Consider the following 55,568-nt stretch of genomic DNA (forward strand, 5'->3'; position numbering starts at 1 on the left):
CCGTACGACGAGGTGCTGATCCCGCGCGGCAGCGCGAAGACGGACTGGGAGGTCGAACTCGCCGTCGTCATCGGCGCGCGCGCCCGATACCTCGACTCCGTCGAGGCCGCGGACGCGGTGATCGCGGGCTACTCGATCAGCAACGACGTCTCCGAGCGCGAGTGGCAGTTGGAGCGCGGCGGCACGTGGGACAAGGGCAAGTCCTGCGAGACCTTCAACCCGCTGGGCCCCTGGCTGGTCACCGCGGACGAGGTCGCCGACCCGCAGGCGCTGGCGCTCCGCCTGAGCGTCAACGGGGAGCCCCGCCAGGACGGCTCGACGGCGAACATGATCTTCGACGTGCGGTACGTGATCTGGTACCTGAGCCAGTTCATGGTCCTGGAGCCGGGCGACGTGGTGAACACCGGCACCCCGGCCGGCGTGGCCATGGGCACCCCAGGCCAGCCGTGGCTGCAGCCGGGCGACGTCATGGAGCTGTCGATCGACGGCCTCGGCGCCCAGCGCCTGCCCGTCGGCAAGGCGTAACAGGTAGTTGCACCCCCAGGGGCGCGGGGAACTGCGCGACAAGCCACCGGCGTGCGGATGGTCCCCCAGTAACAGGGCCATCCGCACAGGGTGGGTTGCCCGCGCAGTTCCTCGCGCCCCCGAGAAAGCTCGCTACGCGAGCAGGCCGCCGAGGCCCTCGATGAGCTTCGCGCCCGGCCCGGCGCCGTCGTAGTGGGCCAGGAGGCGCTTCAGGACGTCCGCGCTCTGTGCGTCGTGCAGGGCTGTGACGGCGAACATCGCCACGAACTCGTCCACCAGCCAGTCCCGCAGGGACTCCGGCTCGCCGAGGTCGCCCTCGTCGAGGGACGTCAGTGCCGTCGCCTCGACCACCGCGATCCAGCTGCGGATCAGCAGCCCGAGGCGCGGGCCGGCCTCGGCGACCTCCAGGTGCTGGACGATGCTGCGGAACGCGGCTCGGCGCACCTCGTCCACCATCGCCGTCGTGCGCTGGGTCTCCACCGCCGAGCCGCCGCGCAGCAGCGCGCCGTAACCCGCGGCGTGGTCGTGGACGAAGGAGAGGTAGCGGTCGAGCGCGTGCGCCAGCCGCTCCGTGGGGGAGCCCTCGGCCGGTTCGACGAAGCGGGCGATCAGTTCGCTGGCCGCGCTCTTCAGCGCGGCCTCGTACAACTGCTGCTTCCCGCCAGGGAAGTAGCGGTAGACGAGGGGCCGCGAGGCCTCCGCCGCCGCGGCGACGTCGTCGAGGGAGACCTCCTCCGGCGCGTGGCGGCTGAACAGCTCCAGGGCCACCGCGATCAGCTGCTCGCGGCGCTGCTCGACCGGCAGCCGCCGGTACGGTCCGCGCTTGGCGCGCGGCGCTGCCGTGGTCGCGGGGCTCTCGTCGACGGTCGGTCGGGTCACCCGATCACCATAGCCCGCCGACCTTGTACCAGGGCGGGTCGGATCAGAGCAGACCGGACCGCCGCCACTGCGCGCGTACCGAGCGGCCGCGCAGCACCCCGATCTCGTCCAGGAAGGACGTCAACCGCTCCGCCGACCAGCGCAGCGTCTCGCGCCGGTGCTCGCTGGCCCGCGCCTGGCGCACCGCCTCGTCGACGTCGAGGCCGACGGACGCGTACACGCGCGGGTGGACCAACGTCCGGGAGACGACGCGTGCGGACTCGCCGGAACTGAGCCTGGCGTAGGCGCGTTCCCAGGCGGGCGCCGTGGCCATCTGCCGACGCAGCTCCTCACGGGCGTAGCGGACGTGCCGGGCCTCCTCGACCACGTGGATCCGGGTGACGCCGCGGACCAGGGGCTGCACCGTCTCGTCCGTCGTCGTCACGCGCTGGGTGCGGTCCAGGATCTCCTCCGCCAGCAGCGTGCCGAGGAAGGCCGCCGGGGTCGGCGCGGTGGCGGCCATGATCGAGCCGAGCCGGCGGGTGGTGCGGCTCGGCCCGTACCAGGGCGTCCCCAGGGTGGTGATCAGCCGGGCGAACATCAGGGAGTGCCGGCACTCGTCCGCGACCTCGGTGAAGGCGTAGCGGACGTGGCCGGTGCGCGGGTCCTGCGCCTGGATGTGGCGGGAGAGCAGCTGCAGCAGGATGATCTCGAACCAGATCCCGGCCGCCGCGGTGCTCGCGGTCTCGTGGCGGGAGAGCTCGATCCGCTGCTCCTCGCTCATCCTTCGCCACAGCGGGGTGTCGTAGAGCGAGACGAGGTGGGCGGGCATGAACCAGAGCCCGGGAACGAGTGGCTCGTCCCAGTCCAGCTCGGTGTCCGGGTCGAACGAGTGCCGGGCGGAGGCCTCGAGGAGCCGCTCGGCGACTTCCTCCCGGCTGGGTGCGCCGACGGGTCCCGCGTCAGTGGTCGCCATAGGCTTATAAGACTGCGCGTCAGTAGCACTGTCAATGCCCACGCGAGTGATCGTCGGCCCGGGGTGGGACGAAGCGGGCAGAATGTGACCATGAAGCGTGTCGCGGGGCTCGCCCACCGGGCCTGGGGGTACGTCTGCGCGGCCCCGGGAACCTATGTCTGGCTCTTCGTCCTGGGCCTCAACACCCTTGCGCTGACCCGCATGTCGCCCCGCTACAAACACTGGTGGCTGGCGACGCACAGCACCAACCTGGTCGAGCTCGCCCACCATCCCGTCAAAGTCCTGATCAGCAGCGCTTTCTGGACCGAGACGCCGAGCTTCTTCTTCTGGTTCGTGCTGTTCAACATCTTCCTGGTGCCCGTGGAGCGACGGCTCGGCACCGGGCGCTGGCTGGCCGTCGTCGCTCTCGCCCACGTCGGGGCGACGCTGATCAGCGAGGGCACGGTGCGGCTGCTCATCGACGCCGGACTCGACTCGCGCAGCGAGGCGTTCACCCTCGACATCGGCGTCAGCTACGGCCTGTCCGGCGGCGTGGGCGTGCTGGTCTGGCTGATCGCCCGCCCGTGGCGCTGGTGGTACCTCGGCGGCACGGCCGTCTTCTACCTCCTGCTGCTCGCCGCCGGCACCGACTACACGAACCTCGGGCACCTGTGCGCCTATCTGATCGGCGTCGGCTGCTACCCGCTGACCCGCGGACGAGCGCGTGGACAACTTGATCCGGGGAAGATCTGGAGCGATGTCAGGCAACGGGTCGGGAAAACGCAGGGTTAGCACCCCTCCGCGTGGTGCAAGATGACCGGCATGGCAGACTCCCTCACCCCGCGCGGCATCGCCGACGCCTACGTCGACGCGATGGCCCGCCAGAATCCCGCTGTCGCGGCATCCCTCGGCCTGTACCCGGAAGATGAGCGCCAGCCCGACATCTCCCCGGCCGGCTTCGACGCCGATGCCGCGCACGCCCGCACCGCCCTCGCCGAGCTCGACGCGCTCCCGGCCGAGGCCCTCGCCGACCCGGCGGAGGCGGCCTGTGCCCGTCTGCTGCGCGAGCGCCTCACGGCTGAGCTCGCCGTGCACGACGCGGGCGACCACTTCCGCTCGCTGAACAACATCGCCTCGCCCATCCACATGGTCCGCGCGATCTTCTCGATGACGCCCACCGAGACCGAGACGGACTGGCAGCGCCAGATCGGCCGCATGGCCGCCACCGCCGCCTCCGTCCGCGGCTACCAGGAGACGCTGGCCGAGGGCCTGCGCCGCGACCTGGTCAGCGGTCCGCGCCAGGTCGCGACCGTCATCGAGCAGCTCGGCGCCTGGTTCGAGGACGAGGACAACTGGTACCGCGGCTTCGCCGCCGAGTGCCCCGAGGCACAGCGCCCCGCGCTCGACGCCGCCGCCGAGCCCGCCGCGGCCGCGATCGCGGAGTTCCGCGCCTTCCTGCGCGACACCTACACCCCGGCCGCGGCAGGCCGCCCGGACACCGCCGGCCGCGAGCTCTACCAGCGCTCGGTGCGCTACCACACCGGCGCCGACCTGGACCTCGACGAGGCCTACGCCTGGGCCTGGACCGAGTTCCACCGCCTGGAGGGCGAGATCCGCGCCGAGGCGGACAAGGTCAAGCCCGGCGCCACGCCGCAGGAGGCCATCGAGTACCTGGAGACCGAGGGCCACGCGATCGAGGGCGTCGAGGAGATCCGGGTCTGGCTCCAGGGCATCATGGACGAGGCCATCGAGGCCCTGGACGGCACCCACTTCGACATCAGCGGCAAGATCCGCAACGTCGAGTCCCGCATCGCCCCCGCGGGCAGCGCCGCCGCCCCCTACTACACCGAGCCGAGCCTCGACTTCACCCGCCCCGGCCGCACCTGGCTGCCGACCCTGGGCCGTGAGTCCTTCACGACCTGGCAGCTCGTCAGCACCTGGTACCACGAGGGCGTCCCCGGCCACCACCTGCAGCTGGCCAGCTGGGTCGCCGCGGCGGACCAGCTGTCGACCTACCAGGTGACCCTGGGCGGCGTCAGCGCCAACCTGGAGGGCTGGGCGCTGTACGCGGAGCGCCTGATGGACGAGCTCGGCTACTTCAAGGACCCGGGCCGCCGACTGGGCTTCCTCGACGAGCAGATGCTGCGCACCATCCGCGTCATCATCGACATCGGCATGCACCTCGGCCTCACCATCCCCGCGGACTCCCCGTTCGAGCCGGGCGAGACCTGGACCCCGGAGCTGGCCAACGAGTTCTTCGCGGCGTTCAACGGCTGCCCCAAGGAGATGCGCGAGAGCGAGATCATCCGTTACCTCGGCTGGCCGGGCCAGGCCATCGGCTACAAGCTCGGCGAGCGCGCGTGGCGGGCGGGCCGCGAGGCCGCGCGCCGCGCGGCGGAGGAGCGGGGCGAGGAGTTCGACCTCAAGTCCTGGCACATGCGCGCGCTCTCCCAGGGCAGCTTCGGTCTCGACGACCTGGTCTCGGAGCTGGCCGCGCTGTAGTTGCACCATCCAGGGGCGCGGGGCTCTGCTCGATGAACTGCGTGCGCGACAAGCCACCGTGTGTGGTGAGTCGCCGAACGAGCAGGGCCATCCGCATGTCGGTGGTTGCTCGCGCAGTTCCCCGCGCCCCTGGGAATTGCCTGGTTGCTCGCGTGCCGCCTGGGTTCTGCATGGTTTCCCCGCTGCCGACGGGCCCACCGGATACGGTGGGGGCTCGGCTAGCGGAGGGGGTCGCGGTGGAGCGTGAAGTCGGCGCGGAGTCGCGGTTGGAGTCCGTCACCGTGTACGCCTCGGGCGCCCTGTGCCGGCGGCGCGTGGTCGTGGAGACGGGCGGCGAGCCCGTGACGCGGGTGCGGGTCGGCGCGCTGCCGCTCGCCGCGGACGCGTCGTCGTTGCGAGCGCGGGCGCTCATCGCCGGGCCGCGGGTGACGGACGTGCGGCGCGAGCTGCGCGCCGAGCCGGTCCCGCCCGAGCGGCTCGCCTCGCTCCACCGGGACGTGGACGCCGCCGAGGAGGCCTACGACGCGGCCCGCGCCCGACGGGACCGTCTCGCCCTGCGGGTGGACGCGACAGCGTCCCTACGGGCGGTGCCGCCGACCCCGAGGCGGGGCGACCCGCCGCGCCCCGCACCGGTCGAGGCGTTCCTCGCGCTGGCCGAGTTCGTCGACACCCGGCTGGCCGCCCTGCATCCCCAGCTGCTGGCCGCCGAGGACGCGGTGGCGGGAGCCGAGCACGCGCTGGACCTCGCCCGGCACCGCCTCGCCGAGGCCTCCCACGCCCTTCCCGCCGGGACCGCACGCACCACAGCCGATGCCGTGGTGAGCCTGCTGGGCGTCCAGGCGGGCACCACCGCGCTGGAACTGGAGCTGGAGTACGTCGTCCCCGGGGCGACCTGGTTCCCCTCCTACCAGCTGCGCCTGGACGGCTCGGCGGGCGGCGACGGCGGTCTCGCGCTGCGCGCGAGCGTCGCCCAACTGACCGGTGAGGACTGGACGGGCGTCCGCCTCAGCCTGTCCACCGCGGACCTGCTGCGCCGCACGAGCCTGCCCGAGCTGCGCTCGATCAGGCTGGGCCGTCGCCAGGACGAGGCCGCGCCCGGTCCGTTGTGGCGGGAGCCGCCGACCGGGACGGCGGAGCTGTTCGGGGGCTACGACGACGCCGCGCGCCGCCGGACCCCGGACGTGGGGAGCGAGGCCGCCGGGGCTCCACTACGGCGCGTGGAGGGCCCGCGCGCCGCCGGGCCGCGTCCGGCCGCCCCCTACGGCGGACCGCCCGTTCCCGTCTCCCTCGGCGCCGCTCCGCGCAGTCCGGCCGTCGCGCCGCGTCGCGCGGGAGGGCCGCCCATGCCGTCCGCGCCGGCCGCCCCCGGCGGACCACCCCCGGGCGGACCCGTGCCCCTTCCCCAGGCCCAGGCGGCGGCCTTCGGTGCGTCCGTGCCGCCGCCGCTCCCGCCGACGCCCCCGGTTCCGGTGCCCGATCCGGCCCTGCAGGACTACGCCGGCCTCGTCCTGGCCGGTGCCGACGCGCCCCCCGCCGGGCGCGGGCGCCTCGCGCCGGAGTCGGTGCAGCCGTGCGCCGCCCACGCCGTCGGCGAGCCCGCGCTGCCTCCCCACGCGGTGCCGGTGCGGCAGGCGTCCGGCTCCTTCGCCTACCGCTTCGACGCGGCCGCGCCCGTGGACGTCCCGGCCGACGGGAGCCGGCACAGCGTCCCCGTGGACGACTTCCCGATCGGGCTCACACCGGTGCACCTGTGCGTCCCCGCCCTCGACCCGTCCGTCTACGCCGCCGTCGAGGTGACGAACACCAGCCCGCACGCGCTGCTCCCGGGGCCGGTGGAGATCCTCGTCGACGGCGAGTACACCGCGACGGTGCCGATGCCCGCGCTCGCCCCCGGGCAGAGCCGCAGGATCGGGATCGGGGTCGAGGAGGGCGTGCGCGTCGCGCGGCACGTGCGGACGTCCGAGTCCACCTCCACCGGACTGCGCGGCGGGACCACGGTGGTGGCGCAGACCGTCGAGATCGAGGTCGCGAACCGGCTCGGCCGTCCCGTCACGTTGGAACTGTTCGAACGCGTCCCCGTCAGCGACGACAAGGACGTGCGGATCGAGGACCTGCCCGCCGACCCGCCGTGGACCGTCGTCGCCCCCGAGGAGGACGAGCAACTGCGGCGCGGCCTGCGCCGCTGGCGTGTCGTCGTCCCCCCGGGCGACGGCCCGACCCTGACGGCCGGTCACCAGCTCCGCCTGCCGGCCGGCAAGGCCGTGGTCGGCGGCAACCGGAGGGACGCATGAACGACGTCGACGTCGCGCGGGCGGACATGGGAGGGGAACCGCAGCCGGAGCTGCTGCCGCTGCCCGTCACGGCGGCCACCCTCCTGGAGGACCGCGCCGAACTCACCCGCACCCTCCCGCTCGCCGCATCGGCTGCCACCGACACGCTCGGTGCGGGGGTGCACCGGCTGCGGCTCGGGCCGGTCACGCCGCTGGTCGTGGACCACTCGCTGCGCGGCGAGCTCTCCGGGGCGCCCGGGGCGCGCGTGCTGGACCTGCGTGTCGTGCGGCGCTGGACCCCGCCACCACCCGCCGCGGCGACCGGCGGGCCACGGGAGGACGCCTCCGCGATCGAGCGGCAGGTCCACGACCTCTCCGAGCGCCTGCGCCGCGCCGAGTTGGACGTGGCCCGGCTCGACAGCCGGGTCGCCGTCCTGGACCAGCTCCTTGCCGACCTGCGGCGCGCCGTCGCCGAGGAGTCGGGCGCGGGCGAGGCACGGCCACAGGGCTGGACCGAGGAGCTGGACCGCGCCGAATCGGCCCACGAGGAGCAGGCCGAGGCGCTGCGCGACGCCCGCTTCCGCCGGACCCGTCTGCAGCAGCAGTTGATCCGCGCGCAGCAGGCCTGGGAGGAGGCGGAGGCACGGCCGCCGGTGCTCAGCGCCCACATCGAGGCGGTGGTCGAACTCCCGGCGGCGGCGCCGGCGGGCGCGGAGCTGACGATCCGCCACCTGACCTCGTGCGCCCTGTGGCGGCCCGCCTACCGGGCCACCCTGGAGGAGGACGGCCCCGAGGCGCCGCGCCTGACGCTGGAGCGGGACGCCTTCGTGTGGCAGCGCACCGGCGAGCCGTGGCAGGACGTCCAGGTCACCCTTTCCACCGCCCGCCCGACCCGCGCCGCCGAGCCGCCGTTCCTCCCCGCGGACGTGATCACGCTGCGGGAGCGCAGCGGGGAGGAGCGTCGCACGGTGGAGGTGGACCTGCGCGAGGTCGAGATCCCCGACCTCGGCCCGGACCAGGAGCCGGCCGGCGTGGAGGGAGCACCTGTCTCCGCGACGCTGCCCGGCGTCGACGACGGCGGCGAGGCGCGGAGCCTGACCGTCCCGCAGCCGCTGTCCGTGCCGAGCGACGGGCGGCCGCACCGGGTCGCGCTCGGGAGCGAGACCGGGCCCGCCTCGGTGGAGCTGCGGTGCGCTCCGGAGCTCGCACCGGTCGTCGTCCGCACGGCGCGGTTCCGTAACGCGGCGCGGGAGCCGCTGCTGTCGGGGCCCGTCGACCTGGTCCGGCGCGGAGGCTTCGTGGGCCGCGCCGAGCTCCGGTTCACCGCGCCCGGCGCGGCGGCGGAGATCGGCTTCGGCAGCGAGGACACCTTCCGCGCGGTCCGGTCGGTCACCGAGTCCCGAGAGAACGGCGCGCTCAGCGGCCGTTCGGTACGCGGCCGCGAGGTCGTCGTCGCCCTGTCCCGCTTCGCCCCGGCGGACGCGGGGCCGGCCCGGGTGGTCGTGCGGGAGCGCGTCCCGGTCTCGGAGCTGTCGGCGGTGGAGGTGCGGATCGACAAGGAGCGGACCGCGCCGGCGCCCGACGCGGTCGACGCCGACGGTGTGGTCCGTTGGGAGGTCACCCTCGCCCCGGACGAACGCCGCACGCTCAGGCTCCGCTACGACGTCGTCGCCGGTCGGGGCGTGGCCCTGCCGGACTGACGGCCGGACCGCGAATCTCCGAAACCGCGCACATCGGTTCACCTGGTGCGCGAGGATGACCCCGTCCGACCGCCCCAGCCCGGTGACCGGAGGGCCGCCATGCCGCAGACGCCGCCCGACCCGCTCGAGGCGACCGGGGCCACCGAGGCCGCCGAGGCCGCCGGGGCCGCCGGGGCCGCCGGGGCGTCCGTGCCGGCACCGTCCCCCTCGCCCGAGGGGACTCCCGCTGACGCAGCCGCTCCCACTGACGAAACCGCTGACGCAGCCGCTCCCACTGACGCAGCCGCGGCTTCGGCCGCGCGTCCGCCGCGGCTGCTGGGCGTGTTCCCCGCGGCCGACGCGGAGACGCGCGCGGTGCTGCGCCGCGATGCGGTGCCGATCGGGCTCGGGGCGTTGCTCGCCGTCGGCGGACTGGTCGTGCGGGAGGGCTTCTCGCTGCTGATGCCCGCACACGCGGCCTTCGCCGTCCTCGCCGCCGCGCTCACCGCGCTCGACCTGCGGCTGCGACGCCTCCCGGACGCGCTCACCCTCCCCGCTCTTCCTGTCCTCCTCGCTCTGCTCGCCCTCCCGGGTGACGGCTCCGCGCTGCTGCGCGCGCTGCTCGCCGCCCTGGTCCTGATCGCCGCCTACTATGTCCTCGCGTTCTTCGGCGGCGCGGGCTTCGGCGACGTGAAGGCCGCGGGCGCCGTCGGCCTGGTCCTCGGTTTCACGGGCTGGCACGCGGTTCTGGCCGGCACGCTCTACGCCTCGCTGCTGGCGGCCGTGTTGGCCGTCGTCCTGCTCGCGTCCCGTAAGGCGTCGCGCCGCACGCAGATCCCGTTCGGGCCGTTCATGACCGTCGGCGCGCTCCTCGCGCTGCTGCTCTGACCGGGGGCTTGGCACCGCGTGCCCGATTGCTTGGCACCGGCTCTCCACCCCGCCCACTGGGCGCTCAACGGCCTTGCTGCCAAAGGCGGTCCGGCCGACCATCGGCGCCATGACGATGTACTCGCACCCCGGGCCGCCGACCCGCACCACCGGTGTCGCGCAGGCCGCTCACGGCAGGGTCCGCGTCAACGCAGTGGTCACGCTCGTGCTCGCCGCGCTGACCGTCTGGACGCTCACCCTGCCCTGGGCCTCCTACAGCGGCGAGAGCGGCGATCTGCACTGGTCCGGCTTCGACGTGATGAACAACAACTCCGGTCAGCTCTCGGACAGCTCCGCGAACAGCGTGGACTGCCTCCACGCCCTGCAGTGGATCGGTGTCGCGCTGATCGTGGTGTCGGTGCTGCGGCTGCTCGCGCCGGCCGTCCGGATGGCCTGGCTCGGGGCGGTCCTCGGGTTGGGCCTCCTGGTCAGCGCCGTCGCGGCGCTCGCCCAGTTCCACCAGTCCCTGCAGAACGGGGGCGTCTTCGCGCCGTCCATGCAGGCCGGGCCCGTGGTCGCGGCGGTTGCGGCGCTGCTCTGCCTCGCCGCCGGGGTGGGCGGACTGGTCGCGGAGCGACCGTAGCGGCGGCGCGAAAGAGACCCCTGGGGAGCGGGCCGGACGTGATTTACCATCGTCGCGTCCCACCGTTCCGCGTGTCGTTGGATGGCCTGCCATGTCGTCGACCGAGCTGTGCTCGACCGTCCCCCTTGCGCCGGTCCCCGCGCCTGCCGCCCACTCCGGGCCCGCACCCGACCGGCGCGTGCTCACAGGCCGCGACCTCACCGCCGCCGACGTCGCCGCGCTCGCCCGGCGGCGTGTGAACCCGACGGTTGACCCGGACGCGCGTGAACAGGTCCGTGCAGCCCGGGATGCCGCACTGCGCGCCACAGCGCGCAAGCGTGTGTACGGACACACCACCGGCGTCGGTGTGAACCGAACCACCGACGTGCCGGCCGAGGCCGCGGACGCGTTCGGGATGAACCTGCTGCGCAGCCACAGCGGTGGCATAGGGCCGGTCGTCCCGGACGAGCAGGCCCGCGCGATGCTCGCGGTGCGGCTGAACCAACTGCTCGGCGCGGGCTCCGCGCTCGGCCTGGACGTGGTGGACCGCATCGCGCAGGCCCTCGCCTCCGGGCATGTCCCCGCCGTCCACGCCTACGGCGCGGTCGGCACGGCCGACCTCTCCGCGCTCGGCGAGCTCGGCCTCACCCTGGCCGGGGAGCTTCCTTGGCGCGGCGGCGACCCGGACGCGCCGGTGCCCGAGCCGGTGGCGCTGACGCACTGGGACGCGCTGCCGCTGATGTCCAGCAGCGCGTTGACGATCGGCCAGACCGCCCTGGCGGCGACCGACCTCCAGGTGCTGCTGGACCGGGTCCCGCTCGTCGCCGCGCTGACGCTCACCGCCGTGCGGGGCTCCGTCGAGCCCTACGCCGACACCGTCCACGCCCGCCGTCCGCACCCCGGCGCGACCCGCCTCGCCGCGCGGATGCGGGGCCTGCTCGCCGCGACGGACTGGCAGCCGGCCCTGGTCCAGGACCCCTTCGGCCTGCGCTGCCTGCCACAGGTCCACGGCGCGGCGATGGAGGCCGCGGACGCCCTCGACCGCGTCCTCGGCGTCGAACTCAACGCCGCCGCAGAGAACCCGCTGCTCGACGCCGAACGGCTCGACTACCACCACCACGGCGGCTTCCATCAGGCCGCTCTCGCGCTGGCCGGTGATCAGTTCCGCCTCGCCCTGCTCGGTACCGCCCAGCTCTCCACCGCCCGCCTCGGCACCCTCGCCGACCCGGCCTTCACCGGCCTGGCGCCGTACCTGGCGGCTGACGTCCAGGGCAGCAGCGGCATCATGATCACCGAGTACGCAGCGCAGTCGGCCCTCGCCGAACTGCGCTCCTTCGCCCAGCCGGTCACCCTCGGCCACGCGGTCCTCTCCCGCGGCGTCGAGGAGCACTCCAGCTTCGCTTCCACCGGCGCCCGCCGCCTGCTCGACTCCGTCGAGCCCTTCCGCCTCGTCCTGGCCTGTGAACTCCTCGCCGCGGTCCGCGCCCTGCGCCTCCGCGACCAGCCCCCTCCGGGCCCGGGCGAACTGCGCACCTTCTTCGACCGCGCCTCCGCGCTCCTCGCCCCGGACCCGGCCGACCAGCAGCTCACCGCAGCCGTCCAGTCGGCGGCGGAGCTGCTGTCGAGCCCCTGACCGACCGCTGCCCCGACGGTGCGACGCTTCCGCCACACCTCGGACGCGAAGGACTTCGAGGGGTTGGACGGTCGCGTGGAGACCGTCCCCGTTCCGCGCCCTGTCGGGCTCCGGGGCGGCGGCCCTCAGCGGACGACGTGGAACTCGTTGCCGCCGCGGTCGAGGAACTCGCCGGTTTCCCAGTCGCGTTGAGTGACCTCCAGGCGGAGCCTGTTGCGCCCGGCCTTCTGCGCCGCAGGCGGGCCCATCACCAACGAGACCGTACTGGCGGGCGTCCGACGCAGCCGGACGCCCCAGTCGTGGTACTCCACCGCGTGCCAGCCTGCCTCGGCCTGCCAGAAGGCGGACTGCGCGTAGCGGTCCTCCTCGGCCATGTCGATGCAGATCGCCACGAGGCCGGAGTCGGAAAGCACGCCGGGGTGGCCGGGACGCAGGACGCAGAACTCGTTCCCCTCCGGATCGGCCAGCACGTCCCATGGGACGCGACCCTGACCGATGTCGATCCGCGTCGCACCGAGCAGCAGCAGCCGGGCGACCTCGGCCTCCCAGTCGGGCCCTCCGGCGAGGTCGAGGTGCACCCGGTTCTTGCTGCCGACCGCTTTCGGCACCGCCGTCGGCACGCACCCCACCCGCAGACCGCCCGTGCGCCCCCGCGTCGCCTCCGCCCAGAAGTTCTCCATGCGCGCGACGTCCAGCGCATCGATCACGATCCCGGTCAGCATCGGCGTTCCCCCAATCGTCGAGCCTGTCGCTCACCTGCTCGCTCACGGTAATTCCTCAGGGGCGATGGCTGCTTGCTCACATCGCGGGTATGGGTCTGTCCGGGCGCGGAGCGCAGTGCTAGCGTGCCGCTGCTCGGATGGGTCTTCGCAGCAGTAGGGGTGGGGTTATGGCAAAGCAGCAGCAACCGACGGCTGTCCCGAAGCTGAACGACGACCGGCTGTGCTGGCTCGCCGTCCGCGACCACGTGGACATGCGCTCGCGCAGGGTCGGTCTGATGGGCTGGATCAACGCGCTCGGAGCCCGCCGTGGTGGCGGAGGGCTGGGCGGGGACACGCGCCGCGAGGGGATGAGCGACCAGAAGATGGACTACGCCATCGCCGTCGACCGGGCGTCGGAGCAGCTCACCCAGGACGAGCGGTTGCACCTGCGCGCGACGGGGGAGGTCCCGGACTGGTTCCTGGCGGACATAGACCGGCGAGCCAAGGAGATCCGCAAGCAGCGCAGCTGATCCGTCCACAGCGGCGGCCCTCCGGTGCCGGCGGGCGCTCACGCTAGCGTGTGCGAATGCACCCGGCAATCGAACGGCCGGCAGCGTTGATGCCGCCGCCGCAAGCGCGTCCGGCGGACACGCCCTGGCACCTTGCGCCGGGCGAGGTCGGCTTCCAGTTTCCGGACGACTACCGGGATTTCGCGGACCTCTCCAGGTAGCCTAGGCCGACCTCGAGTCCGTCACCTGCGGAAACCACCACCCCTTGCCCGTGACTTCCCGATGTTCCCCCTACAGTCCCGCCTCGTCTGGCGCGGTTGTGGCGCGAGCCCGGAAGATTCACCGCCCCGCGCCCAGGCAGGGACCGCTGCCGCATGGATTCGCCCCCGGACGAGCTGGCAGCCAGCCGGGCCACCACGGAGGGAGGCCTCGCGGGCAGTGTGCCACCTGGTACATCCCGCCCTTCGCGGAGACGTTGAGCATCAGATCTGTGGCCAGTACCCCGGTCAGCAACACTGAGGAGGCCAGCAGGCAGGCGCTGATCCTCAGTAGCCTGCCTCGTCGATGCGCCAGCCGACGTGCCAGCCAGAAGCCCACGGGCAGGCAGAGGGAGTACAGCAGCAGCCAGCCAAGGTCTTCGAAGATGAAGGTGCGCGGGGAGTCCGCCATGTCGTATGCCATGGGCCAGGGGGCGTCGTAGCAGTACGTCCAGGCGTCTGCCATCAAGTGGGTGGCTGTCACCTCCACCGCAAAGCCCACGACCAGCCCCGCGAGGGCTATGGCGCAGCCGATCGCGCAGCCGCCGGCATGGGCAGGCACGTCCTCGTCGGCGATCTCGTGTCCGTCCACTCCTGAGCGGACGCACCTCGTGTCACCCCGGTTCCCGACCCACTGCCCGCCACGCCTTCTGGACCGACTGCCCCTATGCGTGCACTTCTATGCGTGCACCTCAGCTGGTGGGAGGTTCCCGGTACGCCTCCGCTGCTCGGTCGGGGAGGGGCCGCGCCACGCCACCACCCGAGCTCCGCAGAGCGTCCCGTGCTGACGGTCGAAGAGGTCTACGCCGTGGCTGGCGCTATTCAGCCCGTTACTGGGCCATGGTGCTCCTGGCGGCCTTCGCCAGCCTCCGATTCGGGGAGCTGGCCGTGCTGCGCCGGGCGGACATCGACCTGGAGCGTCGGATCATCCGCATCCGTCAGGACCAAGCGGAGCTCGCGACCGGAGACCTGCGGGTGAAGCTGCCCAAGAGCGCGGCCGGCGTCCGACCGGTGGCCTTCCCCGAGCCCATCGCGCGAGACGTGGAGACGCATCTGCACTGGTTCGCCGAGGACGGTCCGGATGGCCGAGTGTTCGTGGGTCCGCGTTCCGGGCTGCTGCGGCGGAGCAACTTCCACCACCTGTGGACAGCCGCGCTGATCAAGGCCCAGGTCCGCAAGGCGCGGTTCCACGACCTGCGGCACTTCGGCAACGCCATGGCGGCCGACGCCGGTGCGAGCACCCGTGAGCTGATGCACCGGATGGGCCACTCGACCATGGACGCGGCCCTGCGCTACCAGCACATACGCGGGGAACGGGACCGGCTGATCGCTGACGGCATCGCCGACGCGATCACCAAGGCGCTCGCCCCGAAGCGGCGCAAGCCGGGTCAGAAAGGCACCCCGCCCGACGAGTTGGGCGCGCAAGGGGCACGGGCCTGATCGGGCCTCAGAAACGACGAAGGCCCAGGCGGACCGGACATCCCGGTTGACCTGGGCTTTTGTTGCGTTTCCTGCGAAGTGCCCCCGGTAGGATTCGAACCTACGCACCCGCCTCCGGAGGGCGGTGCTCTATCCCCTGAGCTACGGGGGCGCACTGTCTTGCGACGTGGAGAACACTACCAGCCCGGACCCCCTGCTCGCGTACAGGCTTTTCGGAAGGTCTCCTCACCAGTTCCCGTGGAAGTGGGCAAAACGAGGACGAAGAGTGGTTCCTCCGCATACCCTCAGTGATGTGTCAGGCGAGTCGGGGCGGGTGCTCGTTGTCGATGACAGCGCGGTGATCCGTCAGCTGATCAGGGTGAACCTGGAGCTCGAGGGCTTTGAGGTGGTGACCGCCGCCGACGGGGCCGAGTGTCTGGATGTCGTGCACTCCGTGCAACCGGATGTGATCACGCTGGACGTGGTGATGCCCCGGTTGGACGGGCTGCGGACGGCGGCGCAGTTGCGGGCCGATCCGCGGACGAGTCATCTGCCGATAGCGATCGTGAGTGCCTGTACGCAGCTGGATCTGGAGCGCGGGGAGTCCGTCGGGGTCGACGGGTATCTGGCGAAGCCGTTCGAGCCGATGGATCTGGTGGCGCTGGTGCGGCGGTTGGTCACGGGGCGTGAGGTGCGCCGGGGCTGCGGGGCCTCCGAGGAGGTCCGAGGGGTTCGCCCACAGCGAACGCAGTGAAACCTCGCGTGGGTCCGCGGCGAGGGTCCGCGGCGGGGGTGCTCGAAGGCGGCGCGTCTCGGACGGCAGAACTGATGTGAGGGTTGGGGGCGGTCTCGCCTAGGCTTGCCCCGTGACACCCGCAGAGCTCTCCCAGGCAGTCCAGGCCGCCGTCAGCGCCGCCGTCGAGGCGGGCGAGCTGACCGTCGCCGTCCCCGAGACGGTGAACGTCGAGCGTCCCAAGAACCGCGACCACGGCGACTACGCCGTCAACGTCGCGCTCCAGCTGGCCAAGGCCGCCGGCAAGCCGCCGCGACAGGTGGCCGAGCTGGTCGCCGCGCGACTCCGAGAGCTGCCCGGGATCGCGAAGATCGACATCGCGGGGCCGGGCTTCCTGAACATCACGCTCGACGCCGCCACCCAGGGCGAGCTGGCCCGGACCGTCGTCACCGCGGGCGCGCAGTACGGCCACGGGGACGCCTTCGCCGGCCAGAAGATCAACCTGGAGTTCGTCTCCGCCAACCCGACCGGCCCGATCCACATCGGCGGTGTCCGCTGGGCCGCCGTCGGCGACTCCCTCGCGCGCATCCTGCGCGCCTGCGGCGCCGACGTGACGACCGAGTACTACATCAACGACGCCGGCGTGCAGATCTCCAAGTTCGGCACCTCGCTGCAGGCCGCCGCGAACGGCCGGCCCGTCCCCGAGGACGGCTACGTCGGCGAGTACATCAACGACATCGCCGCGGAGATCGTCAAGCAGGTCCCGGGGATCCTGGAGCTGGACGACGCGACCCAGCTGGAGAGCTTCCGCACCGAGGGGCTCCGCCTCATGGTCGCCGAGATCCAGCGCTCCATGGAGGAGTTCGGCGTCCACTTCGACGTCTGGTTCTCCGAGAAGTCGCTGCACGACTCCGGCGCCGTCGAGAAGGCCGTCGAGCGGCTCCGCGAGCAGGGCCACGTCTACGACCAGGACGGCGCCGTCTGGCTGCGCACCACCGACTTCGGTGACGACAAGGACCGCGTCCTGATCAAGGCCGACGGCGACACCACCTACTTCGCCTCGGACGCCGCGTACTACCTGAACAAGCGAGATCGCGGCAACGACGTCAGCGTCTACATGCTCGGCGCCGACCACCACGGCTACGTGGGCCGCCTCAAGGCCATCGTGGCGTGCGCGGGTGACGACCCGTCGCACAACATCGAGGTGCTGATCGGGCAGTTCGTGAAGATGCTCAAGGACGGCGAAGAGGTTCGCATGTCCAAGCGCGCCGGCAACATCATCACCATCGACGACGTCGTCGACTGGATCGGCGTCGACGCGGCGCGCTACTCGCTCGCCCGCGTCCCCACCGACTCCACGCTCACGCTCGACATCGACGTGCTGACCAGCCAGACCAAGGACAACCCGGTCTACTACGTGCAGTACGCGCACGCCCGCATGTGCTCCATCGCTCGCAACGCGGCCGAGATGGGCATCGAGAGCACCGCCGAGGACTTCAAGCCGGAACTGCTCAGCACCCCCTGGGAGAACCAGCTGCTCGGTCAGCTCGGGAAGTTCCCGGGCGTGCTGGCTTCCGCCGGTGAGCTGCGGGAGGCGCACCGTGTCGCGCGCTACCTGGAGGAACTGGCTGGCGACTACCACCGGTTCTACGAGAACTGCTGGGTGCTGCCGCGCGGCGACGAAGAGGTCACCGACCTGAACCGTGCCAGGCTGTTGCTGGTCGAGGCGACGCGGACGGTGTTCGCCAACGGCCTCGGGCTGCTGGGCGTCTCCGCGCCCGAACGGATGTAGCAGTAAGCAGGGGCCCGAAGCCGGAAGGCTTCGGGCCCCTCGTGCAAGGACGCGAAGAGCGCGAAGCGCGAAGAGACAAGGCGATGAGATGAGCCGCTCCGCCCACCCCGCAGGTCCCCGGCACGGCGACGTGCTGCCCGAGGGCCACTACGCCGCCCCACCCGCCGACCTCAACGCCCTCGACCCGAAGGTGTGGTCCGCGACGGTGGAACGCGGCACGGCGGACGGCATCGTGAGCGTCGCCGGTCTGGACGTGCTGACGCTCGCCGAGCGGTTCGGCACGCCCGCCTACATCCTCGACGAGGCCGACTTCCGGGCTCGCTGCCGCGCCTGGCAGGACGCCTTCTCGCATCTGGACGCGGACGTCTACTACGCCGGCAAGGCGTTCCTCTCCCGCGCCGTGGTGCGCTGGCTGCACGAGGAGGGGTTGAGCGTCGACGTGTGCAGCGGCGGCGAGTTGACCGTCGCGCTGAGCGCCGGCATGCCGGCCGGGCGGATCGCGCTGCACGGCAACAACAAGACCCGCGCCGAGCTGGAGTACGCCGTGAAGTCCGGCGTCGGGCACGTGGTGGTCGACTCCTTCGAGGAGCTGGCCCGGCTGTCCTGGATCGCCCACGAGCAGGGCGTGCGGCAGCGGATCCTGCTGCGTGTCACGGTCGGCGTCGAGGCGCACACCCACGAGTTCATCGCCACCGCCCACGAGGACCAGAAGTTCGGCTTCTCGCTCACCGGCGGCGACGCCGCCGAGGCGGTGCGGCGGGCGCTGACGCTGGACGGCGTGGAGCTGGCCGGCATCCACTCGCACATCGGCTCGCAGATCTTCGACATGGCCGGCTTCGAGGTGGCGGCGCGACGCGTGGTCGGGCTGCTGGCGCAGGTCAAGGCCGAGCACGGGGTGGAGCTGCCCGAGATCGACCTCGGCGGCGGCCTCGGCATCGCCTACACCAGCGAGGACGACCCGCAGGGGCCGCAGGAGATCGCCACGGCGCTGACGCAGATCGTGCGGCGCGAGTGCGCGGCGGAGGGGCTGGCCGTGCCGCGGCTGTCGGTCGAGCCGGGCCGGGCGATCGTCGGGCCGACGGCGTTCACGCTGTACGAGGTCGGCACGATCAAGCCGCTGGAGGGTCTGCGGACCTACGTCAGCGTCGACGGCGGCATGTCGGACAACATCCGCACCGCCCTCTACGACGCCGAGTACAGCGTCGCGCTCGTCTCGCGCGCGTCGGCGGCCGAGCCGATGCTGAGCCGGGTCGTCGGCAAGCACTGCGAGTCCGGCGACATCGTCGTCCGCGATGCGTTCCTCCCGGCCGACCTGGCGCCGGGCGACCTGCTCGCGGTACCGGCCACGGGTGCCTACTGCCGCTCGATGGCCAGCAACTACAACCACGCGCTGCGCCCGCCGGTCGTCGCGGTCCGCGACGGCCAGGCGCGGGTCATCGTCCGCCGCGAGACGGAGGAGGACCTGCTCCGCCTCGACATGGGGTGAGAGCCGGACCGGACGATCGGACGAGTGTCGGACGAGAGCCGGACAAGCACCGGGACGAGGGCCGGACAAGCCGAAGGATTTCCCGCGGCTCGGTATCGAGCAGCGGAATTTGCGTCTCAGTCTTTGGAACGGCCGAAGATTCGTCGGGCGAGTCACGGAGACTTGGACCACAGGCCAACACCAGACGCCGGCTTCTCGCCGGTACCAAGGCAGGACGGAGTCGGATGATGCGTACGCTCAAGGTGGCGCTCCTCGGTTGTGGAGTAGTGGGCTCCGAGGTGGCACGCATCATGACGACGCACGCCGCCGACCTGGAGGCGCGCATCGGTGCGCCCGTCGAGCTCGCGGGCGTGGCCGTCCGCCGTGCCGGGCGCCCGCGTCCCGGCGTGCCGGAGCACCTGATCACCACCGACGCCGAGGGGCTGGTCGCTCGGGACGACATCGACGTCGTGATCGAGGTCGTCGGCGGCATCGAGCCCGCCCGCTCGCTGATCCTCTCGGCGTTCGAGGGCGGCAAGTCCGTCGTCTCCGCCAACAAGGCCCTGCTGGCCGTCGAGGGCGCCGCGCTGCACGCGGCGGCGGCGAAAGCCGGCGCGGACCTCTACTACGAGGCCGCCGTGGCCGGGGCGATCCCGCTGATCCGCCCGCTGCGCGAGTCCCTGGCCGGCGACAAGGTCAACCGGGTGCTCGGCATCGTCAACGGCACGACCAACTTCATCCTCGACAAGATGGACACCACCGGCGCGGGTTACTCCGAGGCACTGGAGGAGGCCACTGCGCTCGGCTACGCCGAGGCCGACCCGACGGCCGACGTCGAGGGCTTCGACGCCGCCGCGAAGGCCGCGATCCTGGCCGGCATCGCCTTCCACACCCGTGTGGTCGCCGCCGACGTGTTCCGCGAGGGCATCACCGAGGTCACCGCCGCCGACATCGCCTCCGCGAAGGCGATGGGCTGCGTGGTCAAGCTGCTCGCCATCTGCGAGCGCAGCAAGGACGAGAACGGCGAGGAGTCGGTCACCGCCCGCGTGCACCCGGCGATGATCCCGCTGAGCCACCCGCTGGCCTCCGTGCGCGGCGCCTACAACGCCGTCTTCGTCGAGGCGGACGCCGCCGGCCAGCTGATGTTCTACGGCCCGGGCGCCGGCGGCGCGCCGACCGCGTCCGCGGTCCTCGGTGACCTCGTCGCGGTCTGCCGCAACAAGGTGGCCGGTGCGACGGGACCGGGCGAGAGCGCGTACGCTCAGCTCACCGTCAACCCCATGGACGACGTGGTCACCCGCTACCACGTCAGTCTGGACGTCGCCGACAAGGCGGGTGTCCTCGCCCAGGTCGCCACGGTCTTCGCCGAGCACGGGGTGTCCATCGACACCGTCCGCCAGCAGGGCCGGGACGGCGACGCCTCGCTTGTCGTCGTGACGCACCGCGCCACCGACGCCGCGCTGTCCGCCACCGTCGCCGAACTGCGCACCCACGACCACGTCCGCGGCGTGGCCAGCATCATGCGTGTCGAAGGGGAGTAACCCACTATGAGCACCACCCTCCAGCACACCCACCAGTGGCGCGGCCTCATCGAGGAGTACCGCGACCGGCTCCCGGTCACCGCCTCCACGCCCGTGGTGACCCTGCTCGAGGGCGGCACGCCCCTCGTACCGGCGCAGCTGCTCTCCGAGCGAACGGGCTGCGAGGTCTACCTCAAGGTCGAGGGCGCCAACCCGACCGGGTCCTTCAAGGACCGCGGCATGACCATGGCCATCTCCAAGGCCAAGGAGGCGGGCGCGCAGGCAGTCATCTGCGCGTCCACCGGCAACACCTCCGCCTCGGCGGCGGCGTACGCGGTACGCGCCGGGATGGTCTGCGCGGTGCTGGTGCCGCAGGGCAAGATCGCGCTCGGCAAGATGGGGCAGGCTCTCATCCACGGCGCGAAGATCCTCCAGGTCGACGGCAACTTCGACGACTGCCTGACCCTGGCGCGGGACCTCTCGGACAAGTACCCCGTGGCGCTGGTGAACTCGGTCAACCCGGTCCGCATCGAGGGCCAGAAGACGGCCGCCTTCGAGATCGTGGACGCGCTGGGCGACGCCCCCGACATCCACGTCCTGCCGGTGGGCAACGCGGGCAACATCACCGCCTACTGGAAGGGCTACAAGGAGTACGCGAAGGACGGTCTGTCCTCGCGTACGCCGCGGATGTTCGGCTTCCAGGCGGCGGGCTCCGCGCCGATCGTCGACGGCGCGCCGGTGCTCTCCCCGCAGACGATCGCGACCGCGATCCGGATCGGCAACCCCGCCTCCTGGGACTACGCGCTGGCCGCGCGGGAGGAGTCGGGCGGCCTCATCGACAAGGTGACGGACCGGCAGATCCTCTCGGCGTACCGGCTGCTGGCCTCCCGCGAGGGCGTCTTCGTCGAGCCGGCCTCGGCCGCGTCGGTCGCGGGCCTGCTCCAGGCGCACGAGCAGGGGCTGATCGACCCGGGTCAGCGCATCGTCTGCACGGTCACCGGCAACGGCCTCAAGGACCCCGACTGGGCCGTCGCGGGCGCCCCGCAGCCCACGATCGTCCCGATCGACGCCACGGCGGCGGCCGAGCGCCTCGGGCTCGCCTGAGAGTCGGTCGCAGCGACCTCAGGGGCGCGGGGCTCTGCTGATGTGCGGCTCCTCCCCCAGCCTTCGGCCGGGAGGTGCCCCCTGCGTGGGCGCGAGCGACAAGCCAGTTGTGGTGAGTCGCCGAGCGCGCAGGGCCATCCGCACGCGGGTGGTTCTCGCGCCGTTCCTCGCGCCCCTGAGGTGGTGCAACGATCTGAGGGGGCACTGCTGAGCCGCAGATCGGCACGGCCCCGCACCCCTGGATGTCGCAACTGATCCAATGCGACACCCCACTGTTCGGGGTGTACCGCTGAGCAGCCCCTTTTCGCTACGCTGGCGTCATACCCCAAGCGCATGTTCGTGATTGTCCGCATGCGCCGTCGCGCCTTTCGCAGGAGAGAGTCCACGCAATGGCAGGTCCCGCCTTCCGCGCCGCCGCCGTACGGGTGCGGGTTCCCGCGACCAGTGCCAATCTCGGGCCGGGGTTCGACGCCTTCGGGCTCGGTCTCGGGCTCTACGACGACATCGTGGTCCGCGTCGCCGAAGCGGGGCTGCACGTGGACATCGCCGGTGAGGGTGCGGAGACCCTGGCCAGGGACGAGCGGCATCTGGTCGTGCGGTCGATGCGCGCCGCGTTCGACCGGCTCGGCGGGCAGCCGCGGGGGCTGGAAGTCGTCTGTGCCAACCGGATTCCGCACGGGCGGGGCCTCGGTTCCTCCTCCGCCGCGATCGTCGCGGGCATCATGGCCGCGCGCGCGGTGACCGTCGGTGGGACGGAGACGCTGGACCAGGCCGCGACCCTCGCCCTCGCGTCCGAGCTGGAGGGGCACCCGGACAACGTCGCCGCCTGCCTGCTCGGCGGCTTCACCATCGCCTGGACCGACGCCTTCGACGGTGACGGCGTCCAGACCGCCGGCGCGGGCGCGCACGCCGTCACCCTCGCGCCGAATCCCGACGTCGTTCCGGTGGTCTTCATTCCGTCGAACCCGGTCCTCACCGAGGTCGCGCGAGGCCTGCTGCCCGCGACCGTGCCGCACGCCGACGCCGCCGCCAACGTGGGGCGCGCCGCGCTGCTCGTCGAGGCGATCACGCGCCGTCCCGAGCTGCTGCTCGCGGCCACCGAGGACCGGCTGCACCAGGACTACCGCACTCCGGCGATGCCGCAGAGCGCCGCGCTGGTCGCGGGACTGCGTGCGGAGGGCGTCGCCGCCGTGATCTCCGGTGCCGGACCGACGGTGCTGGCCCTGACCGACGAGAGCGCCGCGGACAAGGTGCTCTCCTTCGCGGGCGAGGGCTGGGCCGCGCACCGTCTGGCACTGGACACCGAAGGGGCCGTGATCCTGCCGCTGTCGCAGTAATAGGCAGGTCCAGGCAGGTCAGGGATTCCCGGGGGGTGGCACAGCGAAAGTGGGAACACGATTGACACTCGCAGAGTGGGGGAATGTTTGTTGGGTCCAGTAGTGTTAATCTCATGTCTGCACCTGGCGCCCAGTGCCGCCCGGTGCGCAGCGTCCCCTCCTTCGGGACAGCAATTCTCCGGGAGCCCGCCACATCGCGTATGCAGCCTGCCTGCGCCACTGTGACCGCATCCCGATGCCGTGTCGGCGTACCCCGCTTCGAGCCGTAGCCGCCACGCGCAGGGGGCCCGGACGCGTTCGTGCGCAGCGCCATTGACACACCGCACGGCCGCACGGGTTTCCACACCGTTTCACCACGCAGCCACGTCCTGCCGAAGAGCGCAGGGCGGACAGCACGACCGGTCGCCGAGCCAGAAAGGCCGACGTCCGCTCCAGGGAAGGACCCTTCGTGAGCGACACCACCGATCTGATGGGCGCGCGTCCGGACGCCGAGGCGTCGGACGCCACGGCTCCCGCGCCGAAGCGCCGTCGGACCACGGGCACCGGGCTGAACAGCATGGTGCTCGCCGAGCTGCAGCAGCTCGCCTCCGGCCTCGGCATCAGCGGCACCGGCCGGATGCGCAAGAGCCAGCTCATCGACGCCATCAAGGAGAAGAGCGGCGGCGACCCGCTGCTCGCCGCCTCCGCGCAGCCGCCGGCCGCCCGCCGCTCCACGCGTTCCGCCGCCTCCGCCGCCCCTGCCGAGGCCACCGCTCCGGCCGAGGCCGCAGCCGCCCCTGCCGAGGCCGCGCCGACGACGGCCCGCCGTGCGTCGCGTTCCCGTGCCGCGGTTGCCGCGCCCGCCGAGCAGCAGATCGAGATCCCGGTGCAGACCAGCACCGAGCCCGCCGCGGCCGCCGAGCGTCCCGCGCGCCGCAGCCGTCGGGCCACCGCCCCGGCCGGCTCGCCGGAGGGCGCCACCGCGACCGTGACCGCCGACGCCGCGCAGGCGTCCGCCACGGCCGCCCCGGCGCAGCCGCAGCAGGCCGAGAAGGCCGCCGACAAGCCCGCCGCCGAGGCGCAGGCGTCCACCGACACCCGCGAGCGCGGCGAGCGTGCCGACCGCGGTGAGCGGGGCGAGGGGGGCCGCGAGAGCCGTCGCGACCGTCGTAACCGCCGCGAGCGCCGTGACGGCGGCCAGGAGACCGGCGGCCAGGGCCAGCAGAGCCAGGGCAGCGGCCGCCAGCAGGACGGCGGCCAGGGTGGCGGCCGTCAGGGCCGTCAGCAGCAGGGCCAGGGTCAGAGCCAGAACCAGAACCAGGGCCCGCAGGGCGGCGACTTCGAGGACGACGAGTTCGGCGGTCGTCGCCGGGGTCGTTACCGCGACCGCAACCGCCGTCGTGGCGACCGTTTCGACGGTGTGCCGGAGCCGCAGGTCGGCGAGGACGACATCCTGATCCCGGTCGCGGGCATCCTCGACATCCTGGACAACTACGCCTTCGTGCGCACCTCCGGCTACCTGGCCGGCCCGAACGACGTCTACGTCTCCCTCGCCCAGGTTCGCAAGAACGGCCTGCGCAAGGGCGACGCCATCACCGGCGCCGTCAAGCAGCCGAAGGACGGCGAGCGTCGCGAGAAGTTCAACGCGCTGGTCCGTCTCGACTCGGTCAACGGCACCGACGCCGAGGCGTCCCGTAACCGCCCCGAGTTCAACAAGCTCACGCCGCTGTACCCGCAGGACCGGCTCCGCCTGGAGACCGACCCGGGCGTGCTGACCACCCGCATCATCGACCTGGTCGCCCCGATCGGTAAGGGTCAGCGTGGTCTGATCGTCGCCCCGCCGAAGACCGGCAAGACGATGATCATGCAGGCGATCGCCAACGCGATCACCCACAACAACCCCGAGACCCACCTGATGGTCGTCCTCGTCGACGAGCGTCCGGAGGAGGTCACGGACATGCAGCGCTCGGTCAAGGGCGAGGTCATCTCCTCGACCTTCGACCGTCCCGCCGAGGACCACACCACCGTCGCCGAGCTCGCCATCGAGCGTGCCAAGCGCCTGGTGGAGCTGGGCCACGACGTGGTCGTGCTGCTGGACTCGATCACGCGTCTGGGCCGCGCCTACAACCTGGCGGCACCGGCCTCCGGCCGCATCCTGTCCGGTGGTGTCGACTCGACCGCGCTCTACCCGCCGAAGAAGTTCTTCGGCGCCGCGCGCAACATCGAGAACGGCGGCTCCCTGACGATCCTCGCCACCGCGCTGGTCGAGACCGGCTCGCGCATGGACGAGGTCATCTTCGAGGAGTTCAAGGGCACCGGCAACATGGAGCTCAAGCTCGACCGGAAGCTCGCGGACAAGCGCATCTTCCCGGCGGTGGACGTCGACCCGTCCGGCACCCGCAAGGAAGAGATCCTCATGTCCGCGGACGAGCTGCGGATCGTCTGGAAGCTGCGCCGGGTGCTGCACGCGCTCGACTCGCAGCAGGCGATCGAGCTGCTGCTGGACAAGATGAAGCAGACCAAGAGCAACGCCGAGTTCCTGATGCAGATCGCGAAGACCACTCCCGGTCAGGATGACTGATCTCACAATTCCAATGAGGCCCCGGGCTTTCTGCCCGGGGCCTCATTGTTTTCTGAGAAAGCCTTTACGTCGCATCACGTACGTTCGATGACATGTCCGACAACAAGCCGAAACACCGCAGAACGCGCGGACGCCGCGCGATACGCGTCGTCGCCGTGTGCACGGGCGCCGTGCTGGTGCTCTGCGGCGCGGGCGCCGGGTGGGCGTACTGGAAGCTCGACCACAACCTCAGGACGGTCGACCTGGGGAACGAGCTGACCGCTCCGGCCAAGGACGCGACGGGCGCGATGAACATCCTGGTGCTGGGCTCGGACTCCCGCTCGGGCAGCAACGGACAGCTCGCGGGCGGCACCACCGACGGCACGGCCCGCTCCGACACGGCGATGGTCGTCCACGTCAACGAGGCCCACACGGCCGCCACGGTGGTCTCCATCCCGCGCGACACCCTCGTCGACCGGCCCGCCTGCGGGAGCAACGCGGCGGCGTCCGGGGTCATGTTCAACACCGCCTTCGAGGTCGGCGGGGCGAGCTGCGCCGTCAGGACCGTCGAGTCGATGACGGGCCTGGACATGAACCACTACGTCGAGATCGACTTCGCCGGTTTCGCCAAGCTGATCGACGCGCTGGGCGGCGTCGACATCACCACAACGGTCCCGATCGACGACGCCCGGAGCGGCCTGCACCTCCCGGCGGGCACGCACCACCTGGGCGGCGACGAGGCGCTGGCGTTCGTGCGCACCCGGCACGGCGTGGGCGACGGCAGCGACCTCGGGCGGATCGAGCTGCAGCAGGAAATGATGAAGTCCGTGCTGAAGCAGGTGGAGAACCTCAACCTGTTCAGCAGCCCGACGAAGCTGTACTCGATCGCGGACGCCGCCACGAGCTCGGTGACGACCGACTCCACGCTCGGCTCAGTGAACTCCCTCCTGGGCTTCGCCGAGGGCCTCAAGCACATCACGTCCACGGACATGACCACCGTGACGATGCCGAACACCACGGCCCCGACGGACCCGAACCGTGTGGTCGCGCTCCAGCCCCAGGCGAACGAGCTCTGGGCCGCCCTGAAGGCCGACAAGCCCGTCCCGGCGTCCGTCCTCCAGCTCCAGCAGAAGAACCCGGCAGACAGCTAGCCGGACCGTCAGGGGCACGAGGAACCGCGCGCCCGGCCAGGCAGAGGGGGAGGACGCCGAACGCACGGCGCCCACCCGCACAGGGTGGAATACCTGCGAGGGCAATGCCGTTTTGGAGCACGGCGACAGTCCTGGCAGACTGGTACGTCGGTCCCGGTTCACGGACGGCAGTCCGCCCTTCCGACCCGGAACCCTCCCGCAAACCTAGGAGCATCCCTTGAAGCGCGACATCCACCCGACCTACGTGGTCACCCAGGTCACCTGCACCTGTGGCAACGAGTTCACCACCCGCAGCACCGAGTCTTCCGGCGTCATCCGCGCCGAGGTCTGCTCGGCCTGCCACCCCTTCTACACCGGCAAGCAGAAGATCATGGACACCGGTGGCCGCGTGGCCCGCTTCGAGGCCCGCTTCGGCAAGAAGCACGCCAAGGCGGAGGCCTAACCGCCTTGCGGCGCCGGCCGGGCGCACCCGTGGTCTCCACGGGTGCGTCCCGGTCGGCGCCGTTCGCGTTGACCCCCTTGCCCATACCGGTTCCCGGTTCTCGGTTCGAAAGAAGGCGCAGCTCCCATGTTCGAGGCAGTCGAGGAGCTCCTGAACGAGCACGCGACGCTGGAGGAGCGTCTCGCCGACCCGGCGGTGCACGCCGACCCGGGGACGGCGCGGCAGCTGTCCAAGCGCTACGCCGAGCTGACGCCGATCACCAAGGCGTACCGCGAGTGGCGCCAGGCGGGCGAGGACATCGAGACGGCTCGTGAGCTCGCCGCCGACGATCCGGACTTCTACGCCGAGATCAAGTCGCTGGAGGCCCAGCGCGAGGAGCTGACCGAGCGGCTGCGGCTGCTGCTGGTCCCGCGCGACCCGAGCGACGACAAGGACGTGCTGCTCGAGGTCAAGGCGGGCGAGGGCGGTGAGGAGTCCGCGCTCTTCGCCGGCGACCTGCTGCGGATGTACCTGCGCTACGCCGAGAAGATGGGCTGGAAGACCGAGATCATCGACTCCAACGAGTCCGACCTCGGCGGTTACAAGGACGTCCAGGTCTCGGTGAAGTACCGCGGAGGCGCGCCCGAGCCCGGCCAGGGCATCTGGGCCCGGCTGAAGTACGAGGGCGGCGTGCACCGCGTGCAGCGCGTGCCGGCCACCGAGTCGCAGGGCCGGATCCACACCTCCGCGGCCGGCGTGCTGGTCACGCCGGAGGCCGAGGAGGTCGAGGTCGAGATCAACGCGAACGACCTGCGCATCGACGTCTACCGCTCGTCCGGCCCGGGCGGTCAGTCGGTCAACACCACCGACTCCGCCGTCCGCATCACGCACCTGCCGACCGGCATCGTCGCGTCCTGCCAGAACGAGAAGAGCCAGCTCCAGAACAAGGAGCAGGCCATGCGCATCCTGCGCTCGCGCATCCTCGCGGCGTTGCAGGAGGAGGCCGACGCCGCCGCCAGCGACGCGCGCCGCAGCCAGGTGCGCAGCGTGGACCGCTCCGAGCGGATCCGCACCTACAACTTCCCGGAGAACCGCATCTCCGACCACCGCACCGGCTACAAGTCCTACAACCTGGACCAGGTGCTCGGTGGCGACCTCGACGCGGTGATCCAGTCCGCCGTCGACCAGGACGCCGCCGCGCGCCTCGCCGAGGCCACCTGACCGCCCGACCCCTCGGCCGACCCTTCGTCAGGCCTGTCCAGCCCGCTCAGAGAGGCGCGACGTGAACCTCCTCCTCGCCGAGGTGGCCCGAGCCACCCAGCGGTTGGCCGATGCCGGTGTGCCCTCGCCGCGGTTCGACGCCGAGGAGCTCGCCGCCTACGTCCACGACGTCAAGCGCGGCGAGCTGCACAACGTCAGGGACGGCGACTTCGACGCCCGCTACTGGGAGGTCATCTCCCGCCGCGAGGCACGCGAGCCGCTCCAGCACATCACCGGCCGGGCCTTCTTCCGCTACCTGGAGCTCCAGGTCGGCCCCGGCGTCTTCGTGCCGCGCCCGGAGACGGAGTCGGTGGTCGGCTGGGCCATAGACGCGCTGCGTGACATGGACGTCGCCGAGCCGATGGTCGTCGACCTGTGCACCGGCTCCGGCGCGATCGCGCTGGCTCTGGCTCAGGAGGTGCCGCGCAGCCGCGTGCACGCGGTCGAGCTGTCCGACGACGCCTACGCCTGGGCCCGCCGCAACATCGACGCGAGCCCCGACACCTCCCGGATCGAGCTGATCCAGGGCGACGCCACCCGCGCCTTCGAGGACCGCCCCGAGCTGAGCGGCCAGTTCGACCTGGTCATCAGCAACCCGCCGTACATCCCGCTGACCGAGTGGGAGTACGTCGCTCCGGAGGCTCGCGACCACGACCCGGAGATGGCACTCTTCTCCGGCGAGGACGGCCTGCACACCATCCGCGGCATCGAGCGCGTCGCCGCGCGACTGCTGCGGCCCGGGGGAGTGGTCGTCGTCGAGCACGCGGACACCCAGGGCGGGGTCGTCCCGTGGATCTTCCGCGAGGAGGCGGGCTGGACCGACGCCGCCGACCACCGCGACCTGAACAACCGCCCCCGCTTCGCCACCGCGCGCCGCGCCGTCCTGTAGGGAAGGGAACCACCGATGAGTCGTCGTTACGACTGCTCCGACGCGACCGAGCGTGCCGCCGGTCTGCGTGAGGCCGCCTCCGCGATCCGCCGGGGCGAGCTGGTGGTCATTCCCACCGACACCGTCTACGGCCTGGCGGCCGACGCGTTCTCCCCGGACGCCGTCGCCGGGCAGCTCGCGGCCAAGGGCCGCGGCCGCAGCATGCCCAGCCCCGTCCTGGTCGGCTCCCCGACGACGCTGCACGGGCTGGTCACGGACTTCTCCGAGGCCGCCTGGGAGCTCGTCGACGCGTTCTGGCCGGGCGGTCTCACCCTGGTCACTCGCCACCAGCCGTCGCTGCGCTGGGACCTGGGCGACACCCGTGGCACCGTCGCGGTGCGCATGCCGCTGCACCCGGTCGCCATCGAGCTGCTGAACGTCACCGGCCCGCTCGCCGTCTCCAGCGCGAACCTGACCGGCGGCCCGTCCCCGGCCACCTGCGACGAGGCCGAGGAGCAGCTCGGCCAGTCCGTCTCGGTCTACCTCGACGGTGGACGTGCGGACCACGCCGTGCCGTCCACCATCGTCGACGTCACCGGCAAGATCCCCGTCCTGCGCCGCGCGGGTGCGGTCTCCCTGGAGCAGCTCCGTGAGGTCGTACCCGACGTGGAGGCCGGCAGTTGACCGGCCGCCATCGCCTCCGGCCACCGATACGCCCCGTTCCGCGACTCCACCACGAGCACGCGGAGCGGCGCGTCGGCGCGTTCCGGATCCTCTACGTCTGCACGGGCGGCGTCTGCCGCTCGCCCATGGCGGAGCGGCTGACCCGCCATGAGCTGACACTCCGTCTGGGCGGCGACGCGGAGACGGAGATATCCGTCGAGAGCGCCGGTACGTGGGGGCACGAGGGTGCCCCGATGGAGACCCACGCGGCGGAGATCCTCGCCGAGTTCGGCGCGGACTCCACCGGCTTCGTGGGCCGTGAGCTGCTCGATGACCACGTCATCGAGGCGGACCTGGTGCTGACCGCCACTCGGGACCACCGGGCCCAGGTGATCTCCATGGGCCACGACGCGGGTCTGCGGACGTTCACGTTGAAGGAGTTCACGCGCCTGGTGCGCGCGATCGACCCGGCGACGCTGCCGGACTCGATCGGCCCGGGTGCCCTGTCCGAGCGGGCCCGTGTGCTCGTGCGGGCCGCGGCCGCGCTGCGAGGATGGTTGTTGGCCGCCTCTCCCGAGGCGGACGAGGTGGACGACCCGTATGGCGCACCGCTCGGGATGTTCCGCAACTGCGGCGAGGAGATCTTCGACGCACTGGATCCCATCGTGACGGCGTTGACCGGGGTCAGCCGGGTGCGGGTGTAGCGCGCCCCGCTGGCGTGCTGCAACCTCCCCTCCGGCGTAGCGTGACGACCGGAGGTGCATGCGGCCATGGCGACGCTGACGGAAGAGTCCACGACTGCCGGTCTGGCCGATGCGCCGGATCCCGATCTCGACGTGCTGGTGGCGACGGAAGAAGACCGCCGGGCGCGGCAGGTGAACCTCCTCGCCGGGGAGAACGACGCCTCACCCCGCGTGCTCGCGCTCCTGGGGAGCGTCTTCGCGGACAAGTACGCCGAGGGCTACCCCGAGCGGCGGCATCACACCGGCTGCGGGCCGGCCGACTCCGTCGAGTCCCTCGCCGTCGCCCGCGCCGAAGCGCTGTTCGGGGCCCAGCACGCGAACGTGCAGCCGTACTCCGGCTCCATCGCGGTGCTCGCCGCCGCCGCGGCCCTGCTGCGGCCGGGGGACGCCGTGCTGGCGATGTCGCTCGCGCACGGCGGGCATCTGACCCACGGGTCCTCGGCGAACTTCTCCGGGAAGTGGTTCTCCGTCTCCGGGTACGGCGTGAGCGAGCGCGACGGGCTGATCGACCTCGACCAGGTGCGGGACCAGGCGCGGGCCCTGCGCCCCAAGGTGATCGTCGCTGGGGCGATCTCCTATCCGCGGGCGATCGACTGGGAGGCGTTCCGCTCCGTCGCGGACGAGGTGGGTGCCTATCTCGTCGCGGACGCCGCGCAGACGCTGGGGTTGTCCGCCGCCGGGGTGATCCCCTCGCCGGTGCCCTACGCGGACATCGTCTGCGGGGTCACTCACAAGGTGTTGGGCGGGCCGCGCGGCGGGCTGATCCTGTCGACCAGGGAGCTGGCCGAGCGGGTGGACCGGGCCGTCTTCCCGTTCATCCAGGGTGGGCCGATGGTCAACCAGATGGCGGCCAAGGCCTACACCCTCGGCCGGGCGGCGACGCCGGCCTTCGCACAGTACGCGCAGCAGACCGTGCGCAACGCGCAGCGGCTGGCCGCCGCGCTGGACGGGCACGGGCTGCGGCCGCTGACCGGCGGGACCGACACCCACCTGGTGACCGTGGACGCCCGTAGCCTGGGGCTGACCGGCCGCGAGGTCGAGCGGCGGTGCGAGGAGGCGGGGCTGCTGCTCGGGCACTGTGCCGTGCCCTACGAGGAGGCGCCGCCGGCCGCCGCCTCGGGTCTGCGCATGGGGACACTCAGCGTGACCACCCGCGGCATGGGGGAGCCCGAGATGTCCGGGATCGCGGGGCTGGTCCACGCGGCGGCGACGGGAGCCACCGGTCCGGCACGGGAATCCGTCACGGAAGGTGTTCGAGCACTCGCCGAGCGTTTCCCTGGTCTGTCGACAAAACCGCAATGCGGGGACTCTGCGTCTGGATGAATAGGGTGTGCACGTGACGCACCTCCATTCCCGAGCGCATTGCCATCTCGCTGAGAAAGCAAGGCGGCTATGCTCTGCCGATACCACGGGGGTGTCCAGCGCAGCACAGGAGGACTCTGGTGCGTGAGTTCCTGCTGACGCTCTGTGTGACCGCAGCGGTGACCTACCTGCTGACCGGTCCGGCACGGAAGTTCGCCATCATCGCGGGCGCCATGCCGGCCGTCCGCGACCGCGACGTGCACAAGGAGCCGACGCCACGACTCGGCGGCATCGCCATGTTCGGCGGACTGTGTGCCGGCCTGCTCACGGCCGACCACCTGTCGGCGCTGCACAACGTCTTCCAGAACTCCAGCGACGTGCCCGCCCTGCTCTCCGGCGCCACGATCATGTGGGTGCTGGGCGTGCTGGACGACAAATGGGGCGTGGACGCCCTGGTCAAGCTCGGCGGGCAGATGGTCGCCGCGGGCGTCATGGTCTACCAGGGCCTGACCGTGCTCTGGCTGCCGATCCCGGGGGTCGGCACCGTCGCGGTGACGGACCAGTGGGGCTCGTTCATCACCGTCGCGCTCGTCGTCATCAGCGTGAACGCGGTGAACTTCATCGACGGCCTGGACGGCCTGGCGGCCGGCATGGTCTGCATCGCGGCCGGCGCGTTCTTCGTCTACGCCTACCGGCTCTGGTACGGCTTCTCGGTGCCCGACGCGGCACCGGCCGCGCTGTTCAGCGTGATCCTGGTCGGCATGGTGCTGGGCTTCCTGCCGCACAACTTCCATCCCGCGCGGATCTTCATGGGGGACTCCGGCGCGCTCCTGCTCGGCCTGGTGCTCTCCGTCTGCATGATCTCGATCACCGGTCGCGTCGACCCGGACGTGATCACCGCGCAGACCCAGAGCCAGACCAGCGCCGTGCACGCGATGGTGCCGATCTACATCGTGCTGCTGCTGCCGCTGACGGTGATCGCCATTCCGCTCGCAGATCTCATTCTCGCGGTGGTGCGCCGGACCTGGGCGGGAAAGTCCCCATTCGCGGCGGACAAGCAGCATCTGCACCACCGGCTGATGCAACTCGGCCATTCCCACAGCCGCGCTGTATTGATCATGTATTTCTGGTCCGCCCTGCTCGCCTTCGGCACCGTCGCGTTCTCGGTGGACCGCACCGAGCGGTTGGCGCTGAACTTCCTGCTGGGCCTGTGTGCGCTCGGCATCCTGATGCTGCTCTTCCCGCGGTTCCGGCCGCACGCGCCGCGCATGGTGGAGCGCTTCGTCCCGCCGCGGTACCGCCGGACCGTAAAGGTAAGGGATGTTCTTACCGAAGAGACGGTAAAGGAGATCGCGGAGGAGTCCATTTCCTCTGGTGCGACGCTCTCCGTCGCTGATGAGGACCTGTTGGACAAGATCGGAACGGGCTCCCACGCCCTCGGTCACCATTCGGGCACATCGGGACGATCCGCCGGTGGGGCGGCCCCTGTGTCAAGGAGCACACCAAGAAAGTAAAGACTGCACCAAATAGCTTGTGATACCGTTCACGACATCAGGAGAGCTGCCGAAGGACCTTATGGGAGAAGGTCGTTCGACCATCCGCCTCCTGGTGATCCCCTCCGCTCGACCCCACCCCCCGGAGCTTTGACGATGCTGTCCAGCGACGCCCGGATCCTGCGCGGCTGCGCCCTTGTGGCGACGCCGGTGGGCATCCTCGCCGTGGTCCTCAGCACCGTGCTGGCGGGTTCCAAGGGACTGATCGGTGCCTTGGTGGCGCTGGCGGTGGTCGCGGTGGTCTTCGCAGGTGGGTTCGCAGCACTGATGCGACTCAGCAAGGACCGGCCCCAGTTGGTCCTGACCGGCGGTCTCCTGGTCTACGCGGTGCAGATGCTGATCGCGGGCGTCTTCATCGTGGTGTTCAAGCACACGACGTTCTTCAACGGCAAGGCCTTCGGGTTCTCACTGCTGGCCACGTTGCTGGCCTGGGTGGGCGCGCAGGTCTGGTTCACGCTCAAGAGCAAAACCCTCTACGTGGACCCCTCGGCCGGCCCCGAGCCTGGGGACAAGCCCGGGGGCAAGGCCGGAACGTAAGGCCCGCGTAAAGGTAGTACCAAGACATCTGCTATCGTCCGGATTCCGGAGCCCCCCGCGCGACCACGAGCGTCGAGCGGCCTGTGCGGCCCCGGACAACCCGATCACGGTGCCAACGCGGCGGCTTCCGTCGTGCCGACACACAAGGTTGCAGTTCTGATGCTTCACGACGAAGGAGTCAAGGGTGAGTAACCCCTCCACCATGCTCGCGAGCGGGTGTCACATCACCCCCTCTGGTTGTGGTTTCCCAGCCCCGGGGCTCAACTCCTTCAACTTCAAGCCGATCTTCAGCATCGGGAGCTTCGACTTCACGAAGCCGATGCTGCTGGCCCTGATCTGCATGCTGCTGGTGGTCGGCTTCTTCTGGGCCGCGTTCCGCAAGCCGAAGCTGGTCCCGGGCAAGCTGCAGCTGGTCGGCGAGATCGGCTACAACTTCATCGCGCGAAGCATCGCGCGTGAGGTGATCGGCAAGAAGGGCGACAAGTTCGTCCCCTTCCTGACGTCGATCTTCTTCTTCGTCTGGCTGATGAACATCATGTCCATCATCCCGCTCGCCCAGTTCCCGGTGGCCTCGCGCTTCGCGTACCCGGTGGCTCTGGCGCTGCTGGTGTGGATCACCTACATGTACCTCACCTTCAAGACGCACGGCTTCGTCGGCGGCTGGAAGCACCTGACCTACATGCAGGGCCTGCCGAAGCCCCTGGTGCCGCTCATCGTCTTCCTGGAGTTCCTCCAGAACGTCATCACGCGTCCGTTCACCCTTGCGGTGCGACTGTGGGCCAACATGTTCGCCGGCCACATGCTGATCGTGATGTTCAGCGTCGCGACCTGGTACCTGCTGACGCCGTCGTTCTACGCGGTCTTCTCCGGCGCGTCCTTCGCGCTCTCGATCGGCATGACCGCGTTCGAGGTCCTGATCCAGTTCCTGCAGGCGTACATCTTCACCCTGCTGGCTTCGCTCTACATCAGCGGAGCACTCGAAGAGGGTCACTGATCCTCACGCGTTAGCCCGTACCACTCATCAGACTTCCGGCGGGAAGCCCCCTGCCGGATCGCATCACAAGAAGGACAAGGGTCACCATGTCTGCTCTGCAGCTCGCCGCCTCCACCGGCATCTCCGGCAACCTCGGCGCCGTCGCCTACGGTCTCGCGGCCATCGGCCCGGGCGTGGGCATCGGTCTGGTCTTCGGCCACTCGATCGAGGCCATGGCCCGCCAGCCCGAGGCCATGCCGATCATCCGCCAGAACATGTTCCTCGGCTTCGCCCTCTGTGAGGTTCTCGCCCTCCTCGGCCTGGTCGTCCCCTTCATCTTCTCCTGAGTCGAACGACCAGTAGCCACGCTCGACGAAAGGTTCAGACATGCTGAGCACCTTCCTGGCTGAGGAGGCGCCGCAGAACCCGCTGCTGCCCTCCACGCCGGAACTCATCATCGGCCTGATCGCCTTCTTCATCGTCTTCGGCGTCCTCGGCAAGAAGCTCCTGCCCAACATCCAGAAGACTCTGGAGGAGCGGCGCGACGCGATCGAGGGTGGCCTGGAGCGGGCGGCTGAGGCGCAGGCCGAGGCCACCCGGACGCTGGAGGAGTACAAGGCCCAGCTCGCGGAGGCTCGTCACGAGGCCGCTCGTATCACCGAGCACGCCCGTGAGCAGGGTTCCATGATCATCGCCGAGGCTCGCGAGGAGGCGCAGCGTCAGGCTGCGGTCACCGTCGCGCACGCCCAGGCGGAGATCGAGCGCACCCGTGGTCAGGTGACCACCGCGCTGCGGCACGACATCGGCCGCATCTCGCTCGACCTGGCCGGCAAGGTCGTCGGCGAGTCCCTCGAGGACTCCGCCCGCCAGAGCCGCACCATCGACCGCTTCCTTGACGAGCTTGAGGCCAAGGCTGCGGAGTCGGCGGGTGCCAAGTGAGCGGCGCCACCCGGCAGTCCACCGCGGCCGCCCGTGAGCAGCTCGACGCGCTGACGGACAACACGTCCGTCGACGTCGCCGCGCTCTCGAGCGACCTGCAGGACGTCACCCGGGTGCTGGACCGCGAGGTCACGCTCCGCCGGATCCTGACGGACCCGGCCGCCCCCGGTCAGGCCAAGGCCGACCTGGTCGTCAACCTGCTCCAGGGCAAGGTCGCGGCCGAGACGGTCGACCTGCTCTCGGGCATGGTCCGCTCCCGCTGGAGCGCCGGCCGTGACCTGGCGGACGCGACCGAGCAGCTCTCCGCCCTCGCGCTGATCATCGGCGCCGACAAGGCGGGCGAGCTGGACGACGTCGAGGACGAGCTGTTCCGCTTCGGCCGCGTGGTCGCGAGCAACCTGGAGCTCCGCTCCGCGCTCACCGACAACGCCGCCGCCACCTCCGCCAAGGCGGAGCTGGTCCGGAACCTGCTCGGCGGCAAGGCCAAGGCCGCGACGATCGCGCTGGTCACCTCGCTGGTGACGCAGCCGCGTGGTCGTAGCCTGGAGAGTGGCCTGGACGAGTACGCCCGTCTGGCCGCCGGCCGTCGCGGTCGCGTGGTCGCCCTGGTGACCACTGCGGTGCCGATGTCCGACGCACAGAAGCAGCGTCTCGCCGCCTCCCTGGAGACCCTCGCGGGTCACCCGGTGCACCTGAACCTCGACGTGGACCCTGAGGTCCTCGGCGGAGTCCGGGTCCAGATCGGCGACGAGATCATCGAGGGCACCATCGCGGGTCGTCTCGACTCCGCGAACCGGAGCCTGGCCGGCTGAGAAAGCCGCATCCCGACCCTCGGTCGGTACACAACAGAGGACGGTCAGAGCCTCATTGAGGAACCTGACCGAGAGTCGAATACTTGCGGCCCTCCACGGGCGGGCCGAGGACGCAACTAGGAGAGCAGGGAACCCAGATGGCGGAGCTCACGATCCGGCCGGAGGAGATCCGGAACGCGCTGGACAACTTCGTCCAGTCGTACCAGCCGGACGCCGCCTCGCGTGAAGAGGTCGGCACCGTCACCTTCACGGCTGACGGCATCGCCAAGGTCGAGGGTCTTCCCTCGGTCATGGCCAACGAGCTGCTGAAGTTCGAGGACGGCACCCTCGGCCTCGCGCTCAACCTCGACACCCGCGAGATCGGTGTCGTCGTCCTCGGCGAGTTCGGTGCGATCGAGGAGGGCCAGACGGTCCGCCGCACCGGCGAGGTGCTGTCCGTCCCGGTCGGCGAGGGCTACCTCGGCCGCGTGGTGGACCCCCTCGGCAACCCGATCGACGGCCTCGGCGAGATCGAGACCCACGGTCGCCGCGCGCTGGAGCTGCAGGCTCCGGGCGTCATGGTCCGCAAGTCGGTGCACGAGCCGATGCAGACCGGCATCAAGGCCATCGACGCGATGACCCCGATCGGCCGTGGCCAGCGTCAGCTGATCATCGGCGACCGCCAGACCGGCAAGACCGCGGTGGCGATCGACACGATCATCAACCAGCGCGACAACTGGCGCTCGGGCGACCCGAAGAAGCAGGTCCGCTGCATCTACGTCGCCGTCGGCCAGAAGGGCTCCACCATCGCCTCCGTTCGCGGAGCGCTGGAGGAGGCCGGTGCGCTCGAGTACACGACCATCGTCGCCGCCCCGGCGTCGGACCCGGCGGGCTTCAAGTACCTGGCCCCCTACACCGGCTCCGCCATCGGCCAGGAGTGGATGTACGACGGCAAGCACGTCCTGATCATCTTCGACGACCTGTCGAAGCAGGCCGAGGCCTACCGCGCCGTGTCGCTGCTGCTCCGTCGTCCGCCGGGCCGCGAGGCCTACCCGGGTGACGTCTTCTACCTGCACTCGCGTCTGCTGGAGCGTTGCGCGAAGCTGTCCGACGAGCTCGGCGCCGGCTCGATGACGGGTCTCCCGATCATCGAGACCAAGGCCAACGACGTCTCGGCGTACATCCCGACCAACGTCATCTCCATCACCGACGGCCAGTGCTTCCTGGAGTCCGACCTGTTCAACGCCGGCATCCGCCCGGCCGTGAACGTCGGTATCTCGGTCTCCCGCGTCGGTGGCTCCGCCCAGATCAAGGCGATGAAGTCGGTCGCCGGTCGTCTGCGCCTGGACCTGGCCCAGTACCGCGAGCTGGAGGCGTTCGCCGCCTTCTCCTCCGACCTGGACTCGGCCTCCAAGGCCCAGCTGGAGCGTGGCGCCCGTCTGGTCGAGCTGCTCAAGCAGGGCCAGTACCAGCCCTTCCCGGTCGAGGAGCAGGTCGTCTCGATCTGGGCCGGCACCACCGGTCGCCTGGACGAGGTCCCGGTCGCGGACGTGCGCAAGTTCGAGCGCGAGTTCCTCGACTACCTGCGTCGCGAGCACAAGGGCGTCCTGACGACCATCGTCGAGACCCAGAAGCTCGAGGACGGCACGATCGAGTCGCTCGTCGAGGCCATCACGGCGTTCAAGCGCGAGTTCACCACGCACACCGGTGCGCTGCTCGGCGAAGACGCCTGACGAGACGGAAAGGACGTAACGACCCATGGGAGCACAGCTTCGGGTCTACAAGCGCCGGATCCGCTCTGTCACCGCGACGAAGAAGATCACCAAGGCGATGGAGATGATCTCCGCGTCGCGCATCATGAAGGCGCAGCGCGCGGTGGCCGCCTCCTCCCCGTACGCGAACGAGCTCACCCGTGCGGTGACCGCGGTCGCGACGAGGTCGAACGCCAAGCACCCGCTCACCGCTGAGCCGGTCGGCGCCACGCGCGCCGCCCTGCTCGTGGTGACCGCGGACCGCGGTCTGGCCGGCGGTTACTCCAGCAACGCCATCAAGGCGGCGCTGGAGCTGACCAAGCGGCTTCAGTCCGAGGGCAAGACGGTCGACACGTACATCATCGGTCGCAAGGGCGTCAGCTACTACGGGTTCCGCAACCTCACGGTCGCGGGCTCGTGGGTCGGGTTCTCCGACAAGCCGACGTACCAGGACGCCAAGGACGCGTCCGCGGCCCTGATCGACGCCTTCGTGACGGAGACGGCCGACGGTGGTGTGGACGAGCTCCACATCATCTCGACGGAGTTCGTCTCGATGCTCACCCAGAACCCGGTGGAGGCCCGCCTCCTGCCGCTGTCGCTGGAGGAGACCGAGGCCAACGCCGAGGAGCAGGGACCGTTCCCGCTCTACGACTTCGAGCCGTCGGCCGAGGGCGTCCTCGACGCCCTGCTGCCGCGGTACGTGGAGAGCAGGATCTACAACGCGCTGCTGCAGTCGGCTGCTTCCGAGCACGCCGCCCGCCGCCGCGCGATGAAGAGCGCGACGGACAACGCCGGCGAGCTCATCAAGTCGCTCACGCGACTCGCCAACACGGCCCGCCAGGCCGACATCACCCAGGAAATCAGCGAGATCGTCGGTGGCGCGAGCGCCCTGGCCGATGCGAACGCGGGGAGTGACTGAAATGACTGCCACTGTAGAGACGGCCACGGCGACGGGCCGCGTCGCGCGGGTCATCGGCCCGGTCGTCGACGTGGAGTTCCCCGTCGACGCCATGCCGGACATGTTCAACGCCATGCACGTCGAGATCGACGCGCCCGACGGCACCGGCAAGAAGATCCTGACCCTCGAGGTCGCGCAGCACCTGGGCGACGGGATGGTCAAGGCCATCTCGATGCAGCCCACCGACGGTCTGACCCGTGGTGCCGCGGTCACCGACACCGGCTCCGCCATCTCGGTGCCGGTCGGCGACATCACCAAGGGCAAGGTCTTCAACGCCCTGGGCGAGGTGCTCAACACCGACCGTGAGGCGTTCAACGCCGAGGTCACCGAGCGCTGGCCGATCCACCGCAAGGCCCCGAACTTCGACCAGCTCGAGTCCAAGACCGAGATGTTCGAGACGGGTATCAAGGTCATCGACCTGCTCACCCCGTACGTCCAGGGTGGCAAGATCGGTCTGTTCGGTGGTGCCGGTGTCGGCAAGACCGTTCTGATCCAGGAGATGATCTACCGCGTCGCCGAGAACTTCGGTGGTGTGTCCGTGTTCGCCGGCGTCGGCGAGCGCACCCGTGAGGGCAACGACCTCATCCACGAGATGGTCGACTCGGGCGTTCTGGACAAGACCGCGCTGGTCTTCGGCCAGATGGACGAGCCGCCGGGCACCCGTCTCCGCGTCGCCCTGTCCGCGCTGACCATGGCGGAGTACTTCCGCGATGTGCAGGGCCAGGACGTGCTGCTCTTCATCGACAACATCTTCCGGTTCACCCAGGCCGGTTCCGAGGTGTCGACCCTGCTCGGCCGTATGCCCTCCGCGGTGGGTTACCAGCCGAACCTGGCCGACGAGATGGGCCAGCTCCAGGAGCGCATCACCTCGACCCGCGGTCACTCGATCACCTCGATGCAGGCGATCTACGTCCCCGCGGACGACCTGACCGACCCGGCCCCGGCCACCACCTTCGCCCACCTCGACGCGACGACGGTTCTCTCCCGTCCGATCTCGGAGAAGGGCATCTACCCGGCCGTGGACCCGCTGGACTCCTCGTCCCGCATCCTCGACCCGCGGTACATCTCGGCCAACCACTACGAGACCGCTGTGCGTGTCAAGGGGATCCTCCAGAAGTACAAGGACCTCCAGGACATCATCGCGATCCTCGGTATGGACGAGCTGTCCGAGGAGGACAAGGTCACCGTCAACCGGGCGCGCCGCATCGAGCGCTTCCTGTCGCAGAACACCTACGTCGCCAAGCAGTTCACCGGCGTCGACGGCTCCACCGTGCCGCTGTCCGAGACGATCGACGCGTTCAACGCGATCGCCGACGGCAAGTACGACGGTGTCCCGGAGCAGGCGTTCTTCATGTGCGGTGGCATCGACGACCTCGAGCGCAACGCCGCCGAGCTCGCCAAGAAGTAATCGCCTTCGGGCTGTGAGGGACAGGGGCGGCCCGACCGCTGGTTGGGACCGCCCCTGTCCCACCCGTTATTCTTTTTCCCACCCCCGCTTCACGGCGGGGGGTCGAGACCGAGGAGCCCACGGTGGCTGAGCTGCACGTCGAGCTGGTCGCGGCCGACCGAAAGGTCTGGTCGGGCGAGGCCACGATCGTCCTTGCCCGTACCAAGTCCGGTGACATCGGCATCCAGCCGAACCACACCCCGGTCCTGGGTGCCATGGACCCCCAGCCGGTGACCATCCGCCAGGCGGACGGCACCACGGTGATCGCGGCCGTGCACGGCGGTCTGCTGTCCTTCGCGGACAACCGACTGTCGATCCTGGCCGAGGTCGCGGAGCTGGCCGACGAGATCGACGTCGACCGCGCCGAGCGGGCCCTGGCCGCTGCGAAGACCGAGTCCGAGGCCGCGGCCCAGCGCCGCGCCGAGGTCCGTCTCCTCGCTGCGACCGGCCGCTGAGACTTATCCGCTTTCGCGGGGAGTCTGAGCGACACGAGCTTCACCGGCAGTCCCGGGGCACCTGTGGGTGACCCCGGGACTGCTGTATCAGTTGTGCAGGTGTGTGAAGGTCGTCGGCTCGGGGCGGGTCGACGAGGAGGGAGCCGGGCATGGTGCTCGCGGTGGTGACCGTCATCGCGGTGCTGCTGGTCTGCCTGCTCGCGCTGGGGGCCTTCGCGGTACGGCGGCGTCTGATCCAGAGACCCGGCGGGACCTTCGACTGCTCGGCGCGTCTGGACGTGCCGCCGTCCCCCGCCGAGGGGGAGGACTCCGAGGCGGCCGGTGAGTCGGCCGGCAAGGGCTGGATCTTCGGGATCGCCCGCTACAACAACGACGCGGTGGAGTGGTTCCGCGTCTTCAGCTGGGCCCCGCGCCCGCGCCGGGTGCTGCAGCGTTCGCTGATCGAGGTCATCGAGCGGCGCACCCCGCAGGGGCAGGAGGAGCTGGCGCTCCTCTCCGGCGCCGTCGTCCTGTGCTGCACGCACGCGGGCGAGCCGCTGGAGCTCGCCATGAGCGAGGACGCGCTCACCGGCTTCCTGGCCTGGCTCGAGGCCGCGCCTCCCGGCCAGCGCGTGAACGTGGCCTGAGCCCCGCCTGATGGACGAGCTCGTGGAGCACGAGGGCGTGGTCCTGTGGGGCCTGATGGGCAACGTCTACCGATTGATCAACGACCGGCTGCGCCACGACATCTCCGAGGCCACCGGACTGGACGGCTCCGAGTTCGAGTTCCTGCTGCGCCTCGCCCGTTTTCCTGACGCCCGGGGGATGGCCACCCGCGTCGGCGAGACGATGGGCTACTCCTCGGCCGGCACCACCAAGCTCGTCGCCCGGCTGGAGCGCAAGGGCCTGATCGAGCGGACGCGCGACCCCGAGGACGGGCGCGCCTATCTGGTGGGCATGACCGACGCGGGCACCGAGGCGCTGCGGCTGGGCCTGGAGGCCCATGTCCCGCGCCTGGAGGCGGAGGTCCTCGGCCATCTCACGGACGCCCAGCGTGGCGTTCTGCACACCCTGCTGACCCGGCTGGACCCCACTCTGCGGGACTAGGCTGCGGCCATGGTCAACCTCACGCGTATCTACACCCGAACCGGCGACGACGGCACCACCGCGCTGGGCGACATGAGCCGTACCCACAAGACGGACACCCGCCTGGCCGCCTACGCCGACAGCAACGAGGCCAATGCCGCCATCGGTGTGGCGCTCGCCTGCGGCGAGCTCGACCCGGAGATCGCCGAGGTGCTGACCCGCGTCCAGAACGACCTCTTCGACGTCGGCGCGGACCTGGCCACCCCGGTCGTCGAGGACCCCAAGTACCCGCCGCTGCGCGTGCTTCAGACATACATCGACCGTCTGGAGGGCGACTGCGACCGCTTCAACGCCGAGCTGGAGAAGCTGCGCAGCTTCATCCTCCCCGGCGGCACCCCGGGCGCGGCCTACCTGCATGTGGCCTGCACGGTGGTGCGCCGTGCGGAGCGCAGCACCTGGGCGGCGATCGAGGAGTACGGCGACGGCATCAACCCGCTGACGGCGAAGTACCTGAACCGCCTCTCGGACCTGCTGTTCATCCTGGCCCGCTCGGCCAACAAGGCCGTCGGCGACGTGCTGTGGGTGCCGGGGGAGAACCGCTAGTCGTCCACGTCCGCGAAGAGCTCCAGCATCCGGCCGAGCACGCGGACGGTGGTCGACAGGTCGGTGTCGGTGAGGTCGCCCGCCGCCTGGCGCAGGACCGCGTGCTCACGGTCGACGATCGTGTCGATGGCCGCCCGGCCCGCCCCGGTGAGGCGGATCAGGGAGGAGCGCGCGTGGGCCGGGTTGGGGACGGCCTCCACCAGCCCGGCCGCCATGCCGTCGTTCACCATGCGCTGGACGAACTGCCGGCTGATCGACTGTGCGCGGCCCATCTGCGGCACCGTCATCGGACCGTTCTCGCGCAGCAGGTCCAGGACCGCGCGGACGCCGACGGAGACGCCGTGCGTCGCGTCGAGCTCGATCCGGCGCTGGACGCGCCGGTAGAGCGGGCCGACGAGCGCGAAGACTTCCATCAGGCGTCCAGGCAGCTCGTCGGGGGAGAGGGGCTCGTGCGGGGCGTCGGTCACGCGCTCACTCTCTCACATGACAACTGAGTTGCCATTCCCTTGCAGTCATGACACCTTGGTTGTCATGACTGAGATCGCGTACTTCGAATCCCAGGACGGCCTCCTCGCCTACCGTGACGCCGGCCCGCGTGACGGCCGGGCGCTGGTGCTGCTGCACACCGGCTTCACCGACTCCAGCCAGTTCGAGAACCTGATCCCCGGCCTGGTCGCGCTCGGCCACCGGGTCGTCGCCCCCGACGCCCGCGGCCACGGCCTCTCGGCCAACGCCACCCGGGCGTTCCGTCAGACCGACGACCTGGCCGCGCTGCTGGCCCATCTGGGCCTGCGTCAGGTCGTGCTGGTCGGCATCTCGATGGGCGCGCTGATCGCCGTCGACACGGCCGTCGAGCACCCCGAGCTGGTCCGCGCCCTGGTCGTCAGCGGCCGTGGCCTCGGCGAGCCCGACCTGGGTGACCCCTGGGCGGCCTCGGTCGCCGAGAAGCAGGTGTCGGCGCTGGCCGCCGGGGACCTGGACGGATACTTCGACGGCTTCCTCCAGTGGATCCCCGGGGACCGTCGCAGCCTCGACGAGATCGACCCGGCGATCACCGCGCAGGTCCGCGCGATGGCTCTGCGCACCATGCTCAAGCACACCCCGGACGAACCGAACCACGCCGTCCCGGTCGCGGACCTGGCCATCCGGGCCAAGGAGATCGCCGTCCCGGTCCTCGCGATCAACGGCGGCTACGACGTCCCCGGCATCCGGGCCACCGCCGACGAGCTCATCCGCGTCGTCCCGAACGGGCGCACGGTGCTGCTGGAGGAGGCGGGCCACTACACCACCATGGAGGCGCCGGCCGAGTTCACCCGCGTGCTGGCCGACTTCCTCGCCGGGATCGACGCGGCCTGAGCCGGACCTCGCCGAGACGCCACGTACGATGCCTGACCATGGAACGGTTCCGGGTGGTCGGCGGGGCGCGGCTGGTGGGTCGGGTGCGGGTGCCCGGCGCGAAGAACAGCGCGCTGAAGCTGATGGCGGCGACGCTGCTGGCAGAAGGCGAGTTCAGGATCGGCAACCTGCCGCGCATCCTGGACGTCGAGATCATGGCGGAGCTGCTGCGCCGGATGGGCTGTGAGGTCCGCCTGGAGTGGGAGGACGCGGCGAGCGGCGCAGCCGTCATCACCGTTCCGGGTGAGATCGGGCACGAGGCCGACTACGACCTGGTGCGGCGCTTCCGCGCCTCGATCTCGGTGCTGGGCCCGCTGCTCGCGCGCTGCGGCCGGGTCCGGGTCGCCCGCCCCGGCGGCGACGCGATCGGCTCGCGCGGCCTCGACATGCACATCGACGGTCTCACCCGGCTGGGCGCCCGGATCACCACCGAGCACGGCTTCCTGGTGGCGGAGGCCCGCTCCGGCGGCCTGATCGGCGCGGCGGTGGAGCTGGACTTCCCGAGCGTCGGCGCCACCGAGAACATCCTGATGGCGGCGGTCCTGGCCAAGGGCGAGACCGTCATCGACAACGCGGCGCGCGAGCCCGAGATCGTCGACCTGTGCGAGATGCTGGTCGCGATGGGCGCGAAGATCAACGGCGCGGGCTCCTCCACGATCGAGATCCAGGGCTCCGACCGGCTCCTCCCGGTCGCCTACGACACCGTCCCGGACCGCATCGTCGCCGGCACGTTCGGCGTGGCCGCCGCGATGACCATGGGCGACGTCCGCGTCGACCACGCCCGTGCGGAGCACCTGCGGATCGCCCTCGACAAGCTCGTGGCCGCGGGCGCGCAGGTGAGCGCGGACCCGGAGGGCTTCCGTGTGGTGATGGAGGGCCGCCCGCGCGCGGTCGACGTGGTGACGCTGCCGTATCCCGGCTTCGCGACCGACCTCCAGCCGCAGTTCGCCGCGCTGAACGCGGTGTCCGAGGGCACGGCGATGATCACCGAGAACATCTTCGAGGCGCGCTTCGTCTTCCTCCAGGAGCTGGCGCGCCTCGGCGCGGACGTGCGCACGGACGGGCACCACGCGGTGCTGAGGGGTGTCCCCAGGCTCTCGGGTGCCCCGGTGGTCTCCTCCGACGTCCGCGCGGGCGCAGGCCTGGTCCTGGCGGGCCTCGTCGCCGAGGGCACGACGCTGGTGTCGGAGATCCACCACATCGACCGGGGCTACGCCGGCTTCGAACAGCAGCTCCGCGCGCTCGGCGCCGACATTTCTCGCGAGACGGAGACACACTAGGCAAGCGGGAACCCCCAGGGGGCGCGCCCCTGGGGGTTGCAACGAGCTCATCGCAGCAAGGATCTGGCCCGTTCGGCGTCGTCCTCGAAGACCAGGACGCGGCGGCCCGCCTTCGTGTCGGCGAGCGTGTAGCGAATGCCCGCATCATCCAATCGGGTGCCGATCGCCGCCGCCTCGGCGTCGTCCGACGGGGCCGCGACGGGGACGAGCAAGCCGTAGTCGCCCGGCGCCCCGGAACGGGGGGTGCGCTGCGCGAGGGAATGGCCCTTGCCCCACGTCCAGCGCAGCAGCAGGACGAGGACTCCCACCACCAGAAACGGTGCCAGCACCCGCAGGGTGAGCGCGATCACGCTCCCATTCTGCTTCGTGAGGCCCCGAAGTGTGTAGATTCCTGCCAGGCACGACGCCGTGCGCGGGTGATCCTCGTGTGCGCGGTCGCCGTGGCCCCACCCACACGACACGACACGGAGGACACCACCGTGACCAGCAGCATCGCCGTCGTCGGAGCCGGGCTCATGGGCTCCGGAATCGCCCAGGTCTCGGCCGCAGCCGGCCACGACGTGGTGCTGCGGGACGTGACCGACGCCGCCCTGACCCGTGGACTGGACGGCATCCGCGCCAGCTACGCCAAGTTCGTCTCCAAGGGCCGGATGACCCAGGACGAGATGGACGCCGCCCTGGGCCGCATCACCACCACCACGGACCTGGGCGCGGCCGGCACCGCCGACATCATCGTCGAGGCGGTGTTCGAGCAGCTGGAGATCAAGGAAGCCGTCTTCCGCGAGCTCGACAAGATCGCCAAGCCGGGTGCCGTGCTGGCCACCAACACCTCCGCGATCCCGATCACCCGCATCGCCGCCGTGACGGAGCGTCCGGAGGACGTCGTCGGGGTGCACTTCTTCTCGCCGGTGCCGATGATGCAGCTGGTCGAGCTGGTCCGCGGCTACAAGACCAGCGACGCCGCCCTCGCCACCGCGCGCACCTTCGCCGAGAGCGTCGGCAAGACCTGCGTCGTGGTCAACCGCGACGTCGCGGGCTTCGTGACGACCCGCCTGATCACCGCCCTGGTCGTCGAGGCCGTCAAGCTGTACGAGTCCGGCGTCGCCAGCGCCGAGGACATCGACACCGCCTGCCGGCTGGGCTTCGGCCACGCGATGGGCCCGCTCGCCACCGCGGACCTGACGGGCGTCGACATCCTGCTGCACGCCGCGCACAACATCTACTCCGAGACGCAGGACACCAAGTTCGCCGCGCCGGAGATCATGGCCCGCATGGTGACCGCCGGGGACCTCGGCCGCAAGAGCGGACAGGGTTTCTACCCCTACGGCGAGAAGTAACCCGCACACGAATGTGACGTGGGCCCCAGGTGAGTTGGCTCACCCAGGGGCCCACGTGGCATCCACGGCCCCGATAATCAAACGAACATCCGCACGCATGGCTTGCGGCAAAACGATTCCTCCATCACCTACACGGGTGAATTCCTTTCAGATCTCGCCGTGGCCAGCAACGTACGCGCCTGTCGTTGCGTCAGATGAGAGAAGTATCGCGAGCGAGGGGAGCCCGCATGTTCATTCGCGGTGACCACCGTCACCTCGCCGTGGAGGGCGAACTCGACGTCCGCTCCGCGGCGGACGCGCGCACCGCGCTGCACCGGGCCGTCGACGACGGCGTCGGTGATCTCGTGCTGGACCTGAGCGGGCTTTCTGCCTGGGACGCCACCGGGCTCGGCGTCATCATGGGCACCCACCGCCGCGCGGGGCGCGTCGGCCGCCGCCTCGTGCTGCGCGGCGTACCGCTCCAGCTGCAGCGGCTGCTGGTGGCCACCAAGCTGCACCGCATCCTGGCGATCGAGAGCTACTACCCCGAGGCGGACCCGCTGTCCGTCTCCATCCTGTGAGCACCCCGCTGTGAACGCGCCCGTGCAGGCGCTCCCGTGAAGCGACTCCCATAACGGTCTGGTCTCGACCACTCCCCAGCGGTAACTTCCGTACCGCAGAATGACCCCCGCATCGTGCCCTGTGGCGGCGCGGGCGATCGGGCCGGAAGACGGGGCCGGAAAGACTCATGGGCGAAGCAACGGGCCACCACTCCGCTCGCGTACCCAGCGGTGGCGAGCTGGTGCTCAGGAACAACACCAGCGGGACGGTCGTCGGCACCGTGCCCGAGCAGCAGAGCGCGCAGGCCGAGCGTCGGACCGACGGCAGTGGTCGCGCCGGCGAGCTCGTCGTGGGCGAGCTGCTGCTGACCGTCAACGCCCCCGAGGGTTCGACACCGCAGCCGCTGCCCGCGGACCGGCACCCCGCCGCACCTGTCCCGCCCGTCGCCGCGACCGGGCCCGCCCGCTACGCCCTCGCCGGGCTGCTGGAACGCGAGGAGCAGTGCGCGCGACTGCGCGAACTCCTCGGCCAGGGTCGCAGCGTCCGGCTCACCGGCGCGCACGGCTCCGGCCGCACCGCCGTGCTGGACGCCGTCGCCACCTCCTGCGCCACGCTGACGCCCGGTGGGGTCGTCCGCCTGTCCGCCCACCGCCGGCCCCTCGGAGACCTGCTCCAGGCCCTCTACGAGGCCCTGGGCGGCACCCCCGGGCACCGCCCCTCCCGACGCGAGCTGCCCGGCCTGCTCGCGGGTGTGCGGGCCATCGTCCTGGTCGACGACGTCGACTTCGGCGGTGAGGCCCTCGACGACCTGCTCGGCGCCGCGCCCGACTGCGCCTTCCTGATCGCGGCGACGCCCGACGTGCCCACCCCGGCCGTCGGCGCGCCGATCGAGGAGTCCCGGCTGTCCGGGCTCACCCGGGCCGGCAGCCTCGCCCTGCTCGCCAAGCTCGCCGGCCGGTCGCTCGACGAGAGCGAGCGCGCCTGGGCGGTGGACCTGTGGTTCGAGTCCGAGGGCCTGCCGCTGCGCTTCGTCCAGGCCGCCGCGCTGCTGCGCCACCGTGAGATGGCCATCGACGCCCTCGCCGGAGGTCTGGTCGAGCCGGACGAGGACCCGGTGCCGCTGCCCACCGTCGCCGAGAGCGCGGCCCCCGCGGTCCGGATCGGCCGCGGCCTCGGCGAGCCCGCCCGCCGCCTCCTCCGGCTCGCCTCCGCGCTGGGCGGGGAGATCCCCACCCCGCCGCACCTGCCCGCGCTGATCGACGTCGGGCACGGCGAAGCCGCGGTGGACGAACTGGTCGAGGCCGGCCTGGCCGAGTCCACGCCGGGAGGCACCCACCGCCTGGTCGAGGGCGTCGCCCCGCTGCTGGCCGAGGAGTGGCCCACGGTAGGCCTCCCCGACGCGGCCCAGCACTTCACCTGGTGGACCGGCCACGGCTCGGTGACGGAGACCCAGATCGCGGCCGAGGCCGAGGTCCTGCTGGCCGTCCTGCGGACGGACCAGGAGGCCGACCGCCACGAGCAGGTCGTCCTGCTGGCCCGCGCCTGCGCGCCGTCGTTCGCGCTGGCCCTGCGCTGGGGTGCGTGGGAGCGCGCGCTGCGGTACGGCCTGGAGTCCGCGCGGGCGACCGAGGCGGTCGCGCAGGAGGCGTGGTTCCATCACGAGCTCGGAGTGCTCACCTTCTGCGCCGGCGCGTACAACCGCTCACGCGCGGAGCTGGAGGCGTCCGTCGCGCTGCGGGGCGCCCTGTCCGACGCGCGCGGCACGGCCAACGGCCGGCACGTGCTCGAACTGCTGGACCAGGCGGTCAACCTCTCCGGCGCCACGGCGGTCGGCGGGGCCGGCTCGCGCCGGGACGACCGCCTGCGGCGCTTCGCGCCGTTCGCCGCGAGGCGCGCGGCGTCCGCGCGCGCGGTGTCGCCGGCGTCTGCCGCACCCGTGCGGATGACGGGCCGTCACGCGCTGGACGTCGGCAAGCAGCCCGCGTCCCGCCGCCAGCTGGTGCTGGCCGCGGGCGGCGTCCTCCTCATGGGCATCCTCGGCGCGGGTGTCGCCGCCGCGGTCACCTCCCTCGACGGAAGCCCCCAACCCCACTCGGGCACCCCCGTCGTCCCGGGCTCCACCCCGACAACCACCGACCCGGGCCTGCCCACCGGGACGGACATCCCGACGGACGCTTCCTCCGCGAGCGCGAGCGGCTCCGCCTCGGCGTCGTCGACGCCCACGGGCAGCCCGAGCGGCAACGGCCGGCCGACGCAGGGCTCTGCCACGACGACGCCGCCGAGCAGCTCGGGCGGAGCCGGCACGAACGGCGGGGGCACGAACGGCGGCGGAACGACCACGGGAGGCACGGGCACCACCACCGGGGGCAAGTCCGGCGGTGGCACGGGCACGGGCGGCACGGGCACGGGTGGCACCGGAACCGGAGGTACCGGCACGGGTGGCACCGGCACGGTCACCGGCGGCGGCACGGGCACGGGCGGCACCGGCACGGGCGGCACCGGAACCGGTGGCACCGGGACCGGCGGCACCTCGGGGTCCCCTTCGGCTTCTCCCGACCCGTCCCCGAGCAACAGCGCCTCGACGACGGTGGCCTCCCCGAGCTGAAGGTCAGAACAGCTTGAGCTTGTCGTCCTCGATGCCGCGCAGGCCGTCGTAGTCGAGGACGACGCAGTCGATGCCGCGGTCCGCGGCCAGGACGCGCGCCTGCGGCTTGATCTGCTGGGCCGCGAAGATGCCCTTCACCGGCGCCAGGAGCGGGTCGCGGTTGAGCAGCTCGAGGTAGCGGGTGAGCTGCTCGACGCCGTCGATCTCGCCGCGGCGCTTGATCTCCACCGCCACGGTCGATCCCTCGGCGTCGCGGCAGAGGATGTCCACCGGCCCGATGGCCGTCATGTACTCGCGGCGGATCAGCGTCCAGCCCTCGCCGAGGACCTCCATGCGGTCCGCCAGCAGCTCCTGCAGGTGCGCTTCCACGCCGTCCTTGATCAGGCCGGGATCGATGCCGAGCTCGTGGGTGGAGTCGAGCATCACCTCTTCGAGGGTGATGATCAGCTTCTCGCCGGCCTTGTTCTCCACCGTCCAGCGCCCGTCCTCCTCCTTGAGGGAGCACGGTGGCGACATCCAGTTCAGTGGCTTGTAGGCACGGTCGTCGGAGTGCACGGCGACACTTCCGTCCGACTTGACCAGGATGAGCCGAGGGGCGGACGGCAGGTGGGCGGTGAGCCGGCCTGCGTAGTCGACGGAGCAGCGGGCAATGACGAGACGCACGGCCGACCACGCTAGCCCACGAAGGCCATTCGAAGCGATTCCGGGCCAACCGGGTGTTTCCCTCTGCTACGCGAAACCGGACCCGGGCCCCGCTGCGTTGTCCCAGTCACCACGACTCGACCACGCAGCGCAGCGGACTGGTGACTGTCGGATCATCTGACGACTGGCTTGATCCAATCGCTGCGCACTGGTGCCGCTGCGTACGGAGGCTTACGGTGTGTCACGGCCACTCAGGGTAGGGAGATTGCCACATTCCGCTCCCTGTTCGGCCGTTCCCTGGGACGCTGGTAGTGGTGCCACCGTCCGCTCTGCACCACCCCCCGGAGGAGCCGCTCCGGGGGCCCTGCGAGAGGAGAACCCATGTCGCTCGACGTCTCACCGGCCCTGCTCGAGAAGGCCGAACGAGGCGAGGTCGACGAGCGGGAATTCGTCGACTGCGTCCGCACCTCCCTGCCCTATGCCTGGGACCTGATCAGCTCGCTGGTGCTCCAGCGGCAGGTCGACGGCGGTGAGTTCGCCGACAACCAGGTCCCCCCGCCGTCCGAGAAGGAGCGCGGCCAGCTGCTGCGCGCCCTGGCGAGCGACGCGATCAGGGGTTCGCTCGAGCGCCACTTCGGCGTGCGGCTCGCATTCCAGAACTGCCATCGGGTCGCGGTGTTCTCGCCGGGGCCCGAGTCCGACGCCCGCTATGCCGCGTTCACCTCGGTGCGGGCGCAGTTGCTCAACCAGTCCGAGGAACTGCGCGACTGCTGACCGGCTGACCGCCGTCAGATCAGTCCTGCGGAAGCTGGGGGAGGACCTCCGCGCCCAGTCGGGCGATGTTGGCCACCGTCTCGACCCGGTCGCCGGAGCCCTCCACCAGCAGGGCGAAGCGTCGGATGCCGGTGCGCTCGTGCGTTGCGAGCAGCCGGTCGGCGCAGAGCTTCGGGGTGCCCACGGCGTGCAGGTCGCAGAGCAGTTCGGTGTACTGGTCCGCGTCCCGCATCCGGCGCTCCCGGCCGTCCACGGTGCGGTGCGCGCCCAAGCCGTGACGGAAGAACTCGGGCATGGAGCCCATCAGCCGGGCCCGCGCGTCGGCCGTCCGGTCGGCGACCTGGGCCACGCCCGCGGCGACGTGCTCGGCCTCGATCCGCGCGATCTGGTCCGGCGTCCGGCCGGCCTCCAGCGCGGCCGCACGGTACGCGGCCACCATCTCGGCCTTGTCCTCGTCGCCGGAGTGCATGCCGAGCAGCATCGGCACGCCTTGCTGGGCCGCCAGCCTGACCGTGCCGAGAGAGGTGCAGGCGACCACCACGGGCGGCCCCCCGGCCGTCCGTGTGCTGCCGCCCGCGCTCAGTGGCTCGGGGGCGGGGGAGTCGGCGAAGGCGTGCTGGGCCGAGCCGGCCTGACGGCCCGCCAGGGGCGCGAGGCCGGGCCGACTCCCGCTGCGGTGCGGCTGGAACGGCTGCTCCGTGGCGCGGGGCACGACCGCGACCTCCGGGAAGCTGTAGCGCGGCCCGTCGGCCCCCACCCGGGATGAGCGCAGCCAGCGCAGCAGGAGGTCCAGCGACTCGGGGAAGCCCTGCTCGTACGCCTCCGCGCCGCCGCCGAAGACGGCGAGATCCACCCACGGGCCGCCGCGCCCGACGCCGAGGGTGAACCGGCCGCCGGAGGTGAGGTGCAGCAGCGCCGCCTGCTCGCCCAGGCGCACCGGGTGGTGCGTCGGCAGCACGCTGACCGCCGTTCCGATCCGCACCCGCCGGGTGCGGCCCAGCAGCAGCCCGGCCAAGGTCGCGGCATCCGGACAGACTCCGTACGGGACGAAGTGGTGCTCGGCCAGCCAGACGCTGTCCAGCCCCGCCTGCTCGGCCGCGACCGCCGCCGTCACGGTGCGCTCCAGTGCCTCGGCGTGGCCCTGTCCGGGGAACTGCGCGGAGAGCAGGAACACTCCGGTGCTGAGCCCGCCCGGAACCCGCCGCGCGCTGCGCTGCCGGGGCAGCCGGTACGGCGCGAGGGTGGGTACGGCGCTGGCGTGCACGGCGGACATGGAATCAACTCCTTGGCCCCGCGGAGAACTTCGACCCCGCGACTACCACAGGAGTAACTCACGTCATGTGCCACAGGCACAGCGGATCCTCGGCATCGACCTGAGAACGGGTGGTTTTGCCCTCGCACCCTGGCCAGAATCCGGCCTCTGTGGTAAAAGCCACCCCCGGCGCGTTCGGGGGTGCGCGGAGCGGGCTCCACTACCCTGGAGAGACCAGCATGCCCGTCCAGTCAGGGGGAATCGTGTCTCCTCGCCGAAGTCGCCCCCGCGGGGACGACAACCAGAACGCCCGTGCGGTCACCGGGGGCACCTGGTTGGAGCGGACCGAGTCCTACGGCGGCGAGGAGTGGAAGGTCCGCGCGGTCGCGGGCGACAGCGGCAAGGTCTACCGCTGCCCCGGCTGCGACCAGGAGATCCCGCCCGGCGTGGGCCACATCGTGGCCTGGCCCGAATGGGGTGGCGTCGACGACCGCCGCCACTGGCACCGCGCCTGCTGGTCCAACCGCGAACGCCGCGCCCCCAACCTGATGCGGGGACGCGGCGCGCCGAGGTACTGAGGGGTCGGCTAGGCGTCCCGGCGACGGAACAGGGCGAGGCCCACGGCGAGCGCGGCGACCACCCACAGCAGGCAGATGACGAAGCCCGCGCCCGGCCCGAACGGGATGTTCGGATTGGCCTGGGTCGCCGCCATCTCACTGCCCGCGCGGTCCGGGAAGTAGTGCGCCACATTCTTGACCTTGGGCACGTTGCTCAGGATCGGGGAGATCAGGAAGAAGAACGGCATCAGCAGGCCCAGCGAGAGCACCGGCTTGCGCAGCAGGAACCCGACGCCGAGCGAGAACAGTGCGATCAGGGTCATGTAGCCGGCGGAGCCGAACACGGCCCGCAGCACGCCCGGATCACTCAGTTGCGCCTTGTGGCTGCCCAGCAGCGCCTGCCCGAGGAAGAACGAGACGAAGCTCGTCGCCAGCGACACCGGCAGTACCAGGCCCAGCACGATCAGGGCCTTCGCCGTCAACAGTGACCCGCGCTGCGGGACCGCGGCCAGCGAGGCGCGGATCATCCCCGTGCTGTACTCGTTGCCGATGACCAGCACGGCGAAGACGATGACCGCGAGCTGGCCGAGGTAGACGCCCCCGAGGCTGGTCTGGGTCGGGTCGAAGGTCGCCCGTTCGGTCGGCGACAGCTTGGAGAAGTTCTGGTTGGTGAAGAAGGAGACGAGGGCGCTGAGGCCGACCGTCACGAAGAAGGCCACCACCAGGGTGACGAACGTCGAGCGGACCGTCTTGACCTTGATCCACTCGGAGCGAAGGACCGCACCCATCGTCAGCTCTCCTTCTTCCATTCCGAGCCCCACTGCGGGGCGGCGTCGGTCTGGTACTCCACGGACTCCGCCGTCATCCGCATGAACGCCTCCTCCAGTGACGCGCGCTGCGGGCTCAGCTCGTGCAGGGCGACGCCGTGGGCCGCGGCGAGGTCGCCGATGCGGGCCATGTCGCCGTCCTCCACCTCGTAGGCGCCGTCCCCGTCCAGCGTGGCGGTGATGCCCGCGCCGGAGAACGCGTCCAGGAGCTTCTCCGGGTCCGGGGTGCGCAGCCGGACGAAGGAGCGCGAGTTCTCGTCGATGAACTGGTTCATCGGCATGTTGGCCAGCAGCCGGCCCCGGCCGATCACGATCAGATGCTCGGCGGTGAGCGCCATCTCGCTCATCAGGTGGGAGGAGACGAAGACGGTGCGGCCCTCGGTGGCGAGGGTCTTCATCAAGGTCCGGACCCAGACGATCCCCTCCGGGTCGAGCCCGTTGACCGGCTCGTCGAACATCAGGATCCTCGGGTCGCCCAGCAGCGCGGCGGCGATGCCGAGCCGCTGCCCCATGCCGAGCGAGAACCCGCCGGAGCGCTTCTTGGCCACCGCCGTCAGCCCGACCAGCGAGAGCACCTCGTCCACGCGGCGGGTCGGGATCTTGTTGCTCGCGGCGAGCCACAGCAGGTGGTTGTAGGCGCTGCGTCCCGGGTGCACGGCCTTGGCCTCCAGCAGCGCGCCGATGTACTTCAGCGGCTGGTGGAGCTGCCCGTACTTCTTCCCGTCGATCCGGACCGTCCCGGACGTCGGCCGGTCGAGGTCGAGCATCATCCGCATGGTGGTCGACTTGCCGGCGCCGTTCGGGCCCAGAAAGCCCGTCACCACCCCTTGGGGGATGGTGAAGCTGAGATGGTCGACGGCGAGTTTGTCGCCGTACCGCTTGGTCAGCTCGTTGACCTCGATCATGTGATCACCCTAGGTCAGTATCGCCCGTTGTGCGGGTTCGAAGCACCGTTCGGTGCATAGGCTTGTCCCCATGACCGAACGTCTCTCCGTGCGCGAGGCGGGCTCCGGCACGCCCCTGGTCCTGCTGCACGCGTTCCCGCTCTCGGCCCGCATGTGGGAGTCCCAGCTCGACGAGCTCCCCGGCTCGGACGGCTCCGAGGCCCGCGTCCTCGCGGTCGACCTGCGCGGCTTCGGCGGCACCGCGCTCGGGGCCGACGCCCCCTCCCTGGACCTGCTGGCCGACGACATCGCCCTGCTGCTCGACGCCGCGGGCATCGACCAGGCCGTGGTGGGCGGCCTCTCCATGGGCGGCTACGTCGCGATGGCCTTCGCACGCTGTCACCCCGACCGCCTGAGCGGACTGCTGCTCGCCGACACCAAGGGCACGGCGGACGCCGAGGCCGCCCGCGAGAACCGCGAGCGGGTCGCGAAGGCGGTCCTGGCCCGCGACAGCGTCCGCCTCCTCGTCGACGAGCAGCTGCCGTCCCCTCTGCTGGGCGCGACGACGGCACGGCGCTGCCCGAAGCTGGTCGACCACGTCGCCGCGCTGATCGGCGAGGCCTCCCCGGCGTCGGTCGCCTGGGCGCAGCGCGCGATGGCCGCGAGGCCGGACTCCTTGGACTCCCTGCGCGCGGTCGACGTCCCGTC

Annotated in this window: 55 protein-coding genes and 1 tRNA gene (2 of these 56 cut by a window edge); 45 read left to right on the top strand and 11 right to left on the bottom strand. The window is 71.3% G+C overall.

Annotated elements, in window-relative coordinates; translation table 11 throughout:
* A protein-coding gene (locus BMY61_RS02685; protein ID WP_042458551.1) for a fumarylacetoacetate hydrolase family protein crosses the window boundary here: on the top strand, positions 1-525 show its 3' portion. It extends 342 nt beyond the left edge of the window; the window shows 525 of its 867 coding nt (coding positions 343-867); its start codon lies beyond the left edge, outside the window; its stop codon occupies positions 523-525.
* A 132-nt stretch (positions 526-657) separates the two neighbouring features.
* On the opposite strand, the gene BMY61_RS02690 is transcribed toward BMY61_RS02685, so the two are convergent.
* Positions 658-1,404 carry a TetR/AcrR family transcriptional regulator gene (locus tag BMY61_RS02690; protein WP_082015595.1) on the bottom strand — a complete coding sequence of 249 codons (747 nt, stop codon included), beginning with the start codon at positions 1,402-1,404 and terminating at the stop codon, positions 658-660.
* 43 nt (positions 1,405-1,447) lie between these two features.
* Positions 1,448-2,359, bottom strand: a complete 912-nt coding sequence (locus BMY61_RS02695) for an AurF N-oxygenase family protein (RefSeq protein ID WP_042458548.1) — start codon at positions 2,357-2,359, stop codon at positions 1,448-1,450.
* Positions 2,360-2,449: 90 nt separating this feature from the next.
* Between BMY61_RS02695 and BMY61_RS02700 the strand changes: the two genes are divergently transcribed.
* From BMY61_RS02700 to BMY61_RS02730, 7 genes are all read left to right on the top strand, one after another.
* On the top strand, positions 2,450-3,130 hold the full coding sequence (locus tag BMY61_RS02700) for a rhomboid-like protein (RefSeq protein WP_042458619.1): 681 nt from the start codon (positions 2,450-2,452) through the stop codon (positions 3,128-3,130).
* Positions 3,131-3,151: 21 nt separating this feature from the next.
* Positions 3,152-4,840, top strand: a complete 1,689-nt coding sequence (locus tag BMY61_RS02705) for a DUF885 domain-containing protein (protein ID WP_143094128.1) — start codon at positions 3,152-3,154, stop codon at positions 4,838-4,840.
* A gap of 236 nt (positions 4,841-5,076) precedes the next feature.
* On the top strand, positions 5,077-7,131 hold the full coding sequence (locus BMY61_RS02710) for a DUF4139 domain-containing protein (RefSeq protein WP_075003723.1): 2,055 nt from the start codon (positions 5,077-5,079) through the stop codon (positions 7,129-7,131).
* Positions 7,128-8,810, top strand: coding sequence for a mucoidy inhibitor MuiA family protein (locus tag BMY61_RS02715; protein WP_236656628.1), 1,683 nt, complete (start codon positions 7,128-7,130; stop codon positions 8,808-8,810). The genes BMY61_RS02710 and BMY61_RS02715 overlap by 4 nt, the downstream gene beginning before the upstream one ends.
* A 99-nt stretch (positions 8,811-8,909) precedes the next feature.
* Positions 8,910-9,677: a prepilin peptidase gene (locus BMY61_RS45835; RefSeq protein WP_052439442.1), complete on the top strand. Its 768-nt coding sequence runs from the start codon at positions 8,910-8,912 to the stop codon at positions 9,675-9,677.
* Between the two features lie 109 nt (positions 9,678-9,786).
* A complete protein-coding gene (locus BMY61_RS02725) occupies positions 9,787-10,299 on the top strand; it encodes a hypothetical protein (RefSeq protein ID WP_042458542.1) in 513 nt (170 codons plus the stop codon).
* A 91-nt stretch (positions 10,300-10,390) separates the two neighbouring features.
* The gene (locus BMY61_RS02730) at positions 10,391-11,911 is read left to right on the top strand and encodes an aromatic amino acid ammonia-lyase (protein WP_082015594.1); all 1,521 of its coding nucleotides are present in this window, start codon (positions 10,391-10,393) and stop codon (positions 11,909-11,911) included.
* A gap of 125 nt (positions 11,912-12,036) precedes the next feature.
* Here the strand turns inward: BMY61_RS02730 and BMY61_RS02735 are convergent, their stop codons facing one another.
* Positions 12,037-12,633 carry a VOC family protein gene (locus BMY61_RS02735; protein ID WP_042458540.1) on the bottom strand — a complete coding sequence of 199 codons (597 nt, stop codon included), beginning with the start codon at positions 12,631-12,633 and terminating at the stop codon, positions 12,037-12,039.
* Positions 12,634-12,800: 167 nt separating this feature from the next.
* On the opposite strand from BMY61_RS02735, the gene BMY61_RS02740 reads away from it, so the two are divergent.
* Positions 12,801-13,142 (top strand): hypothetical protein, encoded by a 342-nt coding sequence (locus tag BMY61_RS02740; protein WP_042458538.1) that lies wholly within the window; start codon positions 12,801-12,803, stop codon positions 13,140-13,142.
* 318 nt (positions 13,143-13,460) lie between these two features.
* Here the strand turns inward: BMY61_RS02740 and BMY61_RS45840 are convergent, their stop codons facing one another.
* Positions 13,461-13,970 (bottom strand): hypothetical protein, encoded by a 510-nt coding sequence (locus BMY61_RS45840; RefSeq protein WP_042458535.1) that lies wholly within the window; start codon positions 13,968-13,970, stop codon positions 13,461-13,463.
* A gap of 89 nt (positions 13,971-14,059) precedes the next feature.
* Between BMY61_RS45840 and BMY61_RS45845 the strand changes: the two genes are divergently transcribed.
* Positions 14,060-14,818 (top strand): tyrosine-type recombinase/integrase, encoded by a 759-nt coding sequence (locus tag BMY61_RS45845; protein ID WP_425314661.1) that lies wholly within the window; start codon positions 14,060-14,062, stop codon positions 14,816-14,818.
* Between the two features lie 79 nt (positions 14,819-14,897).
* Here BMY61_RS45845 and BMY61_RS02755 read toward each other — a convergent pair.
* Positions 14,898-14,969 (bottom strand) — tRNA-Arg (locus BMY61_RS02755).
* A 141-nt stretch (positions 14,970-15,110) separates the two neighbouring features.
* On the opposite strand from BMY61_RS02755, the gene BMY61_RS02760 reads away from it, so the two are divergent.
* The 27 genes from BMY61_RS02760 to BMY61_RS02890 all read left to right on the top strand — a co-directional run bounded on the left by BMY61_RS02760 (position 15,111) and on the right by BMY61_RS02890 (position 42,767).
* A complete protein-coding gene (locus BMY61_RS02760) occupies positions 15,111-15,551 on the top strand; it encodes a response regulator (protein WP_042458527.1) in 441 nt (146 codons plus the stop codon).
* Between the two features lie 112 nt (positions 15,552-15,663).
* Positions 15,664-17,322, top strand: a complete 1,659-nt coding sequence (argS, locus tag BMY61_RS02765; protein WP_042458523.1) for an arginine--tRNA ligase — start codon at positions 15,664-15,666, stop codon at positions 17,320-17,322.
* A gap of 88 nt (positions 17,323-17,410) precedes the next feature.
* On the top strand, positions 17,411-18,808 hold the full coding sequence (lysA, locus tag BMY61_RS02770; RefSeq protein WP_042458519.1) for a diaminopimelate decarboxylase: 1,398 nt from the start codon (positions 17,411-17,413) through the stop codon (positions 18,806-18,808).
* A gap of 224 nt (positions 18,809-19,032) precedes the next feature.
* The gene (locus BMY61_RS02775) at positions 19,033-20,328 is read left to right on the top strand and encodes a homoserine dehydrogenase (protein ID WP_042458514.1); all 1,296 of its coding nucleotides are present in this window, start codon (positions 19,033-19,035) and stop codon (positions 20,326-20,328) included.
* A 6-nt stretch (positions 20,329-20,334) separates the two neighbouring features.
* A complete protein-coding gene (gene thrC, locus BMY61_RS02780) occupies positions 20,335-21,411 on the top strand; it encodes a threonine synthase (RefSeq protein ID WP_042458511.1) in 1,077 nt (358 codons plus the stop codon).
* A gap of 389 nt (positions 21,412-21,800) precedes the next feature.
* Entirely contained in the window at positions 21,801-22,748 is a 948-nt protein-coding gene (gene thrB / locus BMY61_RS02785) for a homoserine kinase (RefSeq protein WP_042458502.1), read from the top strand.
* Between the two features lie 448 nt (positions 22,749-23,196).
* Complete coding sequence (gene rho, locus BMY61_RS02790) at positions 23,197-25,308, top strand: transcription termination factor Rho (RefSeq protein WP_075003724.1); 2,112 nt, start codon at positions 23,197-23,199, stop codon at positions 25,306-25,308.
* 92 nt (positions 25,309-25,400) lie between these two features.
* Positions 25,401-26,438, top strand: coding sequence for an LCP family protein (locus tag BMY61_RS02795; protein ID WP_042456773.1), 1,038 nt, complete (start codon positions 25,401-25,403; stop codon positions 26,436-26,438).
* Between the two features lie 217 nt (positions 26,439-26,655).
* On the top strand, positions 26,656-26,880 hold the full coding sequence (gene rpmE, locus BMY61_RS02800; RefSeq protein WP_042456777.1) for a 50S ribosomal protein L31: 225 nt from the start codon (positions 26,656-26,658) through the stop codon (positions 26,878-26,880).
* Positions 26,881-27,006: 126 nt separating this feature from the next.
* Positions 27,007-28,080, top strand: coding sequence for a peptide chain release factor 1 (gene prfA / locus BMY61_RS02805; RefSeq protein WP_042456780.1), 1,074 nt, complete (start codon positions 27,007-27,009; stop codon positions 28,078-28,080).
* A 61-nt stretch (positions 28,081-28,141) separates the two neighbouring features.
* A complete protein-coding gene (gene prmC / locus BMY61_RS02810; RefSeq protein WP_042456783.1) occupies positions 28,142-29,008 on the top strand; it encodes a peptide chain release factor N(5)-glutamine methyltransferase in 867 nt (288 codons plus the stop codon).
* Between the two features lie 15 nt (positions 29,009-29,023).
* Positions 29,024-29,671, top strand: a complete 648-nt coding sequence (locus tag BMY61_RS02815; RefSeq protein WP_042456786.1) for an L-threonylcarbamoyladenylate synthase — start codon at positions 29,024-29,026, stop codon at positions 29,669-29,671.
* A 26-nt stretch (positions 29,672-29,697) separates the two neighbouring features.
* Positions 29,698-30,354 (top strand): arsenate reductase/protein-tyrosine-phosphatase family protein, encoded by a 657-nt coding sequence (locus BMY61_RS02820; RefSeq protein ID WP_143094145.1) that lies wholly within the window; start codon positions 29,698-29,700, stop codon positions 30,352-30,354.
* A 66-nt stretch (positions 30,355-30,420) separates the two neighbouring features.
* A complete protein-coding gene (locus BMY61_RS02825; RefSeq protein ID WP_042456789.1) occupies positions 30,421-31,716 on the top strand; it encodes a serine hydroxymethyltransferase in 1,296 nt (431 codons plus the stop codon).
* Positions 31,717-31,835: 119 nt separating this feature from the next.
* Positions 31,836-33,209, top strand: a complete 1,374-nt coding sequence (locus BMY61_RS02830) for an MraY family glycosyltransferase (protein ID WP_042456792.1) — start codon at positions 31,836-31,838, stop codon at positions 33,207-33,209.
* 135 nt (positions 33,210-33,344) lie between these two features.
* Positions 33,345-33,785: a Cg1360 family ATP-synthase-associated protein gene (locus BMY61_RS02835; RefSeq protein WP_042456795.1), complete on the top strand. Its 441-nt coding sequence runs from the start codon at positions 33,345-33,347 to the stop codon at positions 33,783-33,785.
* A gap of 202 nt (positions 33,786-33,987) precedes the next feature.
* The gene (atpB, locus tag BMY61_RS02840) at positions 33,988-34,779 is read left to right on the top strand and encodes a F0F1 ATP synthase subunit A (protein ID WP_042456798.1); all 792 of its coding nucleotides are present in this window, start codon (positions 33,988-33,990) and stop codon (positions 34,777-34,779) included.
* Positions 34,780-34,865: 86 nt separating this feature from the next.
* Entirely contained in the window at positions 34,866-35,105 is a 240-nt protein-coding gene (atpE, locus tag BMY61_RS02845) for an ATP synthase F0 subunit C (RefSeq protein ID WP_042456801.1), read from the top strand.
* Between the two features lie 40 nt (positions 35,106-35,145).
* Positions 35,146-35,697 carry a F0F1 ATP synthase subunit B gene (locus BMY61_RS02850; RefSeq protein WP_042456804.1) on the top strand — a complete coding sequence of 184 codons (552 nt, stop codon included), beginning with the start codon at positions 35,146-35,148 and terminating at the stop codon, positions 35,695-35,697.
* The gene (locus BMY61_RS02855) at positions 35,694-36,509 is read left to right on the top strand and encodes a F0F1 ATP synthase subunit delta (protein ID WP_042456807.1); all 816 of its coding nucleotides are present in this window, start codon (positions 35,694-35,696) and stop codon (positions 36,507-36,509) included. Before BMY61_RS02850 ends, BMY61_RS02855 begins: the two co-directional genes overlap by 4 nt.
* Before the next feature lie 137 nt (positions 36,510-36,646).
* Positions 36,647-38,221: a F0F1 ATP synthase subunit alpha gene (gene atpA, locus BMY61_RS02860; protein WP_042456810.1), complete on the top strand. Its 1,575-nt coding sequence runs from the start codon at positions 36,647-36,649 to the stop codon at positions 38,219-38,221.
* Positions 38,222-38,246: 25 nt separating this feature from the next.
* Complete coding sequence (locus BMY61_RS02865; protein ID WP_042456813.1) at positions 38,247-39,158, top strand: F0F1 ATP synthase subunit gamma; 912 nt, start codon at positions 38,247-38,249, stop codon at positions 39,156-39,158.
* A gap of 1 nt (position 39,159) precedes the next feature.
* Entirely contained in the window at positions 39,160-40,605 is a 1,446-nt protein-coding gene (gene atpD / locus BMY61_RS02870; RefSeq protein ID WP_042456816.1) for a F0F1 ATP synthase subunit beta, read from the top strand.
* A gap of 122 nt (positions 40,606-40,727) precedes the next feature.
* Positions 40,728-41,099 (top strand): F0F1 ATP synthase subunit epsilon, encoded by a 372-nt coding sequence (locus BMY61_RS02875; RefSeq protein WP_042456819.1) that lies wholly within the window; start codon positions 40,728-40,730, stop codon positions 41,097-41,099.
* A 149-nt stretch (positions 41,100-41,248) separates the two neighbouring features.
* Positions 41,249-41,725 carry a DUF2550 domain-containing protein gene (locus BMY61_RS02880; RefSeq protein ID WP_042456822.1) on the top strand — a complete coding sequence of 159 codons (477 nt, stop codon included), beginning with the start codon at positions 41,249-41,251 and terminating at the stop codon, positions 41,723-41,725.
* Between the two features lie 10 nt (positions 41,726-41,735).
* Positions 41,736-42,185, top strand: a complete 450-nt coding sequence (locus BMY61_RS02885; RefSeq protein ID WP_042456825.1) for a MarR family winged helix-turn-helix transcriptional regulator — start codon at positions 41,736-41,738, stop codon at positions 42,183-42,185.
* Between the two features lie 9 nt (positions 42,186-42,194).
* Entirely contained in the window at positions 42,195-42,767 is a 573-nt protein-coding gene (locus tag BMY61_RS02890) for a cob(I)yrinic acid a,c-diamide adenosyltransferase (RefSeq protein WP_042456827.1), read from the top strand.
* On the opposite strand, the gene BMY61_RS02895 is transcribed toward BMY61_RS02890, so the two are convergent.
* Positions 42,764-43,180 carry a MarR family winged helix-turn-helix transcriptional regulator gene (locus tag BMY61_RS02895; protein ID WP_042456939.1) on the bottom strand — a complete coding sequence of 139 codons (417 nt, stop codon included), beginning with the start codon at positions 43,178-43,180 and terminating at the stop codon, positions 42,764-42,766. The two genes, BMY61_RS02890 and BMY61_RS02895, sit on opposite strands and share 4 nt — an antisense overlap.
* Before the next feature lie 118 nt (positions 43,181-43,298).
* Between BMY61_RS02895 and BMY61_RS02900 the strand changes: the two genes are divergently transcribed.
* Together BMY61_RS02900 and murA are read left to right on the top strand one after the other, a co-directional pair.
* Positions 43,299-44,123, top strand: coding sequence for an alpha/beta fold hydrolase (locus BMY61_RS02900; protein WP_042456830.1), 825 nt, complete (start codon positions 43,299-43,301; stop codon positions 44,121-44,123).
* A 38-nt stretch (positions 44,124-44,161) separates the two neighbouring features.
* Positions 44,162-45,442 carry a UDP-N-acetylglucosamine 1-carboxyvinyltransferase gene (murA, locus tag BMY61_RS02905; RefSeq protein ID WP_042456833.1) on the top strand — a complete coding sequence of 427 codons (1,281 nt, stop codon included), beginning with the start codon at positions 44,162-44,164 and terminating at the stop codon, positions 45,440-45,442.
* Between the two features lie 47 nt (positions 45,443-45,489).
* On the opposite strand, the gene BMY61_RS02910 is transcribed toward murA, so the two are convergent.
* Complete coding sequence (locus tag BMY61_RS02910) at positions 45,490-45,792, bottom strand: putative signal transducing protein (protein WP_042456837.1); 303 nt, start codon at positions 45,790-45,792, stop codon at positions 45,490-45,492.
* 129 nt (positions 45,793-45,921) lie between these two features.
* On the opposite strand from BMY61_RS02910, the gene BMY61_RS02915 reads away from it, so the two are divergent.
* The 3 genes from BMY61_RS02915 (at position 45,922) to BMY61_RS02925 (ending at position 49,924) form a co-directional block, all read left to right on the top strand.
* Positions 45,922-46,779, top strand: coding sequence for a 3-hydroxyacyl-CoA dehydrogenase family protein (locus tag BMY61_RS02915; protein ID WP_082015519.1), 858 nt, complete (start codon positions 45,922-45,924; stop codon positions 46,777-46,779).
* 227 nt (positions 46,780-47,006) lie between these two features.
* Complete coding sequence (locus BMY61_RS02920) at positions 47,007-47,339, top strand: STAS domain-containing protein (protein WP_042456840.1); 333 nt, start codon at positions 47,007-47,009, stop codon at positions 47,337-47,339.
* 167 nt (positions 47,340-47,506) lie between these two features.
* Positions 47,507-49,924: a hypothetical protein gene (locus tag BMY61_RS02925; RefSeq protein WP_052439299.1), complete on the top strand. Its 2,418-nt coding sequence runs from the start codon at positions 47,507-47,509 to the stop codon at positions 49,922-49,924.
* A gap of 3 nt (positions 49,925-49,927) precedes the next feature.
* Here the strand turns inward: BMY61_RS02925 and nucS are convergent, their stop codons facing one another.
* Entirely contained in the window at positions 49,928-50,587 is a 660-nt protein-coding gene (nucS, locus tag BMY61_RS02930) for an endonuclease NucS (protein ID WP_042456843.1), read from the bottom strand.
* Positions 50,588-50,947: 360 nt separating this feature from the next.
* Between nucS and BMY61_RS02935 the strand changes: the two genes are divergently transcribed.
* Entirely contained in the window at positions 50,948-51,340 is a 393-nt protein-coding gene (locus BMY61_RS02935) for an SCO5389 family protein (protein ID WP_042456846.1), read from the top strand.
* Positions 51,341-51,359: 19 nt separating this feature from the next.
* Here BMY61_RS02935 and BMY61_RS02940 read toward each other — a convergent pair whose 3' ends face one another.
* Positions 51,360-52,613, bottom strand: a complete 1,254-nt coding sequence (locus tag BMY61_RS02940; RefSeq protein ID WP_082015513.1) for an LLM class flavin-dependent oxidoreductase — start codon at positions 52,611-52,613, stop codon at positions 51,360-51,362.
* Positions 52,614-52,855: 242 nt separating this feature from the next.
* Here BMY61_RS02940 and BMY61_RS02945 point away from each other — a divergent pair, with 242 nt between their 5' ends.
* Positions 52,856-53,170 (top strand): hypothetical protein, encoded by a 315-nt coding sequence (locus BMY61_RS02945; protein ID WP_042456849.1) that lies wholly within the window; start codon positions 52,856-52,858, stop codon positions 53,168-53,170.
* An 8-nt stretch (positions 53,171-53,178) separates the two neighbouring features.
* Here BMY61_RS02945 and BMY61_RS02950 read toward each other — a convergent pair whose 3' ends face one another.
* Both BMY61_RS02950 and BMY61_RS02955 read right to left on the bottom strand, forming a co-directional pair.
* Positions 53,179-53,943: an ABC transporter permease gene (locus BMY61_RS02950; protein WP_425314664.1), complete on the bottom strand. Its 765-nt coding sequence runs from the start codon at positions 53,941-53,943 to the stop codon at positions 53,179-53,181.
* Positions 53,940-54,881: an ATP-binding cassette domain-containing protein gene (locus BMY61_RS02955; RefSeq protein ID WP_042456854.1), complete on the bottom strand. Its 942-nt coding sequence runs from the start codon at positions 54,879-54,881 to the stop codon at positions 53,940-53,942. Before BMY61_RS02955 ends, BMY61_RS02950 begins: the two co-directional genes overlap by 4 nt.
* Positions 54,882-54,951: 70 nt before the next feature.
* Between BMY61_RS02955 and BMY61_RS02960 the strand changes: the two genes are divergently transcribed.
* Positions 54,952-55,568 carry the 5' portion of an alpha/beta fold hydrolase gene (locus tag BMY61_RS02960; protein ID WP_042456857.1) on the top strand. It continues 178 nt past the right edge of the window, so 617 of the gene's 795 nt are visible here — the first part of the coding sequence; its start codon is at positions 54,952-54,954; its stop codon lies beyond the right edge, outside the window.

Origin of the sequence: Streptacidiphilus jiangxiensis, assembly GCF_900109465.1 — a bacterium.
GTDB lineage: Bacteria > Actinomycetota > Actinomycetes > Streptomycetales > Streptomycetaceae > Streptacidiphilus > Streptacidiphilus jiangxiensis.

Excerpts from the sequence above, each read along its gene's own strand:
- BMY61_RS02900 (WP_042456830.1), top strand. The coding sequence starts at position 43,299 with ATGACTGAGATCGCGTACTTCGAATCCCAGGACGGCCTCCTCGCCTAC.
- BMY61_RS02940 (WP_082015513.1), bottom strand. The coding sequence starts at position 52,613 with ATGTCCGCCGTGCACGCCAGCGCCGTACCCACCCTCGCGCCGTACCGG.
- BMY61_RS45845 (WP_425314661.1), top strand. The coding sequence starts at position 14,060 with ATGCGTGCACCTCAGCTGGTGGGAGGTTCCCGGTACGCCTCCGCTGCT.
- BMY61_RS02695 (WP_042458548.1), bottom strand. The coding sequence starts at position 2,359 with ATGGCGACCACTGACGCGGGACCCGTCGGCGCACCCAGCCGGGAGGAA.
- BMY61_RS02815 (WP_042456786.1), top strand. The coding sequence starts at position 29,024 with ATGAGTCGTCGTTACGACTGCTCCGACGCGACCGAGCGTGCCGCCGGT.
- BMY61_RS02865 (WP_042456813.1), top strand. The coding sequence starts at position 38,247 with ATGGGAGCACAGCTTCGGGTCTACAAGCGCCGGATCCGCTCTGTCACC.
- atpE (WP_042456801.1), top strand. The coding sequence starts at position 34,866 with ATGTCTGCTCTGCAGCTCGCCGCCTCCACCGGCATCTCCGGCAACCTC.
- BMY61_RS02775 (WP_042458514.1), top strand. The coding sequence starts at position 19,033 with ATGATGCGTACGCTCAAGGTGGCGCTCCTCGGTTGTGGAGTAGTGGGC.
- BMY61_RS02795 (WP_042456773.1), top strand. The coding sequence starts at position 25,401 with ATGTCCGACAACAAGCCGAAACACCGCAGAACGCGCGGACGCCGCGCG.
- thrB (WP_042458502.1), top strand. The coding sequence starts at position 21,801 with ATGGCAGGTCCCGCCTTCCGCGCCGCCGCCGTACGGGTGCGGGTTCCC.
- BMY61_RS02955 (WP_042456854.1), bottom strand. The coding sequence starts at position 54,881 with ATGATCGAGGTCAACGAGCTGACCAAGCGGTACGGCGACAAACTCGCC.
- BMY61_RS02890 (WP_042456827.1), top strand. The coding sequence starts at position 42,195 with ATGGTCAACCTCACGCGTATCTACACCCGAACCGGCGACGACGGCACC.
- BMY61_RS02920 (WP_042456840.1), top strand. The coding sequence starts at position 47,007 with ATGTTCATTCGCGGTGACCACCGTCACCTCGCCGTGGAGGGCGAACTC.
- atpB (WP_042456798.1), top strand. The coding sequence starts at position 33,988 with ATGCTCGCGAGCGGGTGTCACATCACCCCCTCTGGTTGTGGTTTCCCA.
- BMY61_RS02925 (WP_052439299.1), top strand. The coding sequence starts at position 47,507 with ATGGGCGAAGCAACGGGCCACCACTCCGCTCGCGTACCCAGCGGTGGC.
- BMY61_RS02885 (WP_042456825.1), top strand. The coding sequence starts at position 41,736 with ATGGACGAGCTCGTGGAGCACGAGGGCGTGGTCCTGTGGGGCCTGATG.
- BMY61_RS02740 (WP_042458538.1), top strand. The coding sequence starts at position 12,801 with ATGGCAAAGCAGCAGCAACCGACGGCTGTCCCGAAGCTGAACGACGAC.
- BMY61_RS02705 (WP_143094128.1), top strand. The coding sequence starts at position 3,152 with ATGACCGGCATGGCAGACTCCCTCACCCCGCGCGGCATCGCCGACGCC.
- BMY61_RS02700 (WP_042458619.1), top strand. The coding sequence starts at position 2,450 with ATGAAGCGTGTCGCGGGGCTCGCCCACCGGGCCTGGGGGTACGTCTGC.
- BMY61_RS02835 (WP_042456795.1), top strand. The coding sequence starts at position 33,345 with ATGCTGTCCAGCGACGCCCGGATCCTGCGCGGCTGCGCCCTTGTGGCG.
- BMY61_RS02730 (WP_082015594.1), top strand. The coding sequence starts at position 10,391 with ATGTCGTCGACCGAGCTGTGCTCGACCGTCCCCCTTGCGCCGGTCCCC.
- atpD (WP_042456816.1), top strand. The coding sequence starts at position 39,160 with ATGACTGCCACTGTAGAGACGGCCACGGCGACGGGCCGCGTCGCGCGG.
- BMY61_RS02935 (WP_042456846.1), top strand. The coding sequence starts at position 50,948 with ATGTCGCTCGACGTCTCACCGGCCCTGCTCGAGAAGGCCGAACGAGGC.
- lysA (WP_042458519.1), top strand. The coding sequence starts at position 17,411 with ATGAGCCGCTCCGCCCACCCCGCAGGTCCCCGGCACGGCGACGTGCTG.
- BMY61_RS02715 (WP_236656628.1), top strand. The coding sequence starts at position 7,128 with ATGAACGACGTCGACGTCGCGCGGGCGGACATGGGAGGGGAACCGCAG.
- BMY61_RS02895 (WP_042456939.1), bottom strand. The coding sequence starts at position 43,180 with ATGGAAGTCTTCGCGCTCGTCGGCCCGCTCTACCGGCGCGTCCAGCGC.
- BMY61_RS02880 (WP_042456822.1), top strand. The coding sequence starts at position 41,249 with ATGGTGCTCGCGGTGGTGACCGTCATCGCGGTGCTGCTGGTCTGCCTG.
- thrC (WP_042458511.1), top strand. The coding sequence starts at position 20,335 with ATGAGCACCACCCTCCAGCACACCCACCAGTGGCGCGGCCTCATCGAG.
- BMY61_RS02850 (WP_042456804.1), top strand. The coding sequence starts at position 35,146 with ATGCTGAGCACCTTCCTGGCTGAGGAGGCGCCGCAGAACCCGCTGCTG.
- murA (WP_042456833.1), top strand. The coding sequence starts at position 44,162 with ATGGAACGGTTCCGGGTGGTCGGCGGGGCGCGGCTGGTGGGTCGGGTG.
- BMY61_RS45835 (WP_052439442.1), top strand. The coding sequence starts at position 8,910 with ATGCCGCAGACGCCGCCCGACCCGCTCGAGGCGACCGGGGCCACCGAG.
- prfA (WP_042456780.1), top strand. The coding sequence starts at position 27,007 with ATGTTCGAGGCAGTCGAGGAGCTCCTGAACGAGCACGCGACGCTGGAG.
- BMY61_RS02735 (WP_042458540.1), bottom strand. The coding sequence starts at position 12,633 with ATGCTGACCGGGATCGTGATCGATGCGCTGGACGTCGCGCGCATGGAG.
- BMY61_RS02825 (WP_042456789.1), top strand. The coding sequence starts at position 30,421 with ATGGCGACGCTGACGGAAGAGTCCACGACTGCCGGTCTGGCCGATGCG.
- atpA (WP_042456810.1), top strand. The coding sequence starts at position 36,647 with ATGGCGGAGCTCACGATCCGGCCGGAGGAGATCCGGAACGCGCTGGAC.
- BMY61_RS02725 (WP_042458542.1), top strand. The coding sequence starts at position 9,787 with ATGACGATGTACTCGCACCCCGGGCCGCCGACCCGCACCACCGGTGTC.